Source organism: Dehalobacter sp. MCB1 (assembly GCF_003590275.1).
Taxonomy (GTDB): domain Bacteria; phylum Bacillota; class Desulfitobacteriia; order Desulfitobacteriales; family Syntrophobotulaceae; genus Dehalobacter.
Window position 1 is genome coordinate 57,672 of the sequence record NZ_LXPC01000012.1, and the last position, 57,671, is coordinate 115,342.

General features: G+C 44.8%; 61 protein-coding genes (2 of these 61 cut by a window edge). 56 read left to right on the top strand and 5 right to left on the bottom strand.

The window, feature by feature from the left end; genetic code table 11:
- The 8 genes from cobK to A7K50_RS08160 form a co-directional block, all read left to right on the top strand.
- Positions 1 to 333: the final stretch of a precorrin-6A reductase gene (gene cobK / locus A7K50_RS08125; RefSeq protein ID WP_119775493.1), read on the top strand. It extends 999 nt beyond the left edge of the window; only the last 333 of its 1,332 coding nucleotides appear in the window; its start codon lies beyond the left edge, outside the window; it ends in the stop codon at positions 331 to 333.
- A gap of 76 nt (positions 334 to 409) precedes the next feature.
- Complete coding sequence (hemC, locus tag A7K50_RS08130) at positions 410 to 1,306, top strand: hydroxymethylbilane synthase (protein WP_119775494.1); 897 nt, start codon at positions 410 to 412, stop codon at positions 1,304 to 1,306.
- Positions 1,307 to 2,806, top strand: coding sequence for a uroporphyrinogen-III C-methyltransferase (cobA, locus tag A7K50_RS08135; protein ID WP_119775496.1), 1,500 nt, complete (start codon positions 1,307 to 1,309; stop codon positions 2,804 to 2,806).
- 28 nt (positions 2,807 to 2,834) lie between these two features.
- Positions 2,835 to 3,821, top strand: coding sequence for a porphobilinogen synthase (gene hemB / locus A7K50_RS08140; RefSeq protein WP_119775498.1), 987 nt, complete (start codon positions 2,835 to 2,837; stop codon positions 3,819 to 3,821).
- A 30-nt stretch (positions 3,822 to 3,851) separates the two neighbouring features.
- The gene (hemL, locus tag A7K50_RS08145; RefSeq protein WP_119775499.1) at positions 3,852 to 5,129 is read left to right on the top strand and encodes a glutamate-1-semialdehyde 2,1-aminomutase; all 1,278 of its coding nucleotides are present in this window, start codon (positions 3,852 to 3,854) and stop codon (positions 5,127 to 5,129) included.
- Positions 5,130 to 5,216: 87 nt separating this feature from the next.
- Complete coding sequence (locus A7K50_RS08150; protein ID WP_119775501.1) at positions 5,217 to 5,612, top strand: CbiX/SirB N-terminal domain-containing protein; 396 nt, start codon at positions 5,217 to 5,219, stop codon at positions 5,610 to 5,612.
- Positions 5,600 to 6,868, top strand: coding sequence for a precorrin-6y C5,15-methyltransferase (decarboxylating) subunit CbiE (gene cbiE, locus A7K50_RS08155; RefSeq protein WP_119775503.1), 1,269 nt, complete (start codon positions 5,600 to 5,602; stop codon positions 6,866 to 6,868). The genes A7K50_RS08150 and cbiE overlap by 13 nt, the downstream gene beginning before the upstream one ends.
- 65 nt (positions 6,869 to 6,933) lie before the next feature.
- Positions 6,934 to 7,560: a precorrin-8X methylmutase gene (locus A7K50_RS08160; RefSeq protein WP_015044961.1), complete on the top strand. Its 627-nt coding sequence runs from the start codon at positions 6,934 to 6,936 to the stop codon at positions 7,558 to 7,560.
- A gap of 217 nt (positions 7,561 to 7,777) precedes the next feature.
- Here A7K50_RS08160 and A7K50_RS14335 read toward each other — a convergent pair whose 3' ends face one another.
- Positions 7,778 to 9,037, bottom strand: coding sequence for an AraC family transcriptional regulator (locus A7K50_RS14335; RefSeq protein ID WP_243103688.1), 1,260 nt, complete (start codon positions 9,035 to 9,037; stop codon positions 7,778 to 7,780).
- A 264-nt stretch (positions 9,038 to 9,301) separates the two neighbouring features.
- Here A7K50_RS14335 and A7K50_RS08170 point away from each other — a divergent pair, with 264 nt between their 5' ends.
- The 5 genes from A7K50_RS08170 (at position 9,302) to A7K50_RS08190 (ending at position 14,107) form a co-directional block, all read left to right on the top strand.
- Positions 9,302 to 9,745 (top strand): chemotaxis protein CheW, encoded by a 444-nt coding sequence (locus A7K50_RS08170; RefSeq protein ID WP_243103689.1) that lies wholly within the window; start codon positions 9,302 to 9,304, stop codon positions 9,743 to 9,745.
- A 16-nt stretch (positions 9,746 to 9,761) separates the two neighbouring features.
- Positions 9,762 to 10,913, top strand: a complete 1,152-nt coding sequence (locus A7K50_RS08175; RefSeq protein WP_119775504.1) for a methyl-accepting chemotaxis protein — start codon at positions 9,762 to 9,764, stop codon at positions 10,911 to 10,913.
- 318 nt (positions 10,914 to 11,231) lie between these two features.
- Positions 11,232 to 12,467 (top strand): nickel pincer cofactor biosynthesis protein LarC, encoded by a 1,236-nt coding sequence (larC, locus tag A7K50_RS08180; protein WP_119775948.1) that lies wholly within the window; start codon positions 11,232 to 11,234, stop codon positions 12,465 to 12,467.
- A gap of 2 nt (positions 12,468 to 12,469) precedes the next feature.
- The gene (locus A7K50_RS08185) at positions 12,470 to 13,099 is read left to right on the top strand and encodes a LysE family translocator (RefSeq protein WP_119775506.1); all 630 of its coding nucleotides are present in this window, start codon (positions 12,470 to 12,472) and stop codon (positions 13,097 to 13,099) included.
- Positions 13,100 to 13,165: 66 nt separating this feature from the next.
- Entirely contained in the window at positions 13,166 to 14,107 is a 942-nt protein-coding gene (locus A7K50_RS08190; RefSeq protein ID WP_119775508.1) for a 1,4-dihydroxy-2-naphthoate polyprenyltransferase, read from the top strand.
- 56 nt (positions 14,108 to 14,163) lie between these two features.
- On the opposite strand, the gene hflX is transcribed toward A7K50_RS08190, so the two are convergent.
- Together hflX and A7K50_RS08200 are read right to left on the bottom strand one after the other, a co-directional pair.
- Positions 14,164 to 15,969 (bottom strand): GTPase HflX, encoded by a 1,806-nt coding sequence (gene hflX / locus A7K50_RS08195; protein WP_119775509.1) that lies wholly within the window; start codon positions 15,967 to 15,969, stop codon positions 14,164 to 14,166.
- A gap of 116 nt (positions 15,970 to 16,085) precedes the next feature.
- Positions 16,086 to 16,637: a hypothetical protein gene (locus A7K50_RS08200; protein ID WP_119775511.1), complete on the bottom strand. Its 552-nt coding sequence runs from the start codon at positions 16,635 to 16,637 to the stop codon at positions 16,086 to 16,088.
- 185 nt (positions 16,638 to 16,822) lie between these two features.
- Between A7K50_RS08200 and A7K50_RS08205 the strand changes: the two genes are divergently transcribed.
- From A7K50_RS08205 to A7K50_RS08215, 3 genes are read left to right on the top strand one after another with little or no spacing between them, the layout of a single operon-like run.
- Positions 16,823 to 17,215 carry a GntR family transcriptional regulator gene (locus tag A7K50_RS08205; RefSeq protein WP_119775513.1) on the top strand — a complete coding sequence of 131 codons (393 nt, stop codon included), beginning with the start codon at positions 16,823 to 16,825 and terminating at the stop codon, positions 17,213 to 17,215.
- Between the two features lie 13 nt (positions 17,216 to 17,228).
- Positions 17,229 to 18,134 carry an ABC transporter ATP-binding protein gene (locus A7K50_RS08210; protein ID WP_020491966.1) on the top strand — a complete coding sequence of 302 codons (906 nt, stop codon included), beginning with the start codon at positions 17,229 to 17,231 and terminating at the stop codon, positions 18,132 to 18,134.
- A 2-nt stretch (positions 18,135 to 18,136) separates the two neighbouring features.
- Positions 18,137 to 18,814 (top strand): ABC-2 transporter permease, encoded by a 678-nt coding sequence (locus A7K50_RS08215; protein WP_020491967.1) that lies wholly within the window; start codon positions 18,137 to 18,139, stop codon positions 18,812 to 18,814.
- Between the two features lie 146 nt (positions 18,815 to 18,960).
- Here A7K50_RS08215 and A7K50_RS08220 read toward each other — a convergent pair whose 3' ends face one another.
- A complete protein-coding gene (locus A7K50_RS08220) occupies positions 18,961 to 19,356 on the bottom strand; it encodes a response regulator (RefSeq protein WP_243103691.1) in 396 nt (131 codons plus the stop codon).
- A gap of 269 nt (positions 19,357 to 19,625) precedes the next feature.
- Here A7K50_RS08220 and A7K50_RS08225 point away from each other — a divergent pair, with 269 nt between their 5' ends.
- The 37 genes from A7K50_RS08225 to A7K50_RS08410 all read left to right on the top strand — a co-directional run bounded on the left by A7K50_RS08225 (position 19,626) and on the right by A7K50_RS08410 (position 54,196).
- The gene (locus tag A7K50_RS08225; protein ID WP_020491969.1) at positions 19,626 to 20,777 is read left to right on the top strand and encodes a class I SAM-dependent RNA methyltransferase; all 1,152 of its coding nucleotides are present in this window, start codon (positions 19,626 to 19,628) and stop codon (positions 20,775 to 20,777) included.
- 68 nt (positions 20,778 to 20,845) lie between these two features.
- Positions 20,846 to 21,577 carry a DUF2225 domain-containing protein gene (locus tag A7K50_RS08230; protein ID WP_119775514.1) on the top strand — a complete coding sequence of 244 codons (732 nt, stop codon included), beginning with the start codon at positions 20,846 to 20,848 and terminating at the stop codon, positions 21,575 to 21,577.
- Positions 21,578 to 21,633: 56 nt separating this feature from the next.
- Positions 21,634 to 23,025 (top strand): asparagine--tRNA ligase, encoded by a 1,392-nt coding sequence (asnS, locus tag A7K50_RS08235; protein ID WP_020491971.1) that lies wholly within the window; start codon positions 21,634 to 21,636, stop codon positions 23,023 to 23,025.
- A gap of 207 nt (positions 23,026 to 23,232) precedes the next feature.
- Positions 23,233 to 24,402: an alanine--glyoxylate aminotransferase family protein gene (locus tag A7K50_RS08240; protein WP_020491972.1), complete on the top strand. Its 1,170-nt coding sequence runs from the start codon at positions 23,233 to 23,235 to the stop codon at positions 24,400 to 24,402.
- Between the two features lie 276 nt (positions 24,403 to 24,678).
- Positions 24,679 to 25,383 (top strand): spore cortex-lytic enzyme, encoded by a 705-nt coding sequence (gene sleB, locus A7K50_RS08245; protein WP_119775516.1) that lies wholly within the window; start codon positions 24,679 to 24,681, stop codon positions 25,381 to 25,383.
- 11 nt (positions 25,384 to 25,394) lie between these two features.
- Entirely contained in the window at positions 25,395 to 26,816 is a 1,422-nt protein-coding gene (locus tag A7K50_RS08250; RefSeq protein ID WP_119775518.1) for a PepSY1/2 domain-containing protein, read from the top strand.
- 202 nt (positions 26,817 to 27,018) lie between these two features.
- Positions 27,019 to 28,704 (top strand): arginine--tRNA ligase, encoded by a 1,686-nt coding sequence (gene argS, locus A7K50_RS08255; RefSeq protein WP_119775519.1) that lies wholly within the window; start codon positions 27,019 to 27,021, stop codon positions 28,702 to 28,704.
- A 92-nt stretch (positions 28,705 to 28,796) separates the two neighbouring features.
- Positions 28,797 to 30,401, top strand: coding sequence for a CTP synthase (locus A7K50_RS08260; protein ID WP_020491976.1), 1,605 nt, complete (start codon positions 28,797 to 28,799; stop codon positions 30,399 to 30,401).
- A gap of 184 nt (positions 30,402 to 30,585) precedes the next feature.
- Positions 30,586 to 31,668: a peptidoglycan bridge formation glycyltransferase FemA/FemB family protein gene (locus tag A7K50_RS08265; RefSeq protein WP_119775521.1), complete on the top strand. Its 1,083-nt coding sequence runs from the start codon at positions 30,586 to 30,588 to the stop codon at positions 31,666 to 31,668.
- A 69-nt stretch (positions 31,669 to 31,737) separates the two neighbouring features.
- Entirely contained in the window at positions 31,738 to 32,934 is a 1,197-nt protein-coding gene (gene alr / locus A7K50_RS08270) for an alanine racemase (RefSeq protein ID WP_119775522.1), read from the top strand.
- A 95-nt stretch (positions 32,935 to 33,029) separates the two neighbouring features.
- A complete protein-coding gene (locus A7K50_RS08275; RefSeq protein WP_020491979.1) occupies positions 33,030 to 33,407 on the top strand; it encodes a response regulator in 378 nt (125 codons plus the stop codon).
- Between the two features lie 563 nt (positions 33,408 to 33,970).
- Positions 33,971 to 34,453 (top strand): hypothetical protein, encoded by a 483-nt coding sequence (locus tag A7K50_RS08285; protein ID WP_243103692.1) that lies wholly within the window; start codon positions 33,971 to 33,973, stop codon positions 34,451 to 34,453.
- A gap of 44 nt (positions 34,454 to 34,497) precedes the next feature.
- A complete protein-coding gene (fsa, locus tag A7K50_RS08290) occupies positions 34,498 to 35,139 on the top strand; it encodes a fructose-6-phosphate aldolase (protein WP_020491981.1) in 642 nt (213 codons plus the stop codon).
- A gap of 16 nt (positions 35,140 to 35,155) precedes the next feature.
- Positions 35,156 to 36,130: a class II fructose-bisphosphatase gene (glpX, locus tag A7K50_RS08295; protein ID WP_020491982.1), complete on the top strand. Its 975-nt coding sequence runs from the start codon at positions 35,156 to 35,158 to the stop codon at positions 36,128 to 36,130.
- Between the two features lie 126 nt (positions 36,131 to 36,256).
- The gene (gene rpmE, locus A7K50_RS08300) at positions 36,257 to 36,457 is read left to right on the top strand and encodes a 50S ribosomal protein L31 (RefSeq protein ID WP_019225004.1); all 201 of its coding nucleotides are present in this window, start codon (positions 36,257 to 36,259) and stop codon (positions 36,455 to 36,457) included.
- 86 nt (positions 36,458 to 36,543) lie between these two features.
- Entirely contained in the window at positions 36,544 to 37,422 is an 879-nt protein-coding gene (locus A7K50_RS08305) for a DUF1385 domain-containing protein (protein WP_020491983.1), read from the top strand.
- 28 nt (positions 37,423 to 37,450) lie between these two features.
- A complete protein-coding gene (gene prfA / locus A7K50_RS08310; RefSeq protein ID WP_020491984.1) occupies positions 37,451 to 38,518 on the top strand; it encodes a peptide chain release factor 1 in 1,068 nt (355 codons plus the stop codon).
- A 32-nt stretch (positions 38,519 to 38,550) separates the two neighbouring features.
- A complete protein-coding gene (gene prmC / locus A7K50_RS08315; protein WP_020491985.1) occupies positions 38,551 to 39,429 on the top strand; it encodes a peptide chain release factor N(5)-glutamine methyltransferase in 879 nt (292 codons plus the stop codon).
- 118 nt (positions 39,430 to 39,547) lie between these two features.
- Positions 39,548 to 40,669, top strand: a complete 1,122-nt coding sequence (locus A7K50_RS08320) for an L-threonylcarbamoyladenylate synthase (RefSeq protein ID WP_119775525.1) — start codon at positions 39,548 to 39,550, stop codon at positions 40,667 to 40,669.
- A complete protein-coding gene (locus tag A7K50_RS08325; protein WP_119775527.1) occupies positions 40,660 to 41,208 on the top strand; it encodes a manganese efflux pump in 549 nt (182 codons plus the stop codon). Before A7K50_RS08320 ends, A7K50_RS08325 begins: the two co-directional genes overlap by 10 nt.
- Positions 41,209 to 41,250: 42 nt before the next feature.
- The gene (locus A7K50_RS08330) at positions 41,251 to 41,700 is read left to right on the top strand and encodes a low molecular weight protein arginine phosphatase (protein ID WP_119775529.1); all 450 of its coding nucleotides are present in this window, start codon (positions 41,251 to 41,253) and stop codon (positions 41,698 to 41,700) included.
- A 62-nt stretch (positions 41,701 to 41,762) separates the two neighbouring features.
- On the top strand, positions 41,763 to 42,200 hold the full coding sequence (gene rpiB / locus A7K50_RS08335) for a ribose 5-phosphate isomerase B (RefSeq protein ID WP_020491989.1): 438 nt from the start codon (positions 41,763 to 41,765) through the stop codon (positions 42,198 to 42,200).
- Positions 42,201 to 42,257: 57 nt separating this feature from the next.
- Positions 42,258 to 42,821 carry a TIGR01440 family protein gene (locus A7K50_RS08340; RefSeq protein WP_020491990.1) on the top strand — a complete coding sequence of 188 codons (564 nt, stop codon included), beginning with the start codon at positions 42,258 to 42,260 and terminating at the stop codon, positions 42,819 to 42,821.
- A gap of 118 nt (positions 42,822 to 42,939) precedes the next feature.
- Complete coding sequence (glyA, locus tag A7K50_RS08345; RefSeq protein WP_020491991.1) at positions 42,940 to 44,187, top strand: serine hydroxymethyltransferase; 1,248 nt, start codon at positions 42,940 to 42,942, stop codon at positions 44,185 to 44,187.
- Positions 44,188 to 44,212: 25 nt separating this feature from the next.
- Positions 44,213 to 44,845, top strand: a complete 633-nt coding sequence (gene upp, locus A7K50_RS08350) for a uracil phosphoribosyltransferase (protein ID WP_020491992.1) — start codon at positions 44,213 to 44,215, stop codon at positions 44,843 to 44,845.
- On the top strand, positions 44,829 to 45,458 hold the full coding sequence (locus tag A7K50_RS08355) for a dCMP deaminase family protein (RefSeq protein ID WP_243103694.1): 630 nt from the start codon (positions 44,829 to 44,831) through the stop codon (positions 45,456 to 45,458). Before upp ends, A7K50_RS08355 begins: the two co-directional genes overlap by 17 nt.
- Positions 45,459 to 45,756: 298 nt before the next feature.
- Entirely contained in the window at positions 45,757 to 46,914 is a 1,158-nt protein-coding gene (wecB, locus tag A7K50_RS08360; RefSeq protein ID WP_119775530.1) for a UDP-N-acetylglucosamine 2-epimerase (non-hydrolyzing), read from the top strand.
- Positions 46,915 to 47,096: 182 nt separating this feature from the next.
- Complete coding sequence (locus A7K50_RS08365; protein ID WP_083916775.1) at positions 47,097 to 47,327, top strand: AtpZ/AtpI family protein; 231 nt, start codon at positions 47,097 to 47,099, stop codon at positions 47,325 to 47,327.
- 16 nt (positions 47,328 to 47,343) lie between these two features.
- On the top strand, positions 47,344 to 47,685 hold the full coding sequence (locus tag A7K50_RS08370; RefSeq protein ID WP_243103695.1) for an ATP synthase subunit I: 342 nt from the start codon (positions 47,344 to 47,346) through the stop codon (positions 47,683 to 47,685).
- Positions 47,686 to 48,447: a F0F1 ATP synthase subunit A gene (atpB, locus tag A7K50_RS08375; protein ID WP_020491996.1), complete on the top strand. Its 762-nt coding sequence runs from the start codon at positions 47,686 to 47,688 to the stop codon at positions 48,445 to 48,447.
- Between the two features lie 86 nt (positions 48,448 to 48,533).
- Positions 48,534 to 48,767: a F0F1 ATP synthase subunit C gene (atpE, locus tag A7K50_RS08380; RefSeq protein WP_015044915.1), complete on the top strand. Its 234-nt coding sequence runs from the start codon at positions 48,534 to 48,536 to the stop codon at positions 48,765 to 48,767.
- An 83-nt stretch (positions 48,768 to 48,850) separates the two neighbouring features.
- On the top strand, positions 48,851 to 49,411 hold the full coding sequence (gene atpF, locus A7K50_RS08385; RefSeq protein ID WP_020491998.1) for a F0F1 ATP synthase subunit B: 561 nt from the start codon (positions 48,851 to 48,853) through the stop codon (positions 49,409 to 49,411).
- On the top strand, positions 49,405 to 49,977 hold the full coding sequence (locus tag A7K50_RS08390; protein WP_020491999.1) for a F0F1 ATP synthase subunit delta: 573 nt from the start codon (positions 49,405 to 49,407) through the stop codon (positions 49,975 to 49,977). The genes atpF and A7K50_RS08390 overlap by 7 nt, the downstream gene beginning before the upstream one ends.
- A 4-nt stretch (positions 49,978 to 49,981) precedes the next feature.
- Positions 49,982 to 51,484: a F0F1 ATP synthase subunit alpha gene (gene atpA / locus A7K50_RS08395; RefSeq protein WP_020492000.1), complete on the top strand. Its 1,503-nt coding sequence runs from the start codon at positions 49,982 to 49,984 to the stop codon at positions 51,482 to 51,484.
- 18 nt (positions 51,485 to 51,502) lie between these two features.
- Positions 51,503 to 52,351 carry an ATP synthase F1 subunit gamma gene (gene atpG, locus A7K50_RS08400; protein WP_026156400.1) on the top strand — a complete coding sequence of 283 codons (849 nt, stop codon included), beginning with the start codon at positions 51,503 to 51,505 and terminating at the stop codon, positions 52,349 to 52,351.
- Between the two features lie 37 nt (positions 52,352 to 52,388).
- Entirely contained in the window at positions 52,389 to 53,792 is a 1,404-nt protein-coding gene (gene atpD / locus A7K50_RS08405; protein ID WP_119775532.1) for a F0F1 ATP synthase subunit beta, read from the top strand.
- 2 nt (positions 53,793 to 53,794) lie between these two features.
- A complete protein-coding gene (locus A7K50_RS08410) occupies positions 53,795 to 54,196 on the top strand; it encodes a F0F1 ATP synthase subunit epsilon (protein WP_020492003.1) in 402 nt (133 codons plus the stop codon).
- Between the two features lie 79 nt (positions 54,197 to 54,275).
- Here the strand turns inward: A7K50_RS08410 and A7K50_RS08415 are convergent, their stop codons facing one another.
- Positions 54,276 to 54,584: a metal-sensing transcriptional repressor gene (locus A7K50_RS08415; protein WP_026156401.1), complete on the bottom strand. Its 309-nt coding sequence runs from the start codon at positions 54,582 to 54,584 to the stop codon at positions 54,276 to 54,278.
- Positions 54,585 to 54,778: 194 nt separating this feature from the next.
- Here A7K50_RS08415 and A7K50_RS08420 point away from each other — a divergent pair, with 194 nt between their 5' ends.
- The 3 genes from A7K50_RS08420 to spoIID form a co-directional block, all read left to right on the top strand.
- Positions 54,779 to 55,411 carry a hypothetical protein gene (locus A7K50_RS08420; RefSeq protein WP_119775534.1) on the top strand — a complete coding sequence of 211 codons (633 nt, stop codon included), beginning with the start codon at positions 54,779 to 54,781 and terminating at the stop codon, positions 55,409 to 55,411.
- 195 nt (positions 55,412 to 55,606) lie between these two features.
- Complete coding sequence (gene murA / locus A7K50_RS08425) at positions 55,607 to 56,857, top strand: UDP-N-acetylglucosamine 1-carboxyvinyltransferase (RefSeq protein ID WP_026156403.1); 1,251 nt, start codon at positions 55,607 to 55,609, stop codon at positions 56,855 to 56,857.
- A 77-nt stretch (positions 56,858 to 56,934) separates the two neighbouring features.
- Positions 56,935 to 57,671: the 5' portion of a stage II sporulation protein D gene (spoIID, locus tag A7K50_RS08430; RefSeq protein ID WP_119775535.1), read on the top strand. 199 nt of this gene lie beyond the right edge of the window; 737 of the gene's 936 nt are visible here — the first part of the coding sequence; its start codon is at positions 56,935 to 56,937; the stop codon falls past the right edge of the window.

Consider the following 57,671-nt stretch of genomic DNA (forward strand, 5'->3'; position numbering starts at 1 on the left):
CTTGTCCCGGAGCTTAAACAAGAATTGGCAGATAATGGAAGAGTCACTTTGCTCTGTCGCAAGTATCAGGAAGGGGACTGTAATGGGGCTGACCTGGTTCTGGCAGTAACCAATGAAACACAAGTAAACCGTCAAATTGCCGAAGAATGCACCCGGTATGGAATCCCTGTCAGTGTCGCAGATTGTAAGGAACTATGTACGTTCTATTTCCCGGCAGTGGTCAGGAAGGGAAATGTGGTGATCGGGCTCACGGCCAGCGGGGAAGACCATACGAAGGCTAAGAAGACAGCAGAGAAGCTGAGGCTATACATGAATGAACACTTGGACGAATAAATAATGACGAATAAATAACATAATGAAATAAACGAACAATAAGTAACTTTGATTAAATGAGAATAGAGGTAGCCGAATGGGAAAAAGAAAAATAATTGTCGGCAGCCGGGAAAGCAGGCTGGCGGTGATCCAGTCACAATTTGTTATGGAGCAGATCCGAAAAAATCATCCTGAATTGGAACTTGAGCTTATTACCATGAAGACCACAGGGGACGTCATTTTGGAACAGACGTTGGACAAAATAGGAGGAAAAGGCCTTTTTGTGAAAGAACTGGACAGGGCGCTCTGTCAAGGTGTAATTGATATCGCTGTTCACAGTTTAAAGGATATGCCGGCAGAAATACCGGAGGACCTGCCGATTACGGCATTTTCTAAAAGAGAAGATCCTCGGGACGTACTGGTTTTGCCGCAGGGGACAGGATCTATAGAAAATCTAGACAAAGAAAAGGCTGTTGGCTGTTCCAGCGCACGCCGAACAATCCAGTTTTTAGATCTGTATCCCGGTTTAGATGTCAAGCCTGTGCGGGGCAACGTACTTACCCGGCTCAAAAAGCTGGACGAGGGTGAATTCAGTTCTCTGCTGCTGGCTTTCGCCGGACTTAAGCGGCTGTCACTGGAAAACCGTATCAGTAGGGTGTTTTCCACTGAGGAAATGATCCCCTCTGCCGGACAGGGAATCCTGGCGATTCAGGGCAGAAAAGGCGAGGATCTCAACTTTTTGGCGTGTATTAACGACAAAGATGCTCAGACAGCAGCCCTGGCTGAAAGAGCCTTTATTCAAAAACTTGACGGCGGGTGCAGTTCACCTGCTGCGGCATTTGCCGAAGTGCATGGTACAGAAGTCAGGATCACCGGCCTCTATGTCGATGTTGAAACCGGTGAAAAGGCCAAAGGCAGCATGACCGGCGACCGCAGGGATGCGGCGGAAATAGGATACAGATTGGCAACGAGACTACTTGCGGAGGTAAGATAAATGGAGCAAAAGAGAACGGGAAAAGTTTGGCTGGTTGGGGCAGGCCCGTCTGATGCAGGACTGCTCACCGTAAAAGGGCTGCGTGTTCTTCAGAATGCAGAGGTTGTCATTTACGACAAGCTCGTAGGTATTGAAATCCTCAATTTAATCCCTAAAGACGCAAAAAAAATAGATGTCGGCAAGCTGCCGACCTATCATCGTATTCCGCAGGACGAGATCAACCGGATTCTGCTGGAAGAAGCCCTGGAAGGCAGGACAGTCGTTCGTCTGAAGGGCGGAGATCCGTTTATGTTCGGACGTGGCGGAGAGGAATTGGAACTGCTCCATGAACATCAGGTTCCGTTCGAGGTAGTACCTGGGGTGACATCGGCCATCGCGGTTCCTGCTTATGCAGGAATCCCGGTAACCCATAGGGACTTTTGTTCTTCCCTGCATATCATTACAGGACATACAAAAGAGGGCGAGACTCCGAATATTGATTTTCAGGCTGCTGTAAACATGAAAGGAACGTTGGTGTTCCTGATGGGAGTATCGGCGATCGAAAGTATTTCCGAAGGGCTGCTGGATGCTGGAATGGCTTCGGATATGCCGGCGGCGGTCATCGAAAGAGGAACGACAGCAAGACAACGCAAGCTTCTGACGACAGTCGGCAACCTGCCAGGTGACGCTGCAAAGGCGGAAATCCGCAACCCATCTGTTATCGTTATCGGCCAGGTCTGTTCCTTGTCCGAGAATTTCGAATGGGCAGGGAAGCGTCCGCTTGCAGGTAAACGTGTCGTGGTAACACGTCCGGAAAAACTTAATTCCGTCCTTAGTCAGAAGATCCGAGATCTTGGCGGGGAAGCTTTGGAATTCCCATGTATCCAAACCAGACCAATAAGCGACAATAAAGCATTTAATGCTGCACTGGAGCGGATCAAAGAATATAACTGGCTTGTTTTTTCCAGCGCGGCTGGCGTAGAGGCTCTCTTTGACAGAATATACGAAATGGGGAGAGACATCCGTGACCTGTACGGGATTAAGATCGCGGTTATCGGAGCCGGAACGGCCAAGGTGTTTACCCAGCGCGGCATTCGCATTGAGTATATGCCGGAAAGCTATAACGTCGCCAGCCTTGCCAGCGGCCTCGTCAACGTTCTGGCACCTGGAGAAAAAGTGTTGGTCTTACGGGCCAGGGAAGGATCGGAAGATCTAAACCGCATTTTTGATCAAGCAGGAATCTGCTATGAAGATATTCCGGTTTATGACACGTTCTACGAATCAGACAGCAGTATTTTTTCAAAAGAAATAATCCTGTCTTATGATTTTGATTATGCGGCATTTACAAGTGCTTCGACAGTAGGCGGATTTGTCAATGCCCTGCCGCAGCTGGATTTTACAAAGGTGACGGCAGTTTGCATTGGTGAAGAAACAGCCAAGGTGGCCCGAAGCCACGGGATGAAGTGTATTATTGCCGAAAAAGCTACTTTGGACAGTATGGTTGAGGCAATCTCGCAGTAGCAGTAAATGGCGGCCAAAGGAGGTACCGATGGAAGCAATCAGACCGAGAAGATTGAGAAAAGACAACGTTACCCGGGAGTTGGTACGTGAAACTCGTCTTTCTAAAAGTGCCCTGATCTACCCGATATTTATCAAGGAAGGCAGTGCAATTGAAGAAAATATCGCAGCGATGGACGGCCAGAAGCGCTACAGCCCGGACCGGGTTGAACATGCGGTGGAGACCGTCATCAAGGCTGGTATCGGCAGTGTTCTGCTTTTCGGGGTACCGGAGCACAGTCGCAAGGATGAGACCGGAAGTGAGGCCTATAACGAAAACGGTGCCCTGCAGCAGGCCGTTCGGAAAATCAAGTTGAGCTTTCCACAGATTAATGTCATTACAGATGTATGCCTTTGCGAATATACCAGTCACGGACATTGTGGCCTATTAAAAGGCAAGGAAGTGGATAATGACGGTACTCTGTCAATACTGGCCAAAGTGGCAGTATCCCATGCCCAGGCCGGTGCAGATATGGTAGCGCCATCCGATATGATGGATGGACGGATACAAGCCATCCGCGAAGCGTTGGACCAACACCATTTTACGACCCTACCGATTATGTCCTATTCGGCCAAGTATGCATCCTCCTTCTATGGACCTTTTCGGGAGGCAGCCGGATGTGCACCGTCTTTCGGAGACCGGAAAACTTATCAAATGGATTATCATAATCTGCGTGAAGCCGTCCGGGAATCTGAACTTGATGTGCTGGAAGGGGCGGACATTTTGATGGTCAAACCGGCTCTGGCTTACCTGGATGTGATTGCCAAGCTCAAAGAGACATTTGACCTTCCCCTGGCTGCTTACAGTGTCAGCGGAGAGTACAGCATGATCAAGGCGGCAGCAAAAGCCGGACTGATTGATGAGGCCGCGATGATCTGCGAAACGACCGTGAGTTTTTTTCGGGCAGGAACCGATATGCTGATCACATATTTTGCACCGGAGATTGCGGCGTATATCAGTGAAGGAAGAATTGGTTAAGATTTAACAGTTAAAAGGCAGGTACAAGCTATGAAATCGGAAATATTATATGAAAAGGCTAAACAGCTGATGCCCGGCGGAGTCAACAGTCCTGTGCGTAATTTTCAGTCTGTCGGCGATACGCCGCGCTTTATCAGCCGTGCCAAAGGGGCAAGACTCTATGATGTAGACGGTAACGAGTATATCGATTATATCGGCTCTTGGGGGCCGATGATCCTCGGACATGCCAACCCGGAAGTGCTGGAGGCTGTCGTGACGGCAGCTGAAAGAGGCTTGAGCTTCGGAGCTGCCACAGAAGCTGAGGTCAGGATGGCCCAATTGATCTGTGACTTGGTTCCGTCAATTGAAATGATCCGAATGGTCAATTCAGGAACAGAAGCAACGATGAGCGCAGTACGTGCAGCTCGCGGTTTTACCGGCAGAAATAAAATTATTAAATTCGAAGGCTGTTACCATGGACACAGCGACGCAATGCTGGTCAAGGCAGGATCGGGGGTTATGTCCTCCGGCGTACCGAGCAGCCTCGGGGTTCCTCCTGGATGTGCCGCTGATACTCTGACGGCGGTATTTAATGATATTGGCAGTGTGCAGGCCTTATTTGAAAACAATAAAGATCAGGTTGCAGCAGTGATTGTTGAGCTTGTACCTGCCAATATGGGTGTTGTCCTGCCGAAGCCGGGTTTTCTGCAGGAACTGCAAAAGCTTTGTACTGAAAACAGCACATTGCTCATTGCCGATGAGGTTATTACCGGATTCAGGCTTGGTCTAGGCGGAGCCCAGGAACTGTTTGGCATTAAGCCGGATTTAACGGCTTATGGAAAAATTATTGGCGGCGGCATGCCGGTCGGGGCATACGGTGGAAGAAAAGAAATCATGCAGCAGGTCGCACCCTGCGGAGGAGTCTATCAGGCAGGAACTTTAAGCGGAAACCCTGTGGCCATGGCTGCAGGTATTGCTCAACTGTCTATTCTTAAAAACAACCCGCAGATCTATACGCATATTGATAGTCTCTCAGCAAGACTAAGCAACGGATTACGGGAACTGATCAAAGCTAGAGGCCTAAAGGCGACGGTAAACAGTATCGGCTCGCTTTCAACGCTGTTGTTTACCAAACGGGAAGTCTATAATTATACCGATGCCTTGACCAGTGATACGAAGATGTATGGACGATTCTTCAGTGCCATGCTGAATCAGGGAATTTATCTTGCCCCTGCGCAATTCGAAGCGGTATTTATCTCTAATTCCCATACGGAAGTGGATATTGACCGGACGCTGGAGTGTGCAGAGAAGGCCTTAAGATCTCTCTAAATTTGAATAACCGATTTCATTAGAATACCAGGTAATGGAGTTAGAATTTTCAATTAAGGAATTATTTTTTGGAAAGGGAAGAGTGCGATGACGGGAATTTTAATCTTAGCTCATGGTAGCAGACAAAGTGAAACGGAAAATACGCTGCAGAAAATCATTGAGATGGTTAAGGAAGAACTGAAGTCTGGACTCAATACTAATCTAATTGAATATGCGTTCTTACAATTTTCCGCTAACAATCTGGAAACGGGCCTGAAAAAACTTCTTGACCGGGGAGTTACAGAGATCAAGGTCATTCCGTATTTCCTGTTTGCCGGTGTTCATATTCTGGAGGATATCCCGGCTGAAATTGATGAATTCTTGAAAGAATACCCCAATGTAAAAATCAGCTTTGGACAAACTTTGGGGGCAGATAAGAGACTTGCACAAATTGTTGTCGATCGGATAAAGGAAATGAGCGGTGACGCAAAATGCTGCAGCTGAACATCATTGGCATGGGCCCAGGCAATCTCCTGCAGCTGACTCGTGAGGCAGCGGAGGCAATAGAACGAAGCCAATGTCTGATTGGTGATAAGCGTATCCTGGCAGGATTGATAAACTTAGCAGATGGAAAAGACTTATATCATGCGACCCAGGACCGGCAGATCAGGGAATTTCTGCATACACTGCAGTCAGCCAGCGCGTGCGCCTATGAAGTTTCTATTCTGGTGTCTGGGGATGTTGGCTTCTACAGCCTGGCAAAGTCGCTCCTCGGCACTCTGGAATCCGAAAACCTCGTGGCTTCACCAAACATCCGCTTGATCTGTGGAATCGGATCACTTCAGTATTTTGCTTCGAAGCTCAGAACTTCCTGGGACGATGCCGTGATCTGCAGCCTGCATGGCAGAGCCAACAATATTGTCGGAAAAGTGATGAATAACAGGAAGGTATTTGTTCTGACAGGTGGAGACCAGAATCCGGCATCCATCTGTAGGAGACTCTGTGATTTCGGCTTAGCGCATGTCAAAGTCAGTATTGGTGAAAACCTATCTTATCCGGATGAGAGGATTTGCACCGGAAAGGCCCAAGAATTTCTTGAACAGCCCTTCACCTCACTGAGCGTCATGATAATCGAAAATGTAACGCCGCTGAACCGGGCCTGCATCACGCACGGGCTTCCAGATGAATGGTTTGTGCGTGGTGATGTGCCGATGACCAAGCAGGAGGTCCGGGCAGTTTCTCTCTCTAAGCTACGTCTCCGCCAGGGCGATACCACCTACGACATTGGTGCCGGGACCGGTTCTGTTGCACTTGAAATGGCACTGCAGCAGTCGGATGGATTTGTCTATGCGATCGAAAAAAAAGATCAGGCGGTAGAGCTCATCCAAAGGAATAAAGAGAAATTCGGTGTAAAAAATCTTATTGTTATCAAAAATACGGCACCGGACGGAATTGCAGAGCTTCCGCCACCGGATAGGGTTTTTATCGGCGGCAGCAGCGGTAATTTGAAGGAAATACTCGATATGGTTTATGCCAAAAACCCGGTTGCGGGAATTGTTATCAATGCAATTACGCTGGAAACCCTGAATGAAGCCATGGATTACTATAACGATCAGACTGTTTATGATGTAGAGATTGTTCAAGTAATGGTCTCCAAAGCCAGAAAGCTGGCGAATTATCATCTCTTTACGGGACAGAACCCGGTGTTTGTGTTATCGGTCTGGCCTGTTGGAGTAAGCGTAGCGCATAAAGAAAGCTAAAATAAGCCATAAATCAAAATGCGCCCCCAAATATTAACCCAGAAAAAGTAGGAAGGTAAATAATCATGGAGCATCGATTTGAAAATGTACTGCCAGAGGAGATTGAAAAAAGAAGCTTTGAAATCATCACGGAAGAGCTTGGGGATATTCAACTGGATATGGAGAAAGCCCCAATCATCAAGCGGGTGATCCATACTTCGGCGGATTTTGATTATGTCCATAACTTGTGTTTTTCCGACAATGTCGTGCAGATTGCGCTTAGTGCCATTAAAAATGGGGCATCGATATTAACAGATACAAAAATGGCCAGCGTTGGAATTAATGCCGGCAAACTAGGCGCATATGGCGGAAAGGTTTACTGCTTTATATCCGATCAGGATGTAGCACAGGAAGCAAAGGAAAAGGGCAGCACACGCGCGGCTGTTTGCATGGAGAAGGCCAGTACCATTCCGGAACCGTTGATCATCGCCGTCGGAAATGCACCTACAGCACTGATCAGACTGGACCAGCTTATTCGCTCAGGACAGATTAAGCCGGTACTGGTGATTGGAGTTCCCGTCGGCTTTGTCAACGTTGTGCAGTCTAAAGAGCTGATCATGCTTTCCGGCGTTCCCTACATCGTAGCCAGAGGCCGAAAAGGCGGAAGCAATGTTGCTGCAGCCATTTGCAATGCACTTCTTTATTCGCTCTAAATTTTGACCTATGGTCAAACTACACCTACATCTTAACAATTTGACATTGTAAGGCGTTAGGTGTGCCCGCGTATACGCCTCGAAGCAAGAAACTTAAAGAAATCTCCGATATTGGGATTAGACGACATCTGGATAAATAAAAGACTTGTTCCTAGAAATTTGATAATAGAGACTAAAAAACGTCCGGGGCATTTAAGCATGTGCCGGATGTTTTAATTTATCTTAAGAATCCTTTTTTTCGAAATTCTAGCGGGGTCATCCCAACTATACCTTTAAAAATAGAATTAAAATGGTTTTGATAGTTATACCCCACCGCATCAGCAATCTCCTTTATGGGCTTATTGGAATTCAGCAAAAGATCCTTGCTTTGCTCAATCCGGATTTTATTAATATTGCCTGCAAGTGTTAAGTGTGTTTCTTTGTTTATTTGACTGGAAAGATATGAAGGGCTTAAGCCAAGATACCTGGCCAGCTGATTTAAAGTGATCTTTTCAGCATAATAACGTTTGATATACTGTAAAGCCCGGTTTATATGGATCGAATATTCCTTACAGGTTAAGACAGAAACGGCGTGTGTAAACACTTTAGAGATTTCTACCATTTGAATAATAATCTCTTCAGGTGAACTCTGTTTATTTATCTTGACAATAAAACGCTCCAGCAGAGACATCATCCGTTCATAGGGAGCATTTCCCTGAATGGCGTAAAGACAGCAGATACTGCCTGTAATGATGCAATTTAATTTTAGGGAAGAAATATATTGCTCATCGTAGGCCCGTGTTTGCCATAGCAAGTCCCCGGATTTTCTGAGAAGCAGTTGTATTCCTTTTTCATCTCCGCGGATGATGTTATCTCTAGCACTCTTAAGAAAAAAATAAATCATGTCATAATGGCTTTTTCTATCCTCCTCCAGACAGGGATTAAGCAAATTCTTATATCCTGCCTTGGGATCTCTTTCTTCCCAGCAGTGAAAATTTTGCTTCGAGCCGACTAATGTCTTGACATTGGGTTTACATAACACAAGGAGAAATCTTCCTAGGTAATCAATACGTTTTAAAGTGGTCAAAGGCACTGTTTTCAATGCGCTCTTGAACTCCTGCTTTTTCTGAAAGGATAATAATTGAGACCTGAGAATATTATCCAGAACTATTTCTGGAGGATCATGAACGATGAGCGGCCCAGAAACCACCGCTCCTATTTTTTTTGTTTTGTACCCAATCATCACAATGTTATAGACAAAGAAGTTCTTGGTAATAACAGTATGATAAGTATTCAAGTCAAAAGAGTCTTGTTCAAACAAAGCTGTAAGAAAATTGATGATTTCACCAAACTCAAAATAGTCCATCAAGAATGTATAGTTGGATCCTCTTAGAATTGAAGGGCGATTAACCAGTGTTAACGGGACGTACAAGGTTGTAATTTCTGTAGCACCATAAAACGTTTCGACAATTTTTCTGACTATTTCTTTCTGCTGCATCACATTTTTCTCCTTTCCTTCGTTTGTCTAGTACGTTTAGCCAAATATTGTTTCAATTATCTAAATATTTTATCAATATTAATTATTTATAAAGCTATAATAATATTTGTTGCTTTTTTCTCATTTTTAAAGATGTTTAAATTTATTAAAAAAGTTTTTGTTTGGGATTATTAGATTTAGTCTATCTTTTGATATAAATATAACCTATTTAAACGATAGCATAAAAAATACGATATAAATAATTATAAAAAAGGGGGTGATATTTTGAAAAACATTCAAATGGTAGTGTTTGCTGTGGGCAAAGAATATTACGGCATTGACATTTTTTGTGCTCAGGAAATAATAAGGATTCCCAAGAACATTACCAAAATGCCGAACATGCCTTCGTTCATAGAAGGTATGTTAAACCTCAGAGATCAGGTTATTCCCGTGGTAGACCTTAGAAAAAGATTTGGTCTTGAAAACACGGAAACAGAAAATGACAGCCGGTTACTGGTGCTTAAGCTGGAAGGAATGCTTTTAGGCAATATTGTGGATGATGTTTCCGAGGTTCTGAGTGTAGGTGAAGAGTCCATCGAAAGTTTATGCGTCGAAATCGCCCATTTAGGCAATAGCTGCATCAAAGGGATCTGTAAAGTTGAGGATCGCTTGATTATGCTTCTGGATGTCACAAAATTAAAAAACGAAATATTTGCATCTGTTAGTTAAAAATGGAGGAACAAATATGATTAAATTTTCGGCTTTAGATTCATGCAAATCCTTGGCAGAAACTCTAGGCCATCTGGTTCCGGGCGGAATTATGTTTTGCGTAACGGAAGGAGATACAATTGTTTGGAGATTTTCTTCAGATTCTTTTCACTTAGATTCGTTTGAGGTTGGGTATCATGTTGAGAGTAACGGCGTGATGATGAATGCAGTGCGTAATAAAAAAACAGTCTCACAAAATGTTCCCCGAACCGTCTATGGTCAACGGCTCATCATTGTCGCTATGCCAATTATTGATGATACCGACAATATTTTTGGTACATTTTCTGTTTTTCTACCGAAATTACACCCTGTGGCTGCTGCCTTTAAGGATTTTGCCCCTGTTTTGGCTGAGATGTTCGATGAAGGTTCGGTTATTTACATGACGGATTTAACTCAGGTTGTTTACCGGCAGGCTTCTCGAAAATTTGATATATCGTCTCTTCCTGTTGGCCATGTTATTCAGGAAGAAGATGTTGCTTCTCGGACCATCAAAACGAAAAAGCCTATTTCAGAAGAAGGTGGAGCAGAGATATACGGTTTCCCTGTTTTAGAAACAAATTACCCGCTCTTTGACGAAGACAATCCTGACGAAATAGTTGCTTCTCTAGGAGTCATTATCCCCAAAAAAACAGCAGCACACCTGCGCATTATTTCAGGAAATCTTGAAGACGGCTTGTCTGCAATTTCTGCAGCGATTGAAGAGCTCGCAGCGGAGGCTACGAGTATTCACTCCAACGAACAAAATCTGAACAACAATATTAAGGAAATTATCGGCCTTTCTGAAGAAATTAATAAGGTTTCTGTCTTCATAAAAGAAATAGCGGACGAGACAAAAATGCTTGGTCTGAACGCAGCAATTGAGGCTGCCCGAGCCGGGGAATCAGGCAGAGGATTTGGTGTTGTGGCGGAAGAAATAAGAAAGCTTTCAGAACAATCTAAGAGCACTGTTCCCCGGATCCAGGAATTAACGGATACCATCAAAGACAAAGTGAATGATGCTGGAGATATGAGTAAAAGTTCATTGCATGCCAGCCAGGAACAGGCTGCAGCAACAGAACAAGTCACAGCCAGTATTGAGGAAATTACCGCAATGTGCGGAGAATTAAATGAGATGGCAAAGACTTTATAAGCTCAATTTATGAATGTTCCACATAGAACAAACCCTAAGCAAGTAGAGGCTTAGGGTTTTCTGCCGTCTGCCAAGAGCTTCCTATGTTCATTACACTGATTGACGCAGATCCGGCCGCTGTAGGGGCCTATGATTACCGATTACGGGATTATTTTTTCTGATGGGATATTTTTAAGCGAAGATATTTTGTATAATAAGATTCAAAGAGGGTATCAGAATGTTGGAGTTGTTCATCCTGGGGCTGATTATTTCAGTACTCATTCCGGCGGGGGATTTTTTGGGAATAAATGTAGTGGCAACTGTAAAAAGAGGTGGCTGATGAAAGTTATCTATTACGACTGTTTCAGCGGCATAAGTGGAGATATGAATCTCGGAGCGATGCTCGATCTTGGCATCCCAAAGGATCATCTACTCGCTGAGCTGGCTAAACTTCAAATCAATGAGCAATATACAATGAACATCCGTTCTGAAAGCAAGCATGGAATTGAAGGCACACGCGTAGAGATAACGGTTGAAGATCCCGTGAACCACCATTCCATCCAGCAGGCGAGAGCGTTGGCTGATATCACTAAAATGATCAGGGAAAGTGATTTGTCAGCAGCTGTGAAAGACAGAAGCATCCGGACATTTTCCATTCTGGCGGATGCGGAAGCAAGGGTTCATGGAATAAAGGCCGATCAGGTCCATTTTCATGAGGTCGGGGCTGTGGATGCGATTCTCGATATTGTCGGGTCGGCTGTTTGTCTGGAATATTTGCAAGCTGACAGGATCGTTGCTTCCAGTGTGGAACTTGGTGGTGGATTTGTGCGCTGTGAACACGGCCTGCTTCCGGTTCCTGCACCAGCCGTAACAGAGCTGCTCCAGGGTGTCCCGGTAAAGACCGGAATCGTGCCTTTTGAGACAACGACGCCTACAGGAGCGGCTATTCTGGCTGCGAATGTTCAAGAATATACAGACAATGCGGATATAATCATTCACCGGATCGGTTATGGGATTGGCCGGCAGGATTTGGAAATACCCAATATTCTACGGGTATATCTTGGGGAGAGAGCGGAAAAGACTGCTCCCGGATTCAGACAGCAGGAAAGACAGTGGATGCTGGAAACGAATATTGATGATATGAATCCGGAATTCTATGAATATATTGAAGAAAAGATGGTTGCTGCCGGAGCCCTGGACGTCTTTAAAACCCCGGTGATCATGAAGAAGGGGCGACCGGGGTCAAAATTAAGCGCTTTAGTCAATAAGGAAGCGATTTCAGCTGTCAGGGAAGTTATTTTGCGGGAAACATCGGCGATTGGCTTACGCAGCTATCCAGTTGAAAAAACGATGCTCCGCCGGGAGAATATGCTGGTGCAGACTAGGTACGGTCCGGTCAATGTAAAATGTTCTTATTTGGATGCGGAAAGAATCAAATCAAAACCTGAATATGAAGACTGTAAAAGACTTGCCAGGGAGCATGACCTTCCCTTAAGCGAAATCTATGCCGAAGTTTACAGGCTGCTATCCAAAGGCAATCGATCCGGAGCTTTAGATCAAGAGAGGAAGAACTGAACGTGTTTTCATTATCTGCGGTCCTGCTGTTTATTACCTCGTCCATTGTACTGATCTTGGCACCCGGTCCGGACATTGTATTTTTGATAACCCAGGGTATAGCCAAGGGAAAGAAGGCAGGCATTTTTACCTCAATCGGGCTGACGCTGGGTAATTCGGTTCATACGTTGGCCGCGGCGCTGGGGCTATCTGTCATATTTAAGACGTCAGAAGTCGCCTTTGTTCTGTTTAAAACCTGCGGGGCGCTTTATCTTTTTTATTTGGCATATAAAGCGATCAAACATCGGAATGACCCGCTGACTGCCGATGTTGACCAACAAGGGTCCGATCACCGCGGCCTGCTGCTGCGAGGTTTCTATATGAATGTTTTCAATCCGAAAGTTGCCCTTTTTTTCCTGGCATTCCTGCCGCAGTTTGTCAATTCTGAATTTGGCAGCGTTCCTTTGCAGATGATTTTCTTAGGGCTTATCTTTATGGGGCTTGTTGCGCTGATTTTTGGATTTATCGGTTACTCGGCCGGTTCTCTAGGAAATTGGATTTTAAAGAAGCCCGGGTTTTCCAAGGTTATAAATATTGTCTCGGCGACCATTTTTGGAGCACTCGGCTTTAAGCTTCTGACCAGCGCGAGATAAACACGAACTTCGAATGAATGATGAAGAAATGAATAAATCATAGACTAAATCAAAGGAGCAATCATAATGGAGACGAAATCATCCCCTTCGGGGGCCAAGATGCAATCAAATCGCAGGAAGGTTTTATGGCGGCTGTTTCGTCCGCACACCCTTACGGCCTCATTCATACCGGTTCTGATTGGCTCGGTGCTGGCTTGGCAGATCAGAAACGGCTTAAACTGGGGACTGGTAGCGGCAATGCTGATTGCTTCAATCTTAATCCAGGCAGCCACGAATATGTTTAATGAGTATTACGATTTTATCCGGGGACTGGATACAGCGGAATCCGTTGGCATTGCCGGTGCGATAACCAGGGACGGAATAAAAGCAGGGACAGTTCTGAGTCTGGCTTTGGTTTGTTTGCTGATTGCGTCACTGCTGGGTATTTACATCTGCAGTAGCAGCAGTTGGTGGCTGGCCCTGATTGGCCTGGGCTGTATGGCTGTCGGTTATTTGTACACAGGTGGGCCTTACCCGATTGCCTATACGCCTTTTGGAGAATTGCTGGCCGGGCTCTTTATGGGATCAGGAATTATTTTGATTGCCTATTTTGTTCAGACCGGCAGCATTAACTGGGACGTCTTTTTAATTTCTGTTCCGAATCTGATTCTAATCGGAGCAATCATGATGTCCAACAACATACGTGACCGGGAAGGGGATCAGATGAACGGGCGTCATACGCTCGCCATTTTGTTGGGACACCGCAGGGCTGTACAATTCATGGCGGGAATGTTCCTGGTGGCCAATCTTTGGGTAGTTGTACTTACCCTGGCAGATGTTCTGCCTGTCTGGGCACTATTGGTCCTGCTGAGTATTCCGAATGCTCTTCAGGCCTTGAACGGATTCCGTAACAAAAAATTCCCGGCTGAAATGATGCCGGGAATGAAAAGTGTGGCTCAGACCAATACACTTTTTGGGATTTTACTTACCATTGGTTTGTTAATTGAAGTAGGCGTAAGTCAACTGTAATAGAACGAAAAGCGAAAGGCAGTGGAACTACCGGTTCAGAGGCATGAGCAGTGCTATCATGGAGCAGAGACTCTATATCTCTCCACAGTGCTCAGTAAGGAAGCGGCGAGTTCCGTTTCGACGTGGGTAACTTGTTCGTCATAGACGACTTCAAGAACTTTCGTATTCGCATATAGCCAGGCCAAGGCGGCTCCATCCGAAACAGGAATTTCCAGACTAACCCGAATGAGGTCACTGAACAGTTCTTTCTCGATGGCCTGCTTCAGTTCTTCCAACCCGCTCCTCTGCAAAGCAGAAATTTCTACAATGGGCCGTGTTTCGCGCCACAAGCTGATCCGGTTATCCGGATGCAAACGGTCAACTTTATTGAGGACAATCAGGGTCGGTTTACTGCCTGCACCAAGTTCTGCCAGGATTTCATCAACAATCCGGATGTGGTCTTCGACCTGGGGATCAGCAGCATCAGCCACAATCAAAATCTGGTCGGATAATACGACTTCCTCCAGGGTTGATTTAAAGGCATCGAGCAAATTAGGCGGAAGTCTTCGAATAAAGCCCACCGTATCGGAAAGCAGGACCGTACTGCCGTTATTTAAAGGAAGCTTGCGGGTTGTCGGATCAAGCGTAGCAAACAGTTTGTCCTCGGCCAAGACATCCGAGCCGCACAACGCATTTAAAAGGGTAGATTTCCCGGCGTTGGTATAACCGACAATGGACAGAACCGGGATATTGTTTTTTTGGCGGTTTCCGCGGAGAACGCCGCGTTGTCTACGGATATCGTCAAGGCGTTCTCTCAGATGAGCGATCCGGGAGCGGATATGACGACGGTCGGTTTCCAGTTTTGTTTCACCCGGTCCCCTTGTTCCGATGCCGCCTCCAAGACGGGAAAGCGCCACACCGGTTCCTGTCAGGCGGGGAAGTCTGTATTCGAGCTGGGCTAGCTCTACTTGCAGGATTCCTTCCCTGGAACGGGCATGCTGGGCGAATATATCCAGAATCAGGCCTGTACGGGACAGAACTTTCAACCCCAGCTTTTCTTCGAGGATGCGCTGCTGGGTGCCGGTTAATTCTTCGTCGAAGATAACCAGATCAGCCTGGCTTGTCTGAATCATTTGCTGAAGTTCTTCGAGCTTGCCCGGGCCGATGATCGTTGAGGAATCGCGGGTTTCTTTTTTTTGCATTAAATGGCCGACAATCAAGGCTCCGGCTGTTTTGGCCAGCTCTTCAAGCTCGGCAAACGAGACTTCCGCTTCGCTGATTCCGTACAAGTCTCTGCTGTACCGTGTCTGCAGTCCAACCAGTATGGCACGTTCACTTGTTTTGGCTTTTTCTGCAGGCAATTTCCTGAGTATATTGTCGGCATCTTCGATATTTTGAAAGAGCAACGTAAAGTCATCTATATCAGCCGCAAGGGGTCCGAAAATATTGACCTCCTCAATGTTCGTGGGTGACAGAATGCCGACATAAAGGTCTTCAGCCCGATTATTCCGGATCCCGATGGCAATCATTGCATCAAGATTCAACTGCTTCAGAGAACTGATGTCCATGGAAGACAATGAACCACTGCTTTTCGGATGGGTATGAATACAGCGGGTGCCCGAAAGGCGCTGCAGGCTGCATTTCTGCTCCACTTCAGCCAGCTTCACGGTACTGTGATTTCCTATACTGACATCGGTGATCCGGCCTTTACGGTCGGCATACACGGCAATTTCCTTGTTCACCTGCGAAGAAATTTCGGCAAGTTGTTCAATGAGTTCCTGTGTCCACAAATGGTCTCTAGGAATTTGGTAAGTATAAAAACCGTTTAATTTTTTAAGAATACTGTTTTTTACACCTTCTATTTCACCGTTAACCTGTGGCAAAGGCAATTCCTCCCTGTGGTAAGATTAGGAAAGAAGACGTTGATCATGTGTAATAACAGTATTATATCACTGAATCCAGTCATTCCCTAAAGATCAGAGGAAAGGCCGTAAACAAATTAGTCATTTTTGACAGATATAGAATCCAGGATCAAACGAATGGCACTGCTCGTGCTGTCCGGGAAAAAAGCCTGGTCCGTAAAAAAGGAGATTCTGACAACTTCATTATTATCATTTAATTCCAGCCAGTATTCCTGCGAGCTGATAACATTTTCGCCAAAATCAGCTGACCAGCTTTCTTCAAATCCGCTCCAATGATTTAAGGACGTACGTTTTAGAACATAACTTATAAAGTTATAAGTACTTCTGGCTTTACTGTCTTGAAGGAAATGCTCAAGGTCGGCTGTCCGCCAGATCTGGAGATATCCCCTGAAGCTGAGTTTATTGTCCGTAAAATAGATGTTCAGACGCATTTCCTCTCCTTTGTCGGGAGTCAAATGCACTTCAGTTGTAGCTGGAAATTGTGCTTTGACTGCATAATTATCCACCTGATATTCATACGTCCGGTCGTTTTGGAAGGATGCAATTGCCGGTCCTTCCAGATATAGATATTGGATTAGCAAGGCAATAACCACGGCGAATGCGGTCTTTAATAATGTTTTTATCTGCATAGCTACTCCTTTCCGACATAGTCTTACATATCTTTTTATGAGTGCCTTTTGAAACGGTTATTGAATTTTATGAAAGAAACGAACAATAAAGAATCGTTGACAAGAGAGAGCATACTGTGTATATTATATATATACAGTATGCTCTCTCTTGTCCGGGTTTAGCTTTAAATAAATGAGGATGATGCATGAATATCATTATTTCACACATGAGCGGAGAACCAATCTATCAGCAAATCATCAATCAGATCAAAACATTGATCCTGGCGGGAGATCTGACCGAGGGGGAAATACTTCCTTCGATCAGGCAGCTTGGGAAGGATTTGCGTATTAGTGTCATTACAACTAAAAGAGCCTATGAGGAATTGGAACGAGAGAGGTTTATTTACTCTGTTCCGGGAAAAGGGTCTTTTGTTGCTCTGCAAAATTGTGAGGCAAGAATTGAAAATAAACGGAAACAAATTGAAGAAATGTTGAAGCACGTTATCAAGGAAAGCAGGCTTCTGAATTTAGGCCTTGCTGAAATCACAGAAATATTAAAGAACGTTTATGAAAGATATGACCCTGGTAAGGTAAGATAAGGGGGATAATAAAGTGAACGAAGCAGATCCTGTCAGAAGGAACAGCAACAGTCTGATCCTGGAAATCCAGGGATTAGGAAAACATTTTTCGGAGTTTGAGATTTCAGATGTCACATTCAGTCTGGAAAAAGGTTATGTAATGGGGCTTATCGGGCCAAATGGCTCAGGCAAGACCACAACGATTAAACTGATCATGAATCTCCTGAAAAAAGACAGGGGGGAGGTCAAAGTATTTGGTCTGGATCATGTGAAAGATGAAAAAGAAATTAAAAACAAAATCGGATTTGTTTACGATGAAAATCATTATTATGGCGTATTGACAATTGAGCAAATGAAAAAAATTGTGGCACCGATGTATCAATACTGGGATGAACGTTTATTTCAAAAGTATCTAAAAGATTTCGGCTTAAACCCAAAACAAAAAATTGATAAGTTATCCAAAGGAATGAAAACAAAGTTTTCTTTGGCCATGGCGCTTTCTCATCACGCGGAGCTGATTATCCTGGATGAACCGACATCCGGTCTGGATCCTGTGTTCAGAAACGAACTGCTCGAAATTCTTTACTCTCTAATGCAGGATGAAAATAAAGCCATACTTTTTTCTACGCATATTACTTCAGATTTGGAGAGGATTGCAGATTATATTACGTTTATCAATCAGGGCAGAGTCGTATTTACCAGTGAAAAAGATCAGGTTCTGGAGCGATTTTCTCTAGTTAAGGGCCCCAATTACCTGCTAGAGTCTTCTCTGGAAAAACAATTCATTGGTCTACGCAAAAGCAGTGTCGGCTTTGAAGGGCTGACAGCTGATTTGGAGGTTATCTTGCCAGCGCTGAAAGAAAAGATCATTGTCGAAAGGCCCACGCTGGATGAAATTATGATTTATCTAGTTAACAGAACAGGAATGGGGGTAACGTAAAAGTGTGGCGAATCATACTAAAAGATTTAATGGTTCAAAAAAGTAATATTTTCATTATTCTCTTCTTGTGCATCTCGATCTCGGGCACGATGTACAGAAGTCCGGGAATAGCGGGAGTGCAACTTCTGTTAGGTGTCTATTTCATGCTGATTTATGCAAATAGTTATGATTTCAAATATAATGGGGAAATCATGATCAACAGTCTTCCAATAAACAGAAAAGAAATTGTTTTAGCCAAATATCTGTCTGCAATTGTCTATGCGCTGATTATCATGGTTATCATCATTCCGGAAAGTATGATTCTTTATCTATTTAATTTCCCCGGCTTGACGGGCGGTATCCAGGGCATTGTAAGTTTTCTCGGAATTGTCGTGTTGCTACTGAGCTTATATATTTCGATTTACCTGCCCCTCTATTATCGTTTAGGTTATATGCGTTCCAGGTGGGCCAATTTCATCTCTATGTTTGTTATTTTTGGACTTATTGGCGCGGTGGGTCAGTTGACAAAAATGCCTGCCGATGAATTGGAAACCACAAGTCAGGGATTGGAGCAGCTTATTATGATATTGAATGGGTATGCCGATCCGGTCATTTACCTTATGATGCTTGTTGTTGGAATTGTTCTGTTGGTACTTTCGTTCAAGGTTTCCGTCCGGATCTATAAAAACAAAGACTTTTAACACTGCCGAGACTGCAGGGGTTTAAAGATCTAAAGAAAAAAAGGCATCAATTTTGCCTTTTTTGCGTATTATGGTTATTATTGACTTGACACCTTTTCCGATATATCGATTAATACGAAAACTCTGTTTGGAATTTAAGTGCGAATTTAAGCAGGATAAAGTGAAGAATCGCAATGATCGATTGCGTGATGCTTGATAACGTCAAGAACCGTGTTGATTTTAAACGGTTTCTGGATAATCCCCTTGAAATTTGTGGTTTTCGGCAGCTTCCTTTCTTCAATATCTGAACCGGAAATCATGATTACCGGGATATCTTTCAGATTTTTTTGAGCTGAGATCTTCTCAATAAATTCACAGCCATTAAGTATAGGCATGGAATAGTCTGTGAGAATCAAATTAGGGTGAGGGCAGCTCTTCAGCATAGTAAGAGCTAAATATCCATTTGACGCGATAATTGGAGTATAGCCGTTGCCAATCAGCATTGTTGACAGAAGATTGGCTATACTTGTGTCGTCGTCGATGACCATTACAACGGGCCTCAACTGTCGTTCCTCCTTCTAAAATTTTCTTATTTTGCAACCTTTATCAGTATACACTACAATAAGGAAGAAAAATGTTGATGCCTGTCAAAGGCCAAAAAAAAATAATTTGACTGTTTTTTAGAAGAAAATTGTTTATTTCCAATGGTTTTAAAGCCTGTCCATTTATTTTGGTTATAGAAAGAAATCTTATTTATGTAAAAAAGTTAGTAAATAATGTAATTTTTTGATGTGGATTATGCTTAAAATTTAGCTTTACTGGAGTGTTTGATATGGCAAGGGTTGAACTGGTCGCAGTAACGGCATTTGGGCTTGAAGCTGTCGTTGCGAGGGAACTTAAAAATCTAGGGTATGAAAATACAGTAGTTCAGAACGGTAAGGTATCATGGGAGACAAATGAAGAAGGGATTTGCCGGGCCAATCTGTGGCTGAGGTGTGCGGACCGTATCAGTTTGAAGATGGGCGAGTTTGAGGCACGGAGTTTTGAAGAATTATTCCAGCAAACGAAAGCATTGCCCTGGGAGGAATGGCTACCGGTGGACGCCTGTTTTCCTGTGACCGGAAAATCGGTTAAATCTCAGCTGCATAGTGTTCCAGACTGTCAGGCAATCGTTAAGAAAGCGATTGTGGAGAGACTGAAAGATACCTATGGCGTCAGCTGGTTTGAAGAGACAGGAGCTCTCTATGCCGTACAAGTCTCAATTCTGAAAGATACGGTTACGCTGACCATCGATACTTCCGGTAAGGGATTAAACAAACGGGGCTATAGGCAAATGGCCGGGGATGCTCCGTTAAAAGAAACACTTGCTGCCGCGATGATTTATCTTAGCTACTGGAACCCCGGCCGTGTTCTTCTGGATCCTTTTTGCGGAACAGGAACGATTCCGATCGAAGCAGCTTTTATCGGACAGAACCGGGCGCCTGGTCTAGCCAGGGCATTTTCGGCTGAACGATGGACGAACATTGCGGAAAAACATTGGCTAAATGCAAGAGAAGAAGCAGAAAATCTCTGGCAAAGAAATGCGGAACTTGCGATCTATGGTTCGGATATTGATCCAGCTGCTTTGCGCTTAGCCAGAGAACACACCAGAGAAGCAGGTCTGGAAGGAAAAATATTTTTTCAGAAGCTACAGGTCAAAGAAGCCCGCTCCAGATTTAGATATGGCTGTATCATTACGAATCCTCCCTACGGGCAAAGGCTCGGAACAGCAGAAGAAGCTGAAACTGCTTATCAGGAACTTGGTGAGGTTCTGGAAAGACTCCAGGATTGGTCCTTGCATATGCTCACTTCACTGCCAAAACCAGAAAGGTTCATTAAAAAAAGGTGGGATAAAAGTCGGAAATTATATAATGGAAGAATCGAGTGCCATTATTATCAGTTTTTTGGGCCGAAACCTCCCAAAGACAAGAAAAATAACCTATAGATTATTTCTGAAAAAAGAATAAAATATGGATAGGATAATTTTAAAGATGAGAAGGAAATATAAGGATTATGATGGAAAAAAAGGATATAACTGAAAAGCTCGAGCCTCTTTACGACAAAAAAGTAGAATGCCTTTTATGTGGTCAGGAATTCGTGACCAAAAAAATCCGGTCAAGGTTCATTAAGCCGCGCCAGGTCGACAGCGATTTTGGCCAGATATTTGAACAAGATGATAATAATCCGTTATTCTACTATGTCATGGTTTGTCCCCATTGCGGTTTTTCTTTTACAGAGGATTTTTCCAAAATCACGGCACAAAGTGTTCGTAAAAAAACCCTCGAAGAGATCTCCGGCAAGATGGATCACAATAAAGACTTCTGCGGAGAGCGGGATTATCAGATGGCAGTCAGAACGTTTAAGCTAGCGATCTACTTTGCCCAGCTGATCAAAGAAAAACATGTTGTGCTGGCAAGGATCTGCCACCGCCTGGCGTGGATTTACCGTGGAGCCGGAATTACTGAAGAAGAGATGAGATTTATAAACCTGGCCTGTACTGAATATGAGCAATCTTTTCTTTATACGGATTTCAATCCAGAATCGACTCCGGAAATTCAGATTTTATATTTGATCGGTGAATTGAACCGCAGACTAGGAAAATACAATGAAGCTGTCAAATATTTTTCTACAGTCAGTGAACATCCTGATAAAAGCCGATATATAAAATATGTCAATATGGCCAGAAATCAGTGGAGCGAAGCTGTCCAGGAATATCGGGAGAGCAAGAACAAACAGCAAATATAACTAAACGTGAAGCTAGAGTAACTGAAGGGTGAATCAATTATAAACAGGAGTTAATGATGAACAGTATAGCTGTAAAGGAAATTTATGATGCAACAGAGTCTAAGATTGGGGAGCGTCTGCAAATATCAGGCTGGGTAAGGACGGTCAGAGCATCCAAAGAATTTGGTTTCATTGAATTCAATGACGGCAGCTGTTTCAGAAACCTACAAATTGTCTACGATCTAAATTTGTTAAACTTTTCCGAAGTCAGCCGACTCGGAGCTGGTTCCGCCTTAACTGCGGAAGGGGTGCTGGTTTTCTCTCCGGGTATAAACCAAGCTTTTGAGCTAAAAGCCGAGAAGATCCAAATCGAAAATGCCTGTCCGGCTGATTATCCGCTGCAGAAGAAAAAGCACAGTCTGGAATTTCTTAGAACGATTGCGCATCTCCGCCCCCGAACCAATACTTTCTCGGCTGTATTCAGACTGAGGTCTGTCATTTCAATGGCCGTGCATCAGTTTTTTCAGGATAAAGGCTTTATTTATGTGCATACGCCGATTATCACGGGAAGTGATGCCGAGGGAGCAGGAGAAATGTTTCGGGTATCCACACTGAAGCCTGATCATCTTCCGCGTGATCACTGGGGAGCAGTGGATTACCGGCAGGATTTTTTTGGTAAGGAGACAAACCTTACGGTAAGCGGACAGCTTAATGCCGAAAGTTTTTGCCTTGCGTTTAAAGATGTCTACACATTTGGACCGACTTTTAGGGCGGAAAACTCTAATACAGCCAGGCATGCAGCTGAATTTTGGATGATTGAGCCCGAAATTGCGTTTGCAGAGTTAAACGATATCCAAAATATTGCTGAGGAGATGATGAAGTATCTGATTACTTATGCACTGGAACAGTGCCCGGACGAAATGGAATTTTTCGGCAAGTTTATTGATAAAGAACTGTTGGCCCGGCTGAATAATGTTTTAGATTCGGAATTTGGACATCTGTCCTATAGCGAGGCCATTGAAATTTTAAAGAAAGCCAATATGGATTTTGCTTATCCTGTGGAATGGGGATTAGATCTGCAAACCGAGCACGAACGTTTTTTAACCGAAAAAGTATTTGGAAAACCACTTTTCATTACAGATTACCCTAAGGAGATTAAGGCTTTTTACATGAGGCAAAACGATGATCAGCAGACGGTGGCTGCGATGGATCTGCTTGTTCCGGGTGTCGGTGAGATCATTGGCGGCAGTCAAAGAGAAGAAAGAACAGACTTGCTGACAAAACGAATTGCTCAGCTCGGAATGAATGCGGAGCATTATGGTTGGTACCTCGAACTCAGAAAATATGGCGGGGTAAAACATGCAGGCTTTGGGCTAGGCTTTGAGCGCCTGATTATGTATTTAAGCGGGATTTCCAATATTCGAGATGTCATACCGTTTCCGAGAACTGTGAAGTCTGCAGATTTCTAGCAAAAATTGTTTTTGCATATTTGCCCAATTGAGACATAAGTGTGTCGAAAGGGACCACAACGACACACAGGCTAGTCCTAGATAATATTTGATGTGGAATTATTGAAAAATATTCTGACAGAATTAGCCGTGATAACTAAATTAATGATATAATCCCTAAATGTAGGTTAATTTTTTAATGTTCTATTTTCAAGGAGGATATTCCCAATGCCCAATAAAGAAATGCTTTTAATTCCAGGACCGACCCCTGTAGTCGATGAAATTTATGAGGCACTTTCCCGGGAAACAATGTCCCATACGGATATGCGCTTTGCAGGTATTTTTAGCGAAGCACTCACCCAGACCAAAAAAATGTTTAATACGGATGGCGAAGTCTTTGTTATCGCCGGATCCGGAACACTGGCCATGGAAATGGCACTGGCCAATACGCTTGCCCGAGGTGAGAAGCTGCTCATCGTTAGCCATGGCTATTTTGGGGACCGCTTTATCGGAGTCGCGAAAGCTTTAGGGATTGAAGCTGAAGTGCTGGCTGCTGAGTGGGGCAAACAAATTGAACCGGCTCAGATTGAAGAAAAGCTGCAGCAAGGTGGATTCAAAGCTGTTACGATAACCCATGCGGATACATCAACGGGAGTAGCTGCAAATCTGGACAAAGTTGTTCCGGCAGTCAAAAAGTATGGTGTGCTCTTAATATTAGATGGTGTATGTGCTTCCGCCGGACTGGAAGAAGATATGGGCAAAGCCTATGGTGCTGACGATTATAAGATTGACGTTGTTTTGACCGCATCTCAGAAGGCGATCGGGGTTCCTCCCGGACTAGCAATTGTGGCCTTCGGACCGAAAGCCCTGGAAGCCAGAGCGAAAATGGATGGTGTCAGCAGTTACTATATGGATATCAACAACTGGAGCCCGATCATGAAAGAGCCGCAGAAATATTTTGCGACCCACCCGATCAATATGATCTATGGCTATGCAGAAGCCATGAAAATCATTACGGCCGAAGGAACGGCAGCGCGTTATCGTCGGCATACAGCGATTGGCAAAGCAATTCGTGCGGCGATCAGATCCATGGGCATGAATATTTTTGCTGCGGAAGAAGTCGCGGCCCCGACTTTAAGCTGTATTCTTTATCCTGAAGGCATCAACGATGCCGAATTCAGAGCCATACTTGCGAAGAAAGGGCTGATTGTGGCCGGGTTACTCGCTTCTTTAGCCGGAAAAGGCTTCAGATTAGGTCATATGGGGAATACCACGAATGATGTTTTCTGCAAAGCGCTCGGAATCATCGGCGAAACACTCGGAGAAATGGGATACTCTGTGGACAGCACCAAAGCCGTTCAGGTGTTCAAGGACGTTTTTGCTGAGAATAATCAATAAACCAGAAATTGTCCATCTTTGGTCAATATTTAACCCCGGTACGATCAAGTGTATATCGTGCCGGGGTTTATTTTGATCCATTTACCCTTGATTAAAAAGTCAAATAATAAGGCAATGTCCTTATATTTTATGTAATTATCAGAGAAATTTATTAATATGCTGGCGGATAAACTGCTGCTAACCTAGCCAAAATAAGAAGAAAGCTGAATCGGAGCTGGCATGAAGAACAGCAAAGAAATGCGGTGCAATAAAAATAACTTCGGGTGAGGTGAAAGTATGGATCCAAATTCTAATGAAAGAAAACAAAAAATATTCAGTATTATAACGGTAAGTCTTATTCTGTGTCTGCTTCTTTCTGCTGCCAGTCAGGCTGCTCTTGGAGACCGGACACTGTCTAAGGGTTCCAGAGGTTCTGAAGTCAAAGCCTTGCAGAGTAAACTGGTCCAACTCGGGTATCAGGTCGGAAAAGTTGACGGTATTTATGGAAAGTCAACCGTGGCTACTGTTAAAAGATTTCAAAAAAACAGAGGATTAAAAGCTGACGGCATAGCCGGAGACAAAACAATTCGGGAGTTAAAAAGACTGACAGGTGAAAGTACTACCTCTTCCGGGAAGCAGGTGGGCTTTAAGAACGCTGATTTTCAACTGCTAGCCCGGTGTGTTTATGCGGAAGGCCGCGGTGAACCGTATATCGGTCAGGTCGCGATCGGGGCGTGTATCATGAACAGGATTAAAAGTTCCTCCTTCCCGAAAACCATAGCCGGTGTTATTTACGAGCCAAAGGCCTTTTCGGCAGTAGATGACGGTCAAATCAACCTTCAACCCGATGAAACCGCCATTAAGGCAGCCAGGGAAGCAATGAACGGATCAGATCCGACGAATGGAGCGGTCTATTATTTTAATCCCGCTAAGACCACCAATAAATTTGTTTGGTCAAGACCGCAGATCAAGAAAATCGGCAAACATATTTTTACACGTTAGGAGGGGTACCGATGAACGCTGAATCAAAAAAAAAGCTGCTTTCCTGGCTGTCCTTGACGCTAGGAATTGTGCTGATTTTTTCTCTAGGCTGGGGCTATTACGAGTTCAGGGCACTTAAAGAGTATAAGACGGAAACGGAAAACCAGTATTCGAGGGCTTTCACGGATCTTGTGACATCGTTAAACGAGGTGGAAACAAGTATAGCCAAAGCCAAGGTTGCGGGCAGCGCGGCCCAAAGGGTGCTTTATCTCGGAGAAACCTGGAAGGGAAGCGAAAGTGCGGTCAGTCGGCTTGGCCAGCTGCCGGCAGACGAAGTCGGGATTAGCTATGTTGACACGTTTATCAACCAGGTCAGCGATTTCAGCAAGGCCATGACCCGCAAGACGGCTGCCGCCGCTGTGATGAGTGATGAGGAGCAGGCCACATTGAACGAAATGCATGAAAGAGTAATAGAAATCAACCGCTCGGTTCAGCAAGTTTACAATCAGTTTAATTCCGAGAACCTCGCCTGGGTGGACAAACCCAAAGGATTGCTGCAAAAAATCGGTCTTGGAAAATCCATTCAAACCGCTGCTCAGGGTGATGAAAACAGCGAAAAAAATAATCAGCAAAATCAACAGGCAGCTGCCCAAACGCCGACTTCCGTCAGAGGCGGGTTGAAGCAGCTTGATGTCAGCCTTCAGAAATATCCTCCATTTTCATATCAGGGAGAACTGGATAAACATTATGTGAATAAGCCACTTGGCTTACCGGGAGGAGAAATTAATGAAAGCAAAGCCATTGAGGTTGGCAAGCGTTTTCTTGAAGATCTAGGGCAGACAGGAGCAGTCCCGCAGCTAAGCGGTTTAAGTGAGAATCCCCTCGGCGGATTCAATCTCACGTATAAAACCAGTTACCTGGAAGTCAGTAAAAAGGGGGGTGTTGTTACCTTTTACCAAGATCAGCGTGAATTAGGAGACCGTCAGCTTGATGTCAATAAAGCGATCAATATTGCCAAAGCTTCTCTCTCTCGGATTGGATGGGATCTGGTTGTCACTTCTTCGCAGGATATTGGTTCTTACATTATGGTTGATGCAGTTCCGCGAGAAAACGGGGCGTTGCTATATCCGGATAAAATTAGACTGACGATAGCAACGGACAACGGACAAATTATTGGCTTTGATGCCAATCCTTACTATGCGTATCATCATAAACGAGAGTTAAATCGCGTGCTCACCTTGGAACAAGCCAAAGTAAAACTTCGTAAGGAGTTCAAGATTATCGAAGTAAAAATGGCCGTCATCTCCAAAGCAGGAACAAATGAAGCCTTCTGTTATGAATTTAGAGGGACGGCATTTGGAGAGGAGTATATGGTCTACATCAATGCGTTGAATGGGACCGAAGAAAAAATCAGCAGGGTTGTGGACACGCCTGCCGGAAAATTAATTCAATAAAAATAAAGATAAGAATTACGAAAATAGGTATTGAAAAAAAATGCATTTCCAATATAATTGGTAAATGTAAAATAATTAAGCAGAAAAAGACTCTCTTTTTCTGCTTAATTATTTTGGGCGCTGGTATTTTTTAAGAAAATGGTTTAAAATTTATTATTAGTTATTGTATTTCCAGCAGCCCTACAAAGGAGGAGCTTCAGGTTTGAGCGTTTACGAAAAAATCAAGGAAAACATCTGCAAGAGATTAGAACAAGCCGTTCTCATTGCACGCGATAAAGGAGAGCTGTCCTTTGAGGAAATGCCTTCTTACGTTCTCGAAGAGCCAAGAGAACGTGAGCATGGTGATTTGGCAACCAACCTAGCGATGCTTTTGACTAAACAGGCAAAAAGGGCACCGAGGGAACTAGCAGCGATCATTATTAACAATCTGGATACGGCAGACACTTGGATCACCTCCAGTGAAATTGCCGGACCCGGATTTATTAATTTTCGCCTGGATCCCTCCTGGCTGACAGGGGTAATTTTGGAGATTTCCGCCCGAGGCGATCAATACGGTTCTATAAACATTGGTCAGGGAGAAAAAATCCAGGTTGAGTTTGTCAGTGCGAATCCAACCGGCCTTTTGCATATGGGGAATGCCAGAGGAGCTGCTTTGGGGGATAGTTTGGCTTCGCTGCTGGCGATGGCCGGTTACGAGGTTAGCAGGGAATTTTATATCAATGATGCAGGTAATCAGATTCATAATTTCGCACTGTCGCTAGAAGCCAGATATCTTCAACTTCTGGGGGTTGAAGTACTTTTCCCGGAGGCCGGGTATCATGGCGAAGATTTGATTCATACTGTCAAAAATATTATTGAAAAAGACGGAGATCAATATGTCCGGATGGAAGAACAGACCCGTCAGGATATTCTTGTCAGTTATGCTCTTAAAGAAAAAATTAATGATATCAAAGAAACGTTAGGAGATTTTGGTGTCTTCTACGATGTGTGGTTCAGTGAAAAGTCTCTACATGAGTCCGGCTATATTCGTGAGACAATGAAGCAGCTTGAAGACAAAGAATACATTTATGAAAAGGAAGGTGCTCTCTGGCTGAAAGCAATCCTTCCGGGAGATGAAAAAGACGAAGTTATTGTGCGCGGTAATGGGGTTCCAACCTATTTTGCAGCGGATATTGCGTATCACCGTAATAAGTTTGAACGGGGTTTTAAAAAGGTCATTAATATCTGGGGAGCAGATCACCATGGCCATGTAGCTCGTATGAAAGGCGCAATGCAGGCCCTGGGATACAGCCCTGATTCTTTGCAGGTCATTCTCATGCAGCTCGTAAGGTTAATCCAGGACGGAGATATCGTAAAGATGTCGAAACGTTCCGGTCAGTATATCACGCTTAGGGAACTGATTGATGAGGTTGGGAAAGATGCGGCTAGGTTTTTCTTCCTGATGCGGGATCCTGATTCTACGGTTGAGTTTGACCTTGATCTGGCCAAATCCCAGTCTGCCGATAACCCGGTTTACTATGTGCAGTATGCGCATGCCCGGCTGTGCAGTATCTTAAGACAGGCGGAAGAACAGGGCTTCAAATCACAGCTGATTCCTGGTGAACATCAGCTGGCGCTTCTTGTTTCTCCGGAGGAAAGAGATCTATTGAAAAAATTAGCGGATCTGCCCGGTGAGATTGCGCTGGCAGCCAGGCTGACCGAACCGCACAGGCTTGCAAGGTATGTACTTGACCTGGCGGCGTTATTCCATACTTTTTACAACAGTCAGCGTGTTCTGGTTCAAGATGCCGATTTGCGGACAGCCCGACTGGGATTGATTCGCTCAACCAGACAGGTATTGGCGAATGTTTTGAAGATACTGGGTGTATCAGCACCGGAAAGAATGTAACTTACCTTTGGAAGTTAATTAATCTGAAATACAACGTGGCAAAGCACTCGTAAACTTTAGAATTTTATGAGATAAGGAAAGGGTAGAAAAGGATGACGAAATTTATTTTTGTTACCGGAGGCGTAGTAAGTTCCCTGGGTAAAGGAATAACAGCCGCTTCTTTGGGATGTTTATTGAAGAAAAGAGGACTCAAGGTCGCGATCCAAAAATTTGACCCCTATATTAATGTCGATCCTGGAACAATGAGCCCTTACCAGCATGGAGAAGTGTTTGTTACCGATGACGGAGCGGAAACCGATCTTGACCTTGGGCACTACGAAAGATTTATCGATGTTCCGTTATCCAAAAATAGTAATGTCACTGCAGGGAAGATTTACTGGTCGGTCATCACCAAGGAACGCAAAGGCGACTATCTTGGCGGTACGGTTCAAGTGATTCCTCATATTACGAATGAGATTAAAGAACGTATTTACCGGGTTGCAAGAGAGAGCAATCCCGATGTTGTGATTACTGAAATTGGCGGGACTGTCGGCGATATGGAGTCACTACCGTTTTTGGAAGCCATTCGTCAAGTCCGTGGAGATATGGGCAAAGAGAATGTCTGTTATATCCATGTCACCCTTCTTCCTTATCTGTCGGCTTCCGGTGAGGTTAAGACCAAACCGACGCAGCATTCGGTCAAAGAACTCAGAGGTATCGGAATTCAGCCCAATATTTTGGTCTGCCGAGCTGACAAAGCAATTGACGATGACCTCAAAGAAAAATTAGCTTTATTATGTGATATTGACAAAGAAGCTATCATAACAAATACCACAGCTCCGACGATTTATGAGGTTCCACTTCGTCTTCAGGAAGAAGGTATGGATGATATCGTTCTGTGCTGTTTGGGGATTAAAGCCCCCAAAGCAGATATGTCAACGTGGGAAAAAATGGTTCTGAAGATTAAGTCGCCATGCAGGTATACAGAAATTGCGATTGTCGGCAAATACGTTACTTTGCCCGACGCCTACCTCAGTGTAGCAGAAGCCTTGCGCCATGCTGGCATCGACCAGGGGGCCGGTGTAAAAATCCGCTGGATCAATTCTGAAGAGCTTGAGGTTCCAGGGGCGGATCTGGGGCAAATATTTGCCGGAATTAAAGGCATCTTGGTGCCCGGAGGATTTGGAAATAGAGGGATTGAAGGGAAACTCAAGGCGATCCAGTATGCCAGAGAGAACAAAGTACCGTATTTAGGCATTTGTCTCGGGATGCAGTGTGCCATCATAGAATTTGCAAGAAACGTCTGCGGGCTAAAAGGCGCGAATAGTACAGAATTTAACCCCGATACGGAATATCCCGTGATCGATTTGCTGCCGGAGCAAAAAGACATTGAAGATATGGGCGGGACGATGCGTCTGGGGATTTCTCCGGTCAGGGTCAAACCGAATACGCTTGCCAACTCGGCATATTCCAGTGAAGTGATTTATGAGCGACATCGTCACCGCTATGAAGTGAACAATCATTACCGGGAAATTCTTGAGAAGAACGGCATGGTATTCTCGGGTACATCCCCGGACGACAGACTCGTCGAAATATCGGAATATCCGAATCATCCTTGGTTTGTGGCTTCTCAGTTCCACCCTGAATTTAAGTCCAGGCCGAACCGGCCACATCCACTCTTCAAAAACTTTATCACTGCAACGCTGAAGGAAGTATAAGACAGCAAACATCAGACTGTTTAAAATCATATCATTACGTTTAAGATAAGAATAATAGGATAATAGGATGAAGAAAAACGTTTTTTGCCAGTCAACCGGTTCACGTCGAACCGGGTGATTGGTATTTCTATGAATTGTATTTCCGCAAATGATGGAATGAAATGTCTTTGGGAGGAGTAGAAAAATGGAATTTACGGCAAGGTGGCTCACAATTAAAGATAAAGCAAAGTTTAATTCCTTTATTTGTAATCATCTCAAAGGGCATGCGATGCAATTATGGGAATGGGGAGACATTAAAGGAAGAACGGGCTGGAAACCTTGGAGGCTTGCAGTGGAAAAAGATGGTGAGATTTTTGCTGCTGCAACAATTCTCGAAAGGAAACTGCCGTTGCTGGGGATGCCCATTTTTTACTGTCCGCGCGGTCCGGTCATTGATATGCACGATAGCAGAAAAATAGCAGCTGTTTTGGAAGCGATCAGGAAGCTAGCGCAACAGCGTAAGGCGATTCTCTTAAAGATTGATCCGGATGTATCTTCAACCGATCAGGTTCTGGCAGGTATTTTGAAAGCCCAGGGCTTCAAAAAAATGGATACAGGAAAGAATTTTGAAGGTGTTCAGCCAAAGTTTGTGTTTCGTCTGGACATTTTGCCGGATGAAGAGACCTTGCTTGTGAATATGCATCAAAAAACCCGCTATAATATACGCCTTGCCTCTAAAAAAGGTGTCACGATCCGGAAAGGATTAAGAGAAGACCTGCCGGAATTTTTTCGTGTACTCAAGGAAACGACCGAGCGGGATAATTTCTTGGTGAGGTCTTATACCTATTTTGAAGATCTGTATGATACGCTGGTGCCGGCAGGTTTTGCCGAACTTTTTGTTGCCGAATATGAAGGAAAGATTGTTGCGGGAACGCTGGCCTTCATCACAGGGGACAAAGCCTGGTACATCTATGGGGCATCATCAAATTCTTATCGCAATGTCATGCCCAACTATTTGATTCAATGGGAAATGATTTGCTGGGCCAAAGCCAATGGTTGTACACTCTATGATTTCAGAGGAGTATCCGGAGATCTGGACGAGAGTAATCCACTGTATGGGCTGTATAAATTTAAAAAAGGTTTTAACGGCGAGTTTACAGAATTCATTGGGGAATGGGACTATGTTTACAGGCCTATCCTGTATGTAATTTGGCAGATTGCTGAAAAAGCTTACTCCGGGAAACTGAAAGGGCTGCTTGCCCGGATGCGCAGGCTACGAAATAAATAATTCATTTCTTGTAATTTCTTAAATCATCTCTTAAATATTTTTAAATCATTTGTTAAAGAGGGACTTGTCATGTCAGATCTGTGGATCGAAGTAGATATGGATGCCATTATCCATAATTACCGACAAATCGTGGCCGGGCTTTCTGCTAAATGCCGGATCATGGCAGTCGTTAAGGCAGATGCCTATGGCCTAGGGGCTACGGAAGTAGCACGAGCCTTGCAGGGAGAAGGATGTACGGCCTTTGCTGTCACTACCATCGCTGAAGCGTTGCTGCTGCGAAACCAGGGTATTGACGGTGCGATCCTGGTGCTCGGCCCGTCCAGCCCAGAAGACTGGAAGGCGGCAATCCAAGCTCGTATTGAACTAACGATATCACAGTTGGACTGGATACCGATATTGGACAAACTTGCCGAAGCGTTGGGAACTAAAGCCGGGATTCAGCTGAAGTTAGAAACGGGTATGGGACGTACCGGTTTTACGGGCGATCAGATGAAGGAATTATCTGAAGCGTTGCGAGAAGCTCCTCAGTTGGAGGTAACCGGGGCGTACACTCACTTTGCCCGTGGAGCTCAGCGTGATCATGCCTATACCAGAGCACAGAATGAAAAATATCTGGCTTATGTTCAAACGTTGGAACAAGCAGGCATCCGGATCCCGCTTAAGCACGTGTGCAACAGCGCCGCCTATTTGGATTTTCCAGAGTATCATTACAATATGGTCAGAGTCGGAACACTCTTGATTGGTCATTGTCCTGCGCCGGCATTCGAAGGCAGGCTGTGGTTAAAAGACCCTTGGCTGGTCAAAGCAAGAATTGTTCACCTGCAAAAAGCGGCAAAAGGTACCTTTGTGGGCTACCAGAGTGTTTACAAGGCTAAAAAGGATACGACCCTAGCAGTGGTACCGGTAGGTTATGCTGATGGGTTTGGCATCGAACCTCGGCTTGTGCCTCAAAACATTGTGGATCTCGCGAAAATGATCGTCAAAAATATGGCGGCTATGGTGGGTATTCAGCTGGGCCGGGAAAAACTGCTTTACAACGGGCAAACCGTCAGTATTGTAGGAAAAATTGGGATGCAGCTTACGGTACTTGATGTCGGCAGCGTGCCTTGTGTAGCCGGTGACGAGATTGTGATTCCTTTACGAAGAACTCAGGCCAATCCCAGGATCCTACGGATGTATAAAAAAAATGGAGAAATAATGAGAATAAGAATAATTAATGAAGGATTTTTGTCTCCCAGCGAAGAACAATTGTCAAATAAAAGGTAGTATGGTGATCTTTGTCAAATCCTATGCTTTTAGTGCAATGGATATGTGAAAATCTATTGACAACTGCAAATCTAGTTATAAAAAGGGGGGCTTTGATGCTGAAGATGTTAATTGTGGATGACCAAAATGGGATCAGAAGACTTCTAACCGAGGTTTTTTTAGAATATGGTTATGAGATTGAATCGTGCGGTAGCGGAATAAAAGCGCTTGAGATTATTCCGAAATTTCAACCGGATCTGATAATCATGGATGTTAAGATGCCTGGAATGAGTGGAATTGAGGTTCTAACGAAACTCAGGGAGACAGATTTTAAAAGCCGGGTCATCATGATGACGGCATATGGGGATCAGATTTTTTATAAACAGGCTGAGGAACTAGGAGTATCCGGTTTTGTTGTTAAACCTTTTGATTTAAATGACCTAAAAAAACAGGTTGGAGAAATCATCAATGCGGATCAGGTTTCTGGGGATTGAAACGTATGCAAAAAATAATGGCTTGAATGGTCAACGAATTAACCGGCCAGACTTCCAACGAAAGTCTGGCTTTTTGACGGCTATGGAGGGGTCTAATGCAACGGTGCCATGGATGGTAAAAAACGGCGATTCTAATATTCTAAAAAATCTAAGGCAGGAATAATATTTTACTTGGAGAACTATAAACTATACGGCATAGGTAAGCTGATGTGATCCGTGACTTGAGACGGTAACGGAAGGCCTAATGCCACGGCCACGGATGACAAAGAACTGCAAGGCCACGGAGCCTGATACCGCGATTTCATGGAGCGGAAAGACCCAATAGGCTGACAGTGTGGGAGGTGAGCCTAAAGATGATTGTTCAGGCGGTCTCAAGCATGGGGATGCTTTGTTCCCACTGCGGGAAACTTCAATTTAAAACATTATCAGTGTTTTCTTTTGCTCACTTGGGAAAAAACAGTTTCATTTGCACGTGCGGTACTCCATTATTGACGCTCATCAGTTTTGAGAGCAAGAAAATCGGCATAGAATATTCTTGTATTTACTGCGGGAGGCCGCATCACTTGGTTACTAGAAGGGAGTTGATTTGGGGAGAACAACCTTTGCGCCTGGGATGCAGTGACAAGGAACTGCCGGTAGGCTATATCGGCCCTGAATCACGTGTCATGGAATTGTGCACAGAAATCAAAAAGAACTTTGTCCGTCTAGCTTCGGAGTTAACAAGCGATCAGGAAGATCTCGATATAATGACAGATGATTTTTTTGTTGTCTATGGCGTTATGGAAATACTTGGCAGGTTGGTTGAATGGAAAAAGCTTGGTTGCAAATGCGGAAATCATAACCTAACTGTAGAAATATTACCTGACCGTGTAGAATTGATTTGCGATTTATGCAAGGCAATAGGTATTATTTATACTGATAATAAGGATATTTTGCGCATACTAGAACAAACGGGAGCAATTACTTTAGAGGAAAATGAGATACGGATCATCAACGATTCTCTAAAGGGAAATCATAGAAAGAATATCATTACGGAGGTTGAGTAGCTTTTTTTGCTATGCCGTATATTATTAAAGGAGGAATTTGGCCTATGCGTTTTTTCCTTGATTCAGCCAATATAGGAGAGATTTCCCGGGCGTGGGACATGGGAGTCATCGCCGGTATAACGACGAATCCTTCTTTGGTAGCCAGAGAAAAAGAGGACTTCCATACCCTAATCCATAAAATTGCCGGGATTGTCGATGGCCCCATTAGTGCGGAAGTCATAGCGCTCGATTATGAGGGTATGTGCCAGGAAGCCCGGCGGCTCGCAGATATTCATCCGAATATTGTCGTCAAAATTCCGATGACGCTTGGCGGCTTAAAAGCCGTCAAGACACTACGGGAAGAAGATATCCAGACGAATGTTACATTGGTGTTCAGCCCTGTTCAGGCACTGATGGCAGCAAGGGCAGGGGCCGCTTATGTCAGCCCTTTTTTAGGAAGGCTTGACGATATTGGGGAGGTCGGCATGAATGTTCTGGCTGATATCTGCGAAATTTTTGAGGTCCATGATCTGGACTGCGGGGTGATTGCCGCAAGTATTCGTCATCCTGTTCACGTCCTGGAAGCGGCTAAGATTGGCGCGGATTTTGCGACAATACCTTTTGGCGTTTTGAGCAAATTATCCGAGCATCCCTTGACAACTGCAGGAATTAATAAATTTATGGATGACTGGAAGAAGTTAAGTTAAGAAGGGTGAAAAAGAGATGGAAAGAGAATTAACCATGGAATTTGCCCGGGTGACGGAAGCGGCAGCACTCGCTTCAGCGCGCTGGGTAGGAATGGGACAGAAGAATGAAGCCGATGATGCGGCAGTGGAAGCTATGAGATCTTTGTTCGATACCGTGCACATGGATGGTACGGTTGTGATCGGCGAAGGTGAAATGGACGAAGCCCCGATGCTTTACATTGGGGAGAAACTTGGTACGGGCGAAAAGCCCGAGGTTGATGTTGCCGTTGATCCCCTCGAGGGAACAAATCTTGTTGCTAAAGGAATGCCGGGAGCCATAGCGGTTTTAGCTGTGACCAAAAGATATGGACTTCTGCACGCCCCGGATATGTATATGAATAAAATTGCTGTCGGTCCCAAGGCTGCGGGACGTATCCATCTAGATGCTCCGGTCGCTGAAAATCTTGAGAACATAGCCAAGGGACTCAATAAGAAAATCCAGGAACTTACGGTGGTTATTCTCGACAGGCCCCGTCACAGTGAAATCATCCGTCAGGTAAGAGAATGCGGCTCCAGAATACGCCTGATTACCGACGGTGATGTCGCTCCGGCCGTTGCCTGCGGGCTGGAAGGCAGCGGAGTTGATGTGATGATGGGGGTCGGAGGAGCTCCTGAGGGTGTGCTCGCCGCTGCTGCCCTGCGCTGTATGGGCGGTGAAATGCAGGGGAGACTTTGGCCGGAGAATGAAGAAGATGTTGAAAGAGCCCGGAAACTAGGTATAATGGATATCAATAAATTGCTGACACTCAATGATCTGGTCAATACGGATGACATCTTTTTTGCGGCAACCGGAATTACGGAAGGACCGCTGCTTAAAGGCGTGATATACAGCAGTGAGGGTGCCACGACGCACACTGTGGTGATGAGAGGTAAGACTGGTACGGTTCGTTTTATTGAAGCCAAACATTGTTTTGCCAAAAAACCCAAATATGCAATTAAAGGTGCCTGCTAAAAACGCTGTGAAAAGGAGCTTTCAGAATTGTTTTTTCTTGACCGAAAGGCAAAGAATGTGCTAGAATATTCAGAGTTGACTGTATTTGATTGAGACGGATCTGATTGGGAAGGAAGGTGACGGGTTATGAAAGAGAAAATTCATCCGAAATATGAACAAACTACCATTAGCTGCGCTTGCGGCAATATTATAGAAACAGGTAGTACGAAGAAGGATATCAAGGTCGAAATTTGTTCCAAGTGTCATCCTTTTTACACTGGAGTTCAGCGATTTGTTGATGCTGGTGGACGAGTCGATCGTTTTAAAAAGAAATACGGTTTGCAATAACAACGGTCTGAGGCCGTTGCCTGTAAAAGACAAGGAGCAGAGCGTAAGCTCTGCTTTTCGGTTATTAGGCCTGGAGGTTTAAATTTATGGAAAAACCTGTTCAATATGGAGGGCAAGCGCTGATTGAAGGAGTAATGATGCGCGGGCCACGGGCGATTGCGATGGCTGTTCGTCTACCCAACGGAGAGATTGAAGTAACGACCCAAGATATTCATCCCTGGTCTCAGAAGCCGGTTCTCAAATTGCCGATTATCCGGGGCTTTGTTGCGCTACTCGAATCCCTGGTGCTTGGAACCAAAGCCTTGATGTTTTCTGCCGACCGCGCTGTTGGCGAAGAAGAAGGAGAGGAGCTTGGCTTTTGGGCGATGGCATTAACGATCATTATTGCCTTTGCTGCCGGACTTCTGTTATTTGTCGGAATACCGACAGCTTCCGCCCATTTATTGACAGATATTTTTCCTGGCACGGTGCTGCAAAATATTGTCGAAGGCCTTATTCGTCTTATTGTGTTATTTCTATATATTTTTCTGATTTCCAGATTAAAGGATATTCAGCGGGTATTCCAATACCATGGGGCGGAACATAAAGCAATATTTGCGCATGAAGCTGGCGTAGAACTAAATACGGAGAACACTCGGAAATACTCCAGACTGCATCCACGGTGCGGGACGAGCTTCTTGCTTATTGTTGTTATCGTTAGTATCTTTGTTTTTGCCTTTTTGGGCGTGGATCCTTTGTGGTGGCGTATTGTTTCCAGAATTATCCTGATGCCGCTAGTAGCTGGAGTTTCGTACGAGCTTTTGAAGCTGTCAGGGAGATTTTCCAAATCGATGTTTTTAAAGTGGATCATAGTTCCCGGCCTTCTACTGCAGAAGCTTACGACCAGGGAACCGGACGACTCCCAACTTGAGGTTGCGATTGCTGCGCTTAACGGGGTACTCGCGACCGGACAGGAACTATCATAGATAAAATTCATTTGGGAGAGGTTAAAACATGCTAAACAGGCTCGAAGAGATTGAAAAAAAATATGACGATCTGACAGAGCTCTTGGCCAAGCCGGAGATCATCGCTAATCAGGCTGATTTTCAGAAATATGCCAGAAGCCAGTCGGCGCTTACAGATATAGTCGCAGTATTTCACGAATATAAAGAAATAAACCGGCAGATCGAAGATTTGAAAGGTATGCTTGCTGAGGAACGCGATCCTGAAATGAGAGAAATGGCCGAGGCCGAACAGGATGGATTAACAAAGAGCAAAAAAAAGTTGGAAGAGGATTTGAAAATCCTGCTATTGCCGAAGGATCCGAATGATGAGAAAAACGTCATTATGGAGATTAGAGCCGGCGCTGGCGGAGATGAAGCGGCTTTGTTTGCAGGTGATTTATACAAGATGTATACAAAATATGCCGAAAGTCAAAACTGGAAGACGGAACCCTTAAGTGCCAGTTTCACGGATATTGGTGGCTTTAAAGAGATTATTTTTATGATCGAAGGACAAGGTGCTTATAGCAGACTGAAATATGAAAGCGGCGTTCACCGTGTTCAGCGAATTCCTGCGACCGAATCCGGCGGCAGGATTCATACGTCTACCGTGACGGTTGCCGTACTGCCTGAGGCCGAGGAAGTCGATGTTGCGATTAACCCAAACGATATCAGGATCGATATTTTTTGTTCCAGCGGCCCCGGTGGTCAGTCAGTCAATACGACACAGTCGGCAGTCCGCATTACCCACTTGCCGACGGGGATCGTGGTCTCTTGCCAGGATGAAAAGTCCCAGCACAAGAATAAGGATAAAGCCTTAAAAGTGCTCAGAGCCAGGCTCTTGGAGAAAGCCCAGGAAGAAGCAGCCGGCGAGATTGCCCAGGAACGTAAAAGCCAGGTAGGGACAGGTGACCGCAGTGAGCGCATCCGAACCTACAACTATCCGCAGGGCAGGGTTTCCGATCATCGTATCGGCCTTACACTGCATAAACTGGACAGCATTTTGATGGGTGACATCGAAGAAATCATTACGGCATTGATTTCGGCCGATCATGCCGAAAGGCTCAAAGCTTCGGTCTAATGGACAAAGATGAAAGCAGGAGTTTACCGGGTATGACAGACAGACTTGATGCTGATCAGCCAATGGAGCTGCTTCGGCAAGGCACACAGTATTTAGCGCAGTGCGGGGTAGCTGACGCCCGGGTAGAGGCGGATCTTATTCTGGCCTTTGTGCTTAAAACGACGAGAGACAAACTATATGCCGAGCGTGACAGGGTAATCGCTTCCCCGGAAAAAGAGATCTATAATGATTTCCTGAAACGACGTGGTCAGAGGGAACCACTTGCTTATCTGCTTAAGACCCGTGAATTTATGGGTCTTGATTTCTTTGTGAACCCAAGCGTTCTGATCCCGAGGCCAGAAACGGAACTTCTAGTTGAGAAAGTCCTGGAATTGGGCAAGAATATAGGTAGAGAACGAGAACATAAGGAAGTTTCTACAAGGGTTCTTGATCTTTGCACAGGCAGCGGGGCAATTGCCGTTGCTGTGGCCTATTATTGGAATCAGGCGTCTGTTGTCGCTGTTGATATGTCTTTTGAAGCTTTGACTGTCGCTAAAATCAATGCGGCCAAGATGAACGTGAATATTGACTTTCGTCTGGGAGATCTTTTTGCACCGGTACAGGGAGAAAAATTCAGCCTGATTGTTTCCAATCCTCCGTACATCTCAGAACAGGAAATTCTGGAGTGTCCGCCGGAAGTCAGGAAAGAGCCTGTCTTAGCCCTGCTGGCTGGAAAAGATGGATTGGATTTTTACCGGAGGATTGCTATGAAAGCAACAGAATTCTTGAACCATGGGGGAATAATTCTGGTGGAAATCGGATATTCCCAGGGAACCCAGGTTCGGGAATTATTTAAGGCTGCCGGATACCAAACCGAATTATTTTCTGACTACGCTGGTCTGGATAGAATAGTGCTGGCCCGTAAGGAATAGAATTTCGTTAATAGCCGTTTGGAAACCGCCGTCAGCCGAGTACCCTTCAACCCTGAGGCTAAGCACTTTACATGCAATTTAGAGTTAATAAGGTACTAGGGATCACGAAGGAGCTGCTATGGAAACAAAAAAAATCTGGCTGAAGCCGGACAGCATTAAACAGGATAAAGAATTACAGGAAGCAGCAGCTTTGCTACGCCAGGGTGAAGTCGTGGCATTTCCAACCGAAACCGTTTACGGGCTTGGTGCGAATGCGCTGGACAGTAAAGCCTGTGCTAAAATATATGCTGTGAAAGGACGTCCTTCGGATAATCCGTTGATTGTTCATGTTGCTACTTTGGACGAAGCAAAGCAGCTTGTCCGTGTTTGGCCACAGCAGGCTGAAATCTGCGCGCGGAATTTCTGGCCAGGACCTTTAACGCTGATACTGCCTAAGAGAACGGATATTCCGGAGATTGTAAGCGGGGGACTGGACACTGTAGCGGTCAGAATGCCGAATCACCCTGTTGCCCTGGCATTGATTGAAGCAGCGGGTTGTCCGCTGGCCGCACCAAGTGCGAATATATCGGGAAAGCCTAGTCCAACTAATGCAGATCATGTTTGGCGTGATCTAAAAGGGAAGATTCCGTTGCTGATAGATGCCGGATCTTGTACAGTGGGTCTCGAATCGACTGTACTCGATTTGACAGGGGAATTACCAACGGTTCTGCGCCCGGGAGGAATTACGCTTGAACAACTTCGGGCAGTGCTGGGGAAGGTCGAACTGGACCGTAGTACTGATAACGGACTGTCTACCGTAAAACCCAGGTCGCCTGGCATGAAATATAGACATTACGCACCGCAAGGTGAAATCATTTTATTCAGCGGCAGTACCTTTGAAAAAGCTGAAAAAATTACGAAATATCTCAGGAACAAAAACAACGCGGCAAGGACTGCGGCACTGTGTTTGGACGAAACAATTGCCAGATTGACCGAAGATACGACCAGCAGGGCTGATATGATATTTGTACTTGGTTCCAGAAATAATCTTGATTCAGCAGCCAGCCGTCTGTTTGAGGGACTGAGACTGTGTGACGAGCAAAATATCGATATCATTCTAGCGGAGGAGATTGCAGAAGAAGGAATAGGACTTGCTTTTATGAACCGCTTGAAAAAAGCAGCTGGCAAAAAAGAATTTCTGGACCAGGGACGCAAGTATCCTGGTCTGACCAAAATTAAGGAGGAAAAAAATTGGAATTAACATGGATTATAGCGGTATCAATAGCACTAGGGATGGATGCCTTTTCCTTCTCGCTTGCTTTGGGAATGATTGGAACCGACAATAAAACAGCGCTGCGGCTGAGTACTGTCGTGGCAGCGTTTCATGTTTTCATGCCGCTTTTGGGTTTGTGGATTGGACAGAAACTTGGATTGCTGTTTGGCAATGTTACAATTGGAATTGGAGCTGTCATTTTGCTCTGGCTTGGCAGTAAAATGATTCTGGGAGCCATTCTGGGATCGGGAGAAAAAAACATTCCGAGTTTAAAAGGTTTCGGAATTTTTGTTTTGGCAGGAAGCGTCAGCCTTGACGCGCTGAGTGTCGGATTTTCTCTGGGTACGTTTGTCAGTATGATCCTGCCGGCAATCCTGATCATGGGCTTTACCGCAGGCATCATGACAGGATGCGGCATCTTTCTTGGCCGAAGAATTGGGACCTGGGCCGGCAGCAAAGCTGAAGCCATTGGTGGCAGTATCTTATTTTTGATTGGCCTGAGAATGATCTTCAGTCTTATTTTCTAAGTCAATCAAATTATAATTTACTAGTCCGGAAAAGAGGGTATAATGATATCTAAGAAAATTTTGTTTGTTTGTACAGGAAATACATGCCGAAGCCCGATGGCAGAAGGTCTTGCCCGCTTATACTTTCCGGAAGGGGTTGAGATTTTCTCGGCTGGTATTCAGGCTTTGGATGGCGATCCCGTCAGCCCGTATGCAGGGCAAATTCTCCAGGAAAGGGGAATTGATTCCCGGCAACACCGAGCAGCCAGACTGCAAAAAGACACACTTGCTGCAGCGGGCCTGATCCTGACAATGACCAAAGCTCAGAAAAAATTATTGGTCAGTATTTATCCGGAATATCAGGATAAAATCATGCAGCTCGGAGAATGGGCTGGTTTAGATAAAGAAATTTCCGATCCATGGCTAGGATCTCTGGAAACATATAGGTTATGTGCGGAAGAAATTGAAGAAACGATCAAAGCCGGAATAAGGCGGTATCAAGAGAAAAGTTAGCGCCTGTAAATGCTAAATTACAAAAAATAATGATAAAAAACTACGGAGTTTAGGAGGCAGAAATGAAAATTGCATTGGGTGCAGATCATGCAGGATATCAGCTTAAGGAGTGCATCAAAGAATTTCTTGCGGAAAAAGGCTACGAAATTCTAGATTGCGGTACAGACAGCGACAGTTCCGTTGATTATCCGGAGTATGGATTCAATGTCGGGAAAGCAGTGATAGAAAATAAAGTAGATTCTGGAATCGTGGTCTGTGGCACCGGAATAGGGATTTCCATCGCAGCTAATAAAGTCAAGGGAACTCGGGCTGCCCTTTGTACCGACAGTTATATGGCCAAGATGGCCAGGCAGCATAATAATGCTAATATTCTAGCACTTGGAGCAAGGGTAATTGGTCAGGGTGTTGCGCTGGATATTGTCGAGACTTTTTTGACGACATCCTTCAGCGGGTGGAAACATGCCAGAAGAGTAGATATGATTAGCGATTTTGAACAGTAATTTTAATCTTTAGGCTGAGAATATTGGCCAAAAAAATAAGAAAGGCGTGAGGGTACTATGGCGGATAAGAAGGAAATGCTTCAACAAATCAAAGATGAGTGGGAGCATATTCTTCAAGCCTTTGAGGATATAGCTGAACTAAAGCCTGGACAACTGTTGGTTATCGGCTGCAGCACGAGTGAAATTATCGGCGAGAAGATTGGCAAAGCCGGTAACAAAGAAGTAGCTGATGTTCTGTTTGAACCACTTCGGAAGTGGGCGGACAAGCTTGGGATTCTTTTGGCGGTTCAATGCTGTGAGCATTTAAACCGGGTGCTCATCGTAGAAAGAAATGCGGTTGACAGGCTGAATCTTGAACCCGTTGTGGTGATACCCTCTCTTTCAGCAGGCGGAGCAATGTCCCTGGCTGCCTGGGGAAATTTTTCCGATCCTGTTACTGTCGAACAGGTTAGGGCTGATGCCGGAATTGATATCGGAGACACGTTGATTGGTATGCATCTTCGCCCGGTGGCCGTCCCACTAAGGATTAATGTCCGGAAACTTGGTGCGGCTCATCTTAATCTTGCCAAAACTCGGCCGAAGTATGTCGGCGGCCCAAGAGCTTCTTACCCCTGTAACTGAGGCGGGTCAGGACAGAAGTTTATACGATGGCATATGCTAAACAGAATAATTTTAAGGTTGATAAGATGCAGAGAAGGTAACAATATCCTAGTTATTTATGATAGAGGTGAATATTTAGATGGATTATATTCAGAAATATTTAGCAATCCAGGACTCTGAGGTAGCAAAAGCCATAGAGCTGGAAGAAAACAGACAGGAAAATAAAATTGAACTCATCGCTTCGGAAAACTTTGTCAGCAGGGCAGTTATGGCTGCTCAGGGTTCGGTCCTCACAAACAAATACGCCGAAGGATATCCGGGAAAACGTTATTACGGCGGATGTGAGCATGTTGATATAGTTGAAAGCCTGGCCAGGGAAAGGGTCAAAAAACTGTTTAATGCGGAACATGCTAATGTTCAGCCCCATTCAGGAGCGCAGGCCAATACAGCAGTTTATTTTGCAATGCTGAATCCTGGGGACACGGTTCTGGGCATGGACCTGTCTCATGGGGGGCATCTTACGCATGGAAGTCAGGTCAATATCTCGGGAAAATATTTCAATTTTATTGAATATGGCGTTGATAAGGAAACAGAACGGATTGATTACGACAATCTGCATAAACTGGCGCTTGCCCATAAACCAAAGATGATTGTGGGTGGAGCGAGTGCTTACCCTCGCTTAATCGATTTTAAACGAATCAGAGAAATTGCCGATGAAGTTGGTGCTTACGTGATGATTGATATGGCGCATATTGCAGGTCTGGTGGCAGCCGGTCTTCATCCGAGCCCCGTTCCCTATGCGCATTTTGTAACCAGCACAACCCATAAGACGTTAAGAGGACCAAGAGGCGGGCTTATTCTCTGTAAAGAGGAATTCGGGCCAAAGATCGATAAAGCGATATTCCCTGGAATTCAGGGCGGCCCACTGATGCATGTGATTGCAGCCAAGGCCGTGGCTTTTGGTGAAGCTCTTCTACCGGGATTTGTTGAATATCAGCAGCAGATTTTGCAAAATGCCCAGGCCTTAGCCAAAGGATTTCTGGCAAGAGGGTTCCGTTTGGTTTCAGGTGGTACGGACAACCATCTACTGCTACTGGATGTCAGAAGCAAGGGGCTGACTGGCAAAGAAGCCGAAACACGGTTGGACAGTGTTGGCATTACCGTGAATAAAAATACGATCCCGTTTGATCCTCAGAGTGCCAATGTAACGAGCGGTATCCGGATCGGTTCGCCTGCGGTCACGACCAGAGGGTTGAAGGAAGCTGAGATGGATCTGATCGCCGAAGCGATTGACCTGACCTTGAGTACGGCCAGCGATGCTTCGAAAACTGCCCGGGCCGAAGCAATTGTCGAGGATATTTGCGGAAGATTTCCCTTGTATAAGTAAGCTAACCTGGGAGGAGCAAATAATAATGGGAAATGTCTACATCTCGAATCATCCTTTGATTGAGCATAAACTCAGATTAATTCGCGATAAAAATACGAGCTCGAAAGAATTCCGGGACCTGATTGAGGAAGTAGCCATGCTGATGACGTATGAAGTCACCAAAGACTTCCCACTGGAGGAAATCGAGGTTCAGACGCCGCTGGCTACAGCCAAGGCCAAAAGAATATCTGGCCGGAAAGTTGTTTTGGTTCCGATCCTGAGGGCAGGCCTAGGAATGATGGACGGGATGCTTAAGATCATACCTAATGCCAGGATCGGCCATATTGGTCTCTGCCGGGATCATGAGACCGTTCAGCCGGTGGAGTACTATTTTAAGATGACCTCAGATTCCAGGGAAAGAGATATTATTTTGATTGATCCAATGCTTGCCACAGGAGGTTCAGCTTCTGCAGCGATTTTTTCCATTAAGAAGCGTGGTGCCAGAAGTATTAAACTTGTTTGTTTGATAGCAGCACCAGAGGGTATAAGCGTTGTCCAGGAAAATCACCCGGATGTCGATATCTACGTTGCGGCTGTCGATCAATGCTTAAACGAGTCCGCCTATATCATTCCGGGACTCGGAGACGCAGGGGACAGACTGTTTGGAACGAAAGGATAACAACAGGGAAGAAACAGAAAATGAACAGGAAAAGATCCTAACAGATATAATGACAGTAGCGTCTGGTACGAGTATACTAAAAATAGAGAATTATCTTGGCAGACAAAAATTAGTGGACTTTTTTAGCAAAGGAAAGCGGAATGCGGGGAGTAGTGTGATGAAAAACCAAACTAGGCCAGCGTGGGACGAATATTTCCTTGATCTTGCCCGGCTGGTGGCCAGGCGGTCGACCTGCTTAAGGCGCAATTACGGTGCAGTGATTGTCAAAGACAATATTATTGTTAGCACGGGTTACAATGGTGCTGCCAGAGGGGAGCCCAACTGCATTGACATCGGGGAATGTGTCAGGGAACGGTATAATATTCCCAAAGGGGAAAGATATGAGTTATGTGTGGCGGTTCACGCTGAACAAAATGCGATTATTGCCGGTGATCCCGTAAAAATGCAGGGAGCCACAATCTACATATCCGGCTATGAATTTGATGGGGAACAAGCATCAGGGGAACCCTGCCTGTTGTGCCGGAGAATGATTAAAAATGCGATGATTAAACGGGTTGTCTATCTTGATGAAAACGGTAAAAAAAAGAATATTCGCTTCGAGACAAGCGAGTAATAAACCATAGGATGATGGAGCTGTATGCGAATAGTTCACACAAACTATTTGCATCATTTTTTACTCTCGGTTATTTATTCCATATTAGGTAGCGTGCCACGATTCCAGTATCAGGTAGAGCATGGGACGGGACAGAAGCATGAAGGCGTTTAGATAGCCTTTATCTCTAATAAATGGCAAAATAAAGACAATTATAGTTGTATATATTTGCGAAAAATGTCTTGGGCGTGTATAATATTTAAGATTAAAGGTCTTTGAAGTACGCATTCAGGCATTGCCCAACAGTGAGGGAAATATTGTGGAATTGAAGCAACGAAAATATAAGGTCATGACTGTATTTGGAACCAGACCTGAGGCTATTAAGATGGCACCTCTCGTAAAAGCATTAGAAAAACAAGATGGCGTTGAAAGCCTGGTCGTTGTTACTGCCCAGCATCGTGAGATGCTGGATCAGGTTGTTAAACTCTTTGACATTATACCTGATTATGATCTTGATTTAATGAAGCATGGACAGACCCTGACCGCCCTTACCACTGGAGTGCTGACAGGAATGGATGAGATATTGCTTAAGGAAAAACCGGATTTGATTTTGGTACAAGGGGATACTACAACTACTTTTGCGTCAGCCCTAACAGCTTTTTATCATAAGATCCGGATTGGCCATATCGAGGCTGGCTTGCGAACTGGCCAGAAATATTCTCCTTGGCCAGAGGAAATCAATCGGAAACTTACCAGCAGTTTAACAGACCTGCATTTTGCACCTACCGAAGTATCGAGAATTAATTTGCTGCGCGAAGGGGTCGCCCCGGAGAATATATTTGTTACAGGTAACACAGTAATTGATGCCTTATTAAGTACCGTTAAGACGGAATATCAGTTTGCGGATATAGATTTGAACAAGATCTTACAAGCAAATAAAAATAAACGAATGATCCTAATGACAACGCACCGCCGAGAGAATTGGGGAGAACCCATGCGGCAGATCTATCAGGCGCTGGAGACAGTCCTGAGGGAATTTCCTGATACCTATGTTATATTTCCGATGCATAAGAATCCTACGGTCAGGAAAGTAGTCGGGGAGGTTCTGGGAGGCAATGAAAGAGTCCATTTAATTGAACCTTTGGATTACGAACCCTTTGTAAATCTAATGGCGAAGGCCTATCTGATCTTATCAGACTCTGGGGGGATACAAGAAGAGGCTCCTTCACTGGGCAAGCCCGTTCTAGTGGTCAGGGATACGACTGAACGGCCTGAGGCTGTAGATTCAGGAACCGTATTGCTGGTTGGGACACAATATAAAAAAGTTGTTGAGAGTATTCAGCAGCTATTAACCGACCAGGATGCCTATGAAAAAATGTCTCAAGCGGCAAACCCATACGGGGACGGCAGATCAAGCGCAAGAATCACCCAAATTATTGTTGAAAAATTTTATGATCGTAAGATTTTCAGTATCTGATCACAAAATTTTTCTTATAAAAAACCAAAATAATTAAAAAAATTGCAAAATAAAAACTGATGATTATGTGAAGGAGAGATAATCCTAATTCTAGGCGGCTTTTGACGGCAAGTGCAATTGGCATAAATCTTGCATTATATATTATGTTGTCAACGAAAAACCAAGAGATTTGAGGGAACCAGATGGCTGACAAATTTACAAGTGATGTTGTCAAGTATATGCTATGGGGATCATCAAGTGCCTCTGCTCTTGTTGGCTTGGAAGTAGGAGGATATTTTTTCGGAAATTATTTGGATACTCATTTTGGCACTGACCCTTTATTTAAGGCAGTTTTGATGATTCTAGGTATTTTGTTCAGTATACTATCTCTAATATTAATTTATTTAAAGTTAGGTAAAACGGATGGAAAATAGCAGGTTTATTCAGATTTTGACGGTTATTCTCTGCATTACTGTTTTAATCGTAATATGGCGAACAGAATTTTATCCCCTTGTCGGTTTATTGATCGGCTATTATACGGGCATAATTAATGTTAAGTGGCTACTTAGGGATGCTCGAAAAGCAATGGACAAAGATAAGAAAGCAGCCCTAAAAACATACTACAAAAGCTTAGTATTCAGGTTGGTAATCATTACGTTGGTATTTGCTATTGTTGCAAAGTTCCAACCGGAATGGCTTTATTATGTGGCTATAGGAATGATGATTGGTATTGTTATTCCTATAATTGTAGCAAGGCATCAACTAAGAAAAACGAAAGGTGGTGAAAATTAAATGCATGATACCGTACTATGGGTATTGGGAAATGGCACTTTGCATGCGAAGACTCTGATTATGACTTGGGTCACGATGATACTTCTTTTGGGTTTTGTCTTTCTTTGTAAGCGTAATCTGACAAGTGGGACACCCGGAAAACTTCAAAATCTTTTGGAATGGATCATTGATTTTGTCAGGGGCCTTATCTCTGATAATATGAACTATAAAAAAGGATCGTCATTGCTCGGGTATCTTCTTTCCCTGATTATGTTTGTTTTTTTTGCGAACATGATTGGCTTGATTCCCAATATATTCGCACCCTTACTCGATCACGTACACTTTGCTAGAATCAATGAGATGTTTGGCGGAGCAATTTTCAGTGCGCGAACAACAACGTTTTCGTCGCCAACAGCAGATGTTAATACGACCTTTGCTTTATCTACAATAACGATTGTTTTAGTATTGGTCTATGGACTCAAATATAAAGGTGCGCACTATTTCAAACACTTTCTTGAACCTTATCCGCCTTTTGCGATCCTTCATATTATTGATTTTGTCGCCAAGCCTTTGACCTTAGCTTTCCGACTATTCGGTAATATTTATGCCGGAGAAATCCTGATTGCAGTCATTCTCATGATCCCGGGTATATTTGCCTTCGGTGGAGTTATTCCGATGCCATTCTGGCTTGTTTTCTGCGTATTTATCGCAGTAATCCAATCCTATGTTTTTACAATATTAACGGTGGCCTATGTCGGTCAAGCTATCGAAGAGTCTCACTAACAACGGTATTATTTCAGGGCTAAAAAGAAGCAATCTGAAATCAATAAATACAAAATGAATTTATTTATTTAAGGAGGAAATTTAATATGGATATCACTGCTGCTGCGTTGATAGGGACTGGTATTGCTGCCGCGGGTGCGGCCATTGGAGCTGCTATGGGTAATGGAAACGTTGTTGCTAGCACAATTGATGGGATTGCCCGTCAACCTGAAGCCAGAGGAACTTTAATGAGCACCATGTTTATTGGTATTGCGCTGGTTGAGATTCTTCCCCTCTTGTCCATCATCATGGCTCTGTTAATGTTCTTTACGAAGTCCTAAGGTGTACTTAAGTAAAATGCAACAATTGAATAACGACACCGTATTAATCTACTGCTCAAAATAGAGAGGAGGGGGAATATCGCTTGAATCCCTTCGTAATAGGTCTTACCAATTCGATTGCCTCAACAGCTGCTGCTGGTCCTACGACAAATAGCCCGTTACATTTTGACTACACATACTTTGTTCAGCTTCTTTCATTTTTGCTTTTAGTCTGGATCCTGAAAAAGTTTGCTTGGACACCAATTATGAATATGATGGAAAAACGCCGTCAGGGTATTGAAAATAACTTGGCCCAAGCCGAACAGGAAAGAAAAGAAGCCGAAAGAATCCGGCTGGAATATCAGCAGGAAATGCGTCAGACCCGCCAGCAAGCTCAGGAAATTATTGAGAAGGCTACCAAAAGCAGCGAGCAGCGTGCTGAAGAAATTATTTTGGAAGCTCGTAAGGAAACCGAGAAAATCAAACAGTCAGCCCTTGCCGACATTGAACGGGAACGTGACAGGGCAATTGCTGATGTCAAAGCCCAGGTAGCCGATATGTCCGTAGCCGTTGCTGAAAAAATCATTCGGCAAAAACTGGATATAACGGGTCAGGAAGCTCTCATTGAACAATTTATTCAAGAGGTAGGGGATCGGCCATGTTAAACGGCGCTCTCGCACATCGTTATGCGCAGGCTCTTTTTGAATTAGCTGTTGAGATGTCTGTCCTCGATCAAATCGATAAAGAACTGCATGATTTGGCGGAAACCGTAGCCCAAAATAATGAGCTAAAAGTTTTGCTGAACCATCCCAATATTGAAGCAGAAACCAAAAAGAAGGTTCTGGCGAAGATACTTGATGACACTGTTTCTGACATGACCAGTCATTTTGTTTATCTGTTGATTGATCGCAGGAGACAGAATCTCCTCAGTTTAGTTCAGCGTGAATTTGCACGTCTTGCCAATGAAGCACGCAACTTAATCGAAGCAAAAGTTACCAGTGCCACAGCACTGACTCCGGCGCAAGAGGAAAAACTCAAAGAAATGATTGCCAGATCGACTGGCAAGAATGTTCGTTTACTTTCCGAAGTAAATCCGACATTGATCGGTGGAGCCAAACTTCAAGTGGGAGACCGTGTGATAGATGGCTCAATTACAACCGCATTGTCTAAAATACGTGATGAATTGAAAAAAACATCGTTAAAACCTCAGCAGGAAGTAGGGGTGAACTAAAAGAATGAATTTACGTCCCGAAGAAATTAGTTCTATTATTAAACAACAAATCGAGCGTTATGAATCCGCCATCGAAGTCGTTGATGTTGGTACCGTTATTCAGGTAGGCGACGGTATCGCGCGTGTCTATGGCTTGGAGAAAGCAATGTCCGGTGAACTTTTGGAGTTCCCCGGCGGTATATACGGGATGGCCATGAACCTGGAAGAAGACAACATCGGCTGCGTTATCCTGGGACCTTATTCCAGCATTAAAGAAGGCGATCAGGTCAAGCGTACCGGTAGAATCGTGGAGGTTCCCGTTGGAGAAAAATTAATCGGACGTGTTGTCAATGTTCTTGGACAGCCCGTCGATGGCAAAGGGGAGATTGTTCCAGCCGGATATCGTCCGATAGAATCAGATGCTCCCGGTGTAGTCGACAGAAAAAGAGTAAACGAACCGCTGCAGACCGGTCTGAAGTCGATTGACTCCATGGTGCCAATCGGCCGCGGACAACGTGAGCTGATAATTGGGGACCGCCAGACAGGTAAGACGGCGCTGGCCGTAGACACCATTATTAATCAAAAAGGACAGAATTGTATCTGTATTTATGTGGCTATCGGTCAGAAACAATCGACCGTAGCCAGTGTTGTGAAGAAGCTAGAAGAGCATGGCGCGATGGAATATTCGATCGTTGTCATGGCGACAGCTTCCGACCCGGCTCCGATGCTTTATATTGCACCATATTCTGGTTGTGCGATTGGTGAGTATTTTCGGGACAAAGGTCAGCATGTTCTGGTGGTCTATGATGATCTCTCCAAACAGGCGGTTGCTTACCGCGAACTGTCGCTCTTGTTGAAACGTCCGCCCGGACGTGAAGCTTATCCCGGCGACGTTTTCTATCTCCATTCCCGTTTGCTGGAACGTGCGGCTAAGCTGTCCCCAGAAAAGGGAAGTGGCTCACTGACAGCGCTGCCGATCATTGAGACTCAAGCCGGTGACGTTTCTGCGTATATCCCGACGAACGTTATTTCCATCACCGACGGTCAGATATTCTTGGAATCAGACCTGTTCTTTTCCGGTTTCCGTCCTGCAATCAACGTCGGTATCTCGGTATCGCGTGTTGGAGGAGACGCTCAGATCAAGGCTATGAAACAGGTAGCCGGTCAGCTCCGTCTGGACCTGGCATCTTATCGCGAATTAGCGGCTTTTGCCCAGTTTGGATCTGATCTGGATAAAGCGACTCAAGCCAGACTTAACCGCGGTCAAAAAACCATGGAGATCCTGAAGCAGGGACAATATCAGCCGATGCCGGTCGAAGAGCAGATCATCGTCATCTTTGCGGCGACGAAAGGTTATATCGATGATGTCCCAATGGAAAGAATGAAAGAATTCGAACAGGAACTTCTCCGCTTCATGCGTACGACTCAGATTCCTGAGAAAATCCGTACGGAGAAAGCTCTTTCCAACGAGCTCATGAAAGAAATCGGCGATGCCATCAATGAGTTCAAGCAAGGCTTTTTAGCTTAGAAAGAGTAGGTGAATGAAGTGGCAGGAGTACGCGATATTCGCAGACGGATCCGTAGTGTAGCTAATATGCAGCAGATTACCAAAGCCATGAAGATGGTAGCTGCCGCGAAATTACGGAAGTCTCAGGAAAAAGTCATCGCTTCCCGCCCATATGCCAAACAGCTTCAGAGTGTCCTAGCCCGTCTTGTTCAGAACCAGGCGGAGGCAAGGCATCCGCTTCTGGAAAAACGTCCGGTGGAGAAAGTGGGATATATCCTTGTAACGTCAGACCGAGGTCTGTGCGGAGGATTTAATACCAACTTGAATCGTATGACCAGGAGTCTGCTTGATGAAAAGACGGACGTTCAAGCCGGTTTGGTAGCAGTAGGCCGGAAAGGCATTGATTTTTTTACCAGACGTAATATTGAAATCATTACACAGTTTACTGGATTGGGTGATAGCCCCAATTATAGCCAAGCCAAAGGCATTGCTAAAGATGTCATTGGGTTATATACCCGCGGCGAATTAGATGAGGTTTACCTCGTTTATTCTAAATTCATTTCGGTTCTGTCTCAGGAACCAACCGCTATCAAATTACTGCCGATTGAACCATCCGCAGAAAAGGCCAGTGGCAGCTATATCTTCGAGCCTGAACCCCAGCAAATGTTGGAAAAATTACTCCCCAGCTATGTTGAAAGTCAGATTTTCAGCGCCCTCTTGGAAAGCAAGGCGAGTGAAATGGGGGCAAAAATGACGGCGATGGATTCAGCGACGGAGAATGCCAAAGAAATGATTGGCAAGTTGACATTAATAATGAACAGAGCTCGTCAGGCGGCGATTACCAAGGAAATTTCTGAAATTGTAGGGGGAGCTGCGGCTTTGGAGTAGCTGCTTTTCGTACCTTATCAAAGGAGGTTGCAAGCTTGTGTCAAAAATAGGTAAAGTAATCCAAGTTATGGGCCCGGTTGTTGACATCGAATTTGATCCCGATGCCCTGCCGGAAATCAATAGCGCAATCATTATTCAAAACGAAGCGAAGAAATCCAAACTCACTTTAGAAGTTGCCCAGCATCTTGGTAACGACACCGTACGTTGTGTAGCGATGTCGTCCACCGACGGTCTGACCAGGGGTGTAGAAGCCGTGAATACCGGTGCACCGATCACCATCAGTGTCGGGAATGAAACATTGGGAAGAATGTTCAATGTCTTAGGAGAACCAATCGACAATCTGCCCGCGGTCAAAACTGAACTACAATTTCCAATTCACCGCAAAGCGCCTGCGTTTGTTGATCAGGAAACCACAGATACGATGCTGGAAACAGGGATTAAAGTAGTCGATCTCTTAGCACCATATGCTAAAGGCGGTAAGATCGGACTGTTCGGCGGCGCCGGCGTAGGCAAAACCGTTCTCATCCAGGAGCTCATTAATAACATTGCAACCCAGCACGGCGGTATTTCCGTATTTGCCGGGGTTGGTGAACGTACCCGTGAAGGGAATGACCTCTGGAATGAAATGAAGGAATCCGGGGTTATCAACAAGATGACCATGGTGTTCGGACAGATGAACGAACCCCCCGGAGCCCGTTTGAGAGTAGGACTGACCGGTCTCACCCAAGCTGAATTTTTCCGTGATGAACAGGGACAGGACGTTCTCCTTTTCATCGATAACATCTTCCGCTTTACCCAGGCCGGATCGGAAGTGTCTGCACTTCTTGGTCGTATGCCGTCGGCGGTTGGTTATCAGCCGACTCTCGCTACGGAAATGGGTAACCTGCAGGAACGTATCACGTCAACGAAGAAGGGTTCCATTACCTCAGTTCAGGCGATTTATGTGCCTGCGGACGACTTGACGGACCCTGCGCCGGCTACGGCCTTTGCACATTTGGATGCCAAAACGGTTCTCTCTCGCGCGATTTCCGAAATGGGTATTTACCCGGCGGTGGACCCGTTGGATTCCAGTTCTCAGATCATGACCCCGGACATCGTCGGTCAGGAGCATTACGAAGTTGCCCGCGAAGTGCAGAAGATCCTGCAGCGTTTTAAAGAGCTTCAGGATATTATCGCGATCCTTGGTATGGACGAGCTAAGCGAAGATGACAAGCTACTCGTTAACCGGGCTCGCCGTATTCAGATCTTCCTGTCACAGCCATTCAGCGTTGCTGAAGCATTTACCGGTATGAAAGGCAAATATGTACCGGTCAAAGATACGATCCGGAGCTTCAAAGAAATCTGCGAAGGTAAGCACGATGCTCTGCCTGAGGAAGCGTTCCGGTATGTCGGTACGATTGAAGAGGCGATTGAAAAAGCGAAACAGTTGGGAGCTGTATAACCATGGCTGGAACGTTTAACTTTGTTGTCGTGGCACCCGCCGGCGAAGTCCTGAATACAGAAGTTGAATTCGTCCTTGCACCCGGAGCAGAAGGGGAACTCGGAATTCTAGCCAATCACTCCCCACTCATTGCCAACCTGGTGATCGGCGTTATCCGCTATACCCAAAACGGCAAAGTGGAAAAAATGGCGATCAGTGGCGGTTTCATGGAGGTTGCCCAGAACAAGGTGACGATCCTAGCTGATACTGCCGAGCTTGCTGAATCCATTGATGTTGCCAGGGCAGAAGCGGCCAAAGAGCGCGCCGAAAAACGCATCAGCGAGAAACAGTCCGAGACGGACATACTCAGAGCGGAAGTTGCTTTAAAAAGAGCCGTGGCTAGGCTCAAAGCAACAGAAAAATAGTCTCAGGTTAAAGTGAAAAAAGGATGCAGCGGTCATAGTGCTGCATCCTTTTCTTATCTGATCTTAATTTATTTCTCATTTATTTTAGAAACTTATCAATAGCATCATTCAGTTTATCGATGACTTCGGTATTGTTTTCCTCATAGGCATGGATCAGACAATGATTAATATGATCGCTTAGGATTACTTTGCCAGTGTTGTTAAGTGCCGAGCGGACAGCCGACAGCTGTATCAGTATTTCACTGCAGTCGACTTCATCGTCAACCATTCTTTTTATACCTTCCAGATGACCGATCATTCTGGCCAAGCGGTTTAATACATTTTTCTTGTTTGGATGGATATGAGTATGAGTATGTAGTTTCGTACGATCAAGGCTATTATTTTCCATCGGAGTAGCTCCCTTCAGTAAGTTGCCAGAAAATTCATATATAACATCTTACCATAAAAAGGCTTCAGGCGACATAGTTAAAAGAATTTGTATGTTTTGGGAATCTCCACTTTGGTCAAACTATTAATAAGTTGATGACATTTTAATTATAGATAGGAATGACAACTAATAATAGTAAGCTGGAGTGAGAGATTGTGTCTGGAAAAAAGACCTTGCTTTGTTTGTTCATATCCTTGATCATTATCGCCTTATCAGGATCTTCAGCTGGGATTGCCAGCAACATGAAAGCCCAGAACAATCCTGACAAGGATCTTGTTCTGCTTCTTCATTCAGGACTTGCATCTTGCCAAAATGCCCGTGTCAAATATATTATCTGGACGGAAGATAGCAATAGCCAGAAGGAAATAGAAAGTATTTTGCAGTCTAGTGACTTGCTGTGGAATAAAACTGTCCTGAGCGACTTTGCCAACAGAACGGCCTATCGGTACAGCGCAGAGTTGGAAATTGATCAGGACCAGGAAATTAATGCTCTCAACACGTATGAAGTGCTGGGCCTTCAATTATCCGGACCGGAAACAAAAGTGTACCTTGAAGAAAGCGTTGATCAGGAAATCGATATCCAACGCTATTTTAAAATGAACACCATCAGCATTATTCAAAAAACGGATATTCCATCGCTCTATGCTTTATCCGGTTATACCCAAGGATTAGGGCAGGGTGTTAAGGCCGGGAAGGATACAATCAATATACAGACGGTTACCAGAAAATACGAAGATAACCGAGGAAGGACTGTACTTGCGCTGCCGGCGCTCCTTGAGGAAGTATAGTATATGAACATGATAACTTCCAGATTGACAGTGGTATGAATAAGTTTTCTTTCCTGCTTGCAGGAAAAAAGAACTGAAGAAAAGAACTATTATTGTTGAAATGGAAAAACGGATATGGGATGATTGATACTGGATTGTTTAGACTGGGTCATGATATAATTGTAGTTTAGAAATAGGTCAGGAGATGACAATAATTTGAGCAAATTTGTTGTGACAGGCGGAAGAGAATTAGAAGGGAAAGTGGATGTCAGCGGCGCGAAGAACGCTATATTACCGATTATTGCAGCAAGTCTGCTGACTTCAGATAAAATTGTATTGGAAGAAGCCCCCGATCTGCTCGACGTTCAAGTTATGGGGCAGGTTATCGAATCTCTAGGGGGAAAGGTTAAAAGAAAAAACAAGAAATTACATATTGAAACAAGAGATATCGAAAACATAGAGGCTCCTTACGATCTTATCTCAAAAATGCGAGCATCCATATTTATTATGGGGCCTTTGCTTGCTCGTAAGGGCAGAATCAGGATTTCTCATCCCGGCGGATGCGCAATCGGGTCTAGACCGATTAATTGGCATATTAAAGGTTTGGAGCTGTTGGGAGCCCAGGTACGTATGGATAATGGTTTTTTGGACGTTTCGGCCTCCAGACTGAAAGCGGCAAGAATATATCTGGATTTTCCGAGCGTTGGAGCAACCGAAAATATCATGATGGCTGCTGTAAACGCGGAGGGCACGACCATTGTTGAGAATGCTGCCCAGGAACCCGAAATCGTTGATCTCGCCAATTTTATTAACGAAATGGGTGGTAAAATTCGCGGCGCAGGCACGAATATCATCAACATTGAAGGGGTCAAAGAACTCCATGGGACCACACATACAATCATCCCGGACCGGATTGAAGCAGGAACATACATCTTGATGGCTGCGGCCTGCGGCGGTGAAGTCTTGGTACGGAACGTCATCCCAGTTCACTTGACCTCGCTCTTGGCCAAACTTGATGAAGCCGGCGTAGTATATAAAGAGGAAGATGATGGCATAAGAGTCATTGGCAAAGGAAACTATCATGCTGTAGATATTAAGACCCAAGTGCATCCGGGGTTTTCAACCGATCTGCAGGCTCCGATCATGGCGATGCTTACACGGGCCCATGGGACTTCAATGGTTACAGAGACCGTTTTTGAAAACAGATTCATGCATGTCGAAGAACTGAAAAGAATGGGTGCAGACATCCGGATTGAGGGCAGAAGTGCGATTGTCCAGGGAGTGGAGAACCTTCATCCCGCTACCGTAAGTGCAAGTGATTTGCGGGCCGGAGCGGGCCTTGTTCTGGCAGCGCTGACGGCCAATGGCACCTCGGAAATCAGAGAGATCCATCATATCGAAAGAGGTTATGAATATCTTGAAATTAAATTAAAGGGTATTGGCGCCAATATAACGAAAGAAGAATAACCAACTCGTTGGTATCATATCGTTGCCCTCCTGTGCATACAAATAGGATATGCTTGTACTGCGCAGGAGGCCAAAACGTGAGTCAAAGAATGAAAACAATAACGGCCGCTGTCATGGCCGTTATCTTTTTTGTAGGAATACTGCCCGTGCTTATCAGCTGGTTTGGGGATAAAGACCAGGAAGATCTGGGAAAGCAGGTAAGGGTCAAACTTGCAGATGGCCAGATCAAAGCAATGCCCATTGAGAAATACCTGATTGGGGTAGTTGCAGCCGAAATGCCAGCCGAGTTTGAAACAGAAGCGTTAAAGGCCCAGGCTGTTGCCGCCAGGACCTATGTACTTAAACGTATGGCATCTACTGAAGGCAGCGACTTTGATGTGGACACCACTGTCAATACGCAGGCCTGGAATTCCAACGAAGAAATGCGGACAAAATGGGGAATCATCAACTACTGGAAATATCAGCGCAAGATCACAGATGCGGTTAAAGCTACGCGAGGTAAGGTTATTACGTTTCAGGGAGAAATGATTAATGCGTTTTTCTATAGCAGCTGCGGCCGAAAAAAAACTGAACGGGCTGGAGACGTTTGGAGCACAGATCTGGATTATCTCAAAAATGTGCCGTCCGGGGAAAGTGATCCGCTACGGTTCGTCAAACATCATATCTTTCAGTGTGCTGAATTTTACCAGCTTCTTGGTTTCACCCAGATCCCGGAAAAGTTTTCGGACAGTGATGTTATCCTGGTTGAAAGGACGAAAGCCGGTCGGATAAAAACACTGGCTGTCAGAAACAAAGTATTCAAAGGAACGCAACT

Coding starts and splice junctions, on each gene's coding strand:
- hemB (WP_119775498.1), top strand. CDS start 2,835: ATGGAAGCAATCAGACCGAGAAGATTGAGAAAAGACAACGTTACCCGG.
- rpmE (WP_019225004.1), top strand. CDS start 36,257: ATGAAAGAGAAAATTCATCCGAAATATGAACAAACTACCATTAGCTGC.
- A7K50_RS08415 (WP_026156401.1), bottom strand. CDS start 54,584: ATGGAAAATAATAGCCTTGATCGTACGAAACTACATACTCATACTCAT.
- rpiB (WP_020491989.1), top strand. CDS start 41,763: ATGAAAATTGCATTGGGTGCAGATCATGCAGGATATCAGCTTAAGGAG.
- A7K50_RS08240 (WP_020491972.1), top strand. CDS start 23,233: ATGCCCAATAAAGAAATGCTTTTAATTCCAGGACCGACCCCTGTAGTC.
- A7K50_RS08175 (WP_119775504.1), top strand. CDS start 9,762: ATGATTAAATTTTCGGCTTTAGATTCATGCAAATCCTTGGCAGAAACT.
- A7K50_RS08265 (WP_119775521.1), top strand. CDS start 30,586: ATGGAATTTACGGCAAGGTGGCTCACAATTAAAGATAAAGCAAAGTTT.
- sleB (WP_119775516.1), top strand. CDS start 24,679: ATGGATCCAAATTCTAATGAAAGAAAACAAAAAATATTCAGTATTATA.
- A7K50_RS08230 (WP_119775514.1), top strand. CDS start 20,846: ATGATGGAAAAAAAGGATATAACTGAAAAGCTCGAGCCTCTTTACGAC.
- A7K50_RS08275 (WP_020491979.1), top strand. CDS start 33,030: ATGCTGAAGATGTTAATTGTGGATGACCAAAATGGGATCAGAAGACTT.
- atpB (WP_020491996.1), top strand. CDS start 47,686: ATGCATGATACCGTACTATGGGTATTGGGAAATGGCACTTTGCATGCG.
- A7K50_RS08205 (WP_119775513.1), top strand. CDS start 16,823: ATGAATATCATTATTTCACACATGAGCGGAGAACCAATCTATCAGCAA.
- A7K50_RS08410 (WP_020492003.1), top strand. CDS start 53,795: ATGGCTGGAACGTTTAACTTTGTTGTCGTGGCACCCGCCGGCGAAGTC.
- glyA (WP_020491991.1), top strand. CDS start 42,940: ATGGATTATATTCAGAAATATTTAGCAATCCAGGACTCTGAGGTAGCA.
- upp (WP_020491992.1), top strand. CDS start 44,213: ATGGGAAATGTCTACATCTCGAATCATCCTTTGATTGAGCATAAACTC.
- atpE (WP_015044915.1), top strand. CDS start 48,534: ATGGATATCACTGCTGCTGCGTTGATAGGGACTGGTATTGCTGCCGCG.
- A7K50_RS08160 (WP_015044961.1), top strand. CDS start 6,934: ATGGAGCATCGATTTGAAAATGTACTGCCAGAGGAGATTGAAAAAAGA.
- larC (WP_119775948.1), top strand. CDS start 11,232: ATGAAAGTTATCTATTACGACTGTTTCAGCGGCATAAGTGGAGATATG.
- A7K50_RS08225 (WP_020491969.1), top strand. CDS start 19,626: ATGGCAAGGGTTGAACTGGTCGCAGTAACGGCATTTGGGCTTGAAGCT.
- A7K50_RS08365 (WP_083916775.1), top strand. CDS start 47,097: ATGGCTGACAAATTTACAAGTGATGTTGTCAAGTATATGCTATGGGGA.
- glpX (WP_020491982.1), top strand. CDS start 35,156: ATGGAAAGAGAATTAACCATGGAATTTGCCCGGGTGACGGAAGCGGCA.
- hemC (WP_119775494.1), top strand. CDS start 410: ATGGGAAAAAGAAAAATAATTGTCGGCAGCCGGGAAAGCAGGCTGGCG.
- fsa (WP_020491981.1), top strand. CDS start 34,498: ATGCGTTTTTTCCTTGATTCAGCCAATATAGGAGAGATTTCCCGGGCG.
- cbiE (WP_119775503.1), top strand. CDS start 5,600: ATGCTGCAGCTGAACATCATTGGCATGGGCCCAGGCAATCTCCTGCAG.
- A7K50_RS08250 (WP_119775518.1), top strand. CDS start 25,395: ATGAACGCTGAATCAAAAAAAAAGCTGCTTTCCTGGCTGTCCTTGACG.
- hemL (WP_119775499.1), top strand. CDS start 3,852: ATGAAATCGGAAATATTATATGAAAAGGCTAAACAGCTGATGCCCGGC.
- A7K50_RS08190 (WP_119775508.1), top strand. CDS start 13,166: ATGGAGACGAAATCATCCCCTTCGGGGGCCAAGATGCAATCAAATCGC.
- asnS (WP_020491971.1), top strand. CDS start 21,634: ATGAACAGTATAGCTGTAAAGGAAATTTATGATGCAACAGAGTCTAAG.
- A7K50_RS08200 (WP_119775511.1), bottom strand. CDS start 16,637: ATGCAGATAAAAACATTATTAAAGACCGCATTCGCCGTGGTTATTGCC.
- prfA (WP_020491984.1), top strand. CDS start 37,451: ATGCTAAACAGGCTCGAAGAGATTGAAAAAAAATATGACGATCTGACA.
- cobA (WP_119775496.1), top strand. CDS start 1,307: ATGGAGCAAAAGAGAACGGGAAAAGTTTGGCTGGTTGGGGCAGGCCCG.
- A7K50_RS08305 (WP_020491983.1), top strand. CDS start 36,544: ATGGAAAAACCTGTTCAATATGGAGGGCAAGCGCTGATTGAAGGAGTA.
- prmC (WP_020491985.1), top strand. CDS start 38,551: ATGACAGACAGACTTGATGCTGATCAGCCAATGGAGCTGCTTCGGCAA.
- alr (WP_119775522.1), top strand. CDS start 31,738: ATGTCAGATCTGTGGATCGAAGTAGATATGGATGCCATTATCCATAAT.
- A7K50_RS08150 (WP_119775501.1), top strand. CDS start 5,217: ATGACGGGAATTTTAATCTTAGCTCATGGTAGCAGACAAAGTGAAACG.
- A7K50_RS08320 (WP_119775525.1), top strand. CDS start 39,548: ATGGAAACAAAAAAAATCTGGCTGAAGCCGGACAGCATTAAACAGGAT.
- atpA (WP_020492000.1), top strand. CDS start 49,982: ATGAATTTACGTCCCGAAGAAATTAGTTCTATTATTAAACAACAAATC.
- A7K50_RS08330 (WP_119775529.1), top strand. CDS start 41,251: ATGATATCTAAGAAAATTTTGTTTGTTTGTACAGGAAATACATGCCGA.
- A7K50_RS14335 (WP_243103688.1), bottom strand. CDS start 9,037: ATGCAGCAGAAAGAAATAGTCAGAAAAATTGTCGAAACGTTTTATGGT.
- A7K50_RS08340 (WP_020491990.1), top strand. CDS start 42,258: ATGGCGGATAAGAAGGAAATGCTTCAACAAATCAAAGATGAGTGGGAG.
- A7K50_RS08260 (WP_020491976.1), top strand. CDS start 28,797: ATGACGAAATTTATTTTTGTTACCGGAGGCGTAGTAAGTTCCCTGGGT.
- A7K50_RS08390 (WP_020491999.1), top strand. CDS start 49,405: ATGTTAAACGGCGCTCTCGCACATCGTTATGCGCAGGCTCTTTTTGAA.